The organism is Bacteroides caecigallinarum, assembly GCF_016901995.1.
Lineage (GTDB): Bacteria > Bacteroidota > Bacteroidia > Bacteroidales > Bacteroidaceae > Phocaeicola > Phocaeicola cellulolyticus.
This window is the reverse complement of record NZ_JACJLE010000024.1, coordinates 1-54,116: the sequence shown is the minus strand read 5'-3', so window position 1 is coordinate 54,116 and position 54,116 is coordinate 1. Positions and strand designations below refer to the sequence as shown.

The 54,116-nt window shown below is 39.6% G+C and carries 40 protein-coding genes and 3 tRNA genes; 18 read left to right on the top strand and 25 right to left on the bottom strand.

All coding sequences use genetic code 11. From position 1 onward, the window contains the following. Nucleotides 1-171 precede the first annotated feature (171 nt). The 6 genes from H6A61_RS07900 to H6A61_RS07875 all read right to left on the bottom strand — a co-directional run bounded on the left by H6A61_RS07900 (nt 172) and on the right by H6A61_RS07875 (nt 13,407). On the bottom strand, nt 172-2,325 hold the full coding sequence (locus H6A61_RS07900; protein WP_204392649.1) for an endo-1,4-beta-xylanase: 2,154 nt from the start codon (nt 2,323-2,325) through the stop codon (nt 172-174). A 29-nt stretch (nt 2,326-2,354) separates the two neighbouring features. After that, on the bottom strand, nt 2,355-3,398 hold the full coding sequence (locus H6A61_RS07895; RefSeq protein ID WP_204392661.1) for a DUF5627 domain-containing protein: 1,044 nt from the start codon (nt 3,396-3,398) through the stop codon (nt 2,355-2,357). A 31-nt stretch (nt 3,399-3,429) separates the two neighbouring features. Continuing rightward, nucleotides 3,430-5,244: a RagB/SusD family nutrient uptake outer membrane protein gene (locus H6A61_RS07890; protein ID WP_204392647.1), complete on the bottom strand. Its 1,815-nt coding sequence runs from the start codon at nt 5,242-5,244 to the stop codon at nt 3,430-3,432. Nucleotides 5,245-5,258: 14 nt separating this feature from the next. After that, nucleotides 5,259-8,117 carry a SusC/RagA family TonB-linked outer membrane protein gene (locus tag H6A61_RS07885; protein WP_204392645.1) on the bottom strand — a complete coding sequence of 953 codons (2,859 nt, stop codon included), beginning with the start codon at nt 8,115-8,117 and terminating at the stop codon, nt 5,259-5,261. Nucleotides 8,118-8,197: 80 nt separating this feature from the next. After that, on the bottom strand, nt 8,198-10,156 hold the full coding sequence (locus H6A61_RS07880; protein ID WP_154043108.1) for a RagB/SusD family nutrient uptake outer membrane protein: 1,959 nt from the start codon (nt 10,154-10,156) through the stop codon (nt 8,198-8,200). 62 nt (nt 10,157-10,218) lie between these two features. Continuing rightward, nucleotides 10,219-13,407 carry a SusC/RagA family TonB-linked outer membrane protein gene (locus H6A61_RS07875; RefSeq protein ID WP_375338153.1) on the bottom strand — a complete coding sequence of 1,063 codons (3,189 nt, stop codon included), beginning with the start codon at nt 13,405-13,407 and terminating at the stop codon, nt 10,219-10,221. Nucleotides 13,408-13,846: 439 nt separating this feature from the next. Here H6A61_RS07875 and rpoN point away from each other — a divergent pair, with 439 nt between their 5' ends. The 6 genes from rpoN to H6A61_RS07845 all read left to right on the top strand — a co-directional run bounded on the left by rpoN (nt 13,847) and on the right by H6A61_RS07845 (nt 20,415). Next, on the top strand, nt 13,847-15,325 hold the full coding sequence (gene rpoN / locus H6A61_RS07870) for an RNA polymerase factor sigma-54 (RefSeq protein ID WP_204392643.1): 1,479 nt from the start codon (nt 13,847-13,849) through the stop codon (nt 15,323-15,325). Between the two features lies 1 nt (nt 15,326). After that, entirely contained in the window at nt 15,327-16,007 is a 681-nt protein-coding gene (locus tag H6A61_RS07865) for a phosphatase PAP2 family protein (protein WP_235338996.1), read from the top strand. A 32-nt stretch (nt 16,008-16,039) separates the two neighbouring features. Continuing rightward, complete coding sequence (gene gcvH, locus H6A61_RS07860; protein WP_154043106.1) at nt 16,040-16,420, top strand: glycine cleavage system protein GcvH; 381 nt, start codon at nt 16,040-16,042, stop codon at nt 16,418-16,420. Between the two features lie 58 nt (nt 16,421-16,478). Next, nucleotides 16,479-16,988: a 5-(carboxyamino)imidazole ribonucleotide mutase gene (purE, locus tag H6A61_RS07855; RefSeq protein WP_154043105.1), complete on the top strand. Its 510-nt coding sequence runs from the start codon at nt 16,479-16,481 to the stop codon at nt 16,986-16,988. Then, the gene (locus H6A61_RS07850; RefSeq protein ID WP_204392640.1) at nt 16,989-18,833 is read left to right on the top strand and encodes a 4-hydroxy-3-methylbut-2-en-1-yl diphosphate synthase; all 1,845 of its coding nucleotides are present in this window, start codon (nt 16,989-16,991) and stop codon (nt 18,831-18,833) included. It begins immediately after the preceding gene. 214 nt (nt 18,834-19,047) lie between these two features. Beyond that, entirely contained in the window at nt 19,048-20,415 is a 1,368-nt protein-coding gene (locus H6A61_RS07845; RefSeq protein WP_154043103.1) for a glycoside hydrolase family 43 protein, read from the top strand. A gap of 80 nt (nt 20,416-20,495) precedes the next feature. Here the strand turns inward: H6A61_RS07845 and H6A61_RS07840 are convergent, their stop codons facing one another. After that, nucleotides 20,496-22,178, bottom strand: coding sequence for a S41 family peptidase (locus H6A61_RS07840; protein WP_204392638.1), 1,683 nt, complete (start codon nt 22,176-22,178; stop codon nt 20,496-20,498). 256 nt (nt 22,179-22,434) lie between these two features. Here H6A61_RS07840 and H6A61_RS07835 point away from each other — a divergent pair. The 3 genes from H6A61_RS07835 to H6A61_RS07825 all read left to right on the top strand — a co-directional run bounded on the left by H6A61_RS07835 (nt 22,435) and on the right by H6A61_RS07825 (nt 22,705). Continuing rightward, nucleotides 22,435-22,508: transfer RNA gene (locus H6A61_RS07835), tRNA-Asn, on the top strand. Nucleotides 22,509-22,529: 21 nt separating this feature from the next. Beyond that, nucleotides 22,530-22,603: transfer RNA gene (locus H6A61_RS07830), tRNA-Asn, on the top strand. A 28-nt stretch (nt 22,604-22,631) separates the two neighbouring features. After that, nucleotides 22,632-22,705 (top strand) — tRNA-Asn (locus H6A61_RS07825). Nucleotides 22,706-22,745: 40 nt separating this feature from the next. On the opposite strand, the gene H6A61_RS07820 is transcribed toward H6A61_RS07825, so the two are convergent. Further along, a complete protein-coding gene (locus H6A61_RS07820) occupies nt 22,746-24,008 on the bottom strand; it encodes a hypothetical protein (protein WP_204392636.1) in 1,263 nt (420 codons plus the stop codon). A 107-nt stretch (nt 24,009-24,115) separates the two neighbouring features. Next, a complete protein-coding gene (locus H6A61_RS07815; RefSeq protein WP_154043100.1) occupies nt 24,116-24,952 on the bottom strand; it encodes a metallophosphoesterase in 837 nt (278 codons plus the stop codon). Between the two features lie 82 nt (nt 24,953-25,034). Between H6A61_RS07815 and H6A61_RS07810 the strand changes: the two genes are divergently transcribed. Continuing rightward, nucleotides 25,035-25,919, top strand: coding sequence for a 1,4-dihydroxy-2-naphthoate polyprenyltransferase (locus H6A61_RS07810; protein ID WP_239469146.1), 885 nt, complete (start codon nt 25,035-25,037; stop codon nt 25,917-25,919). An 86-nt stretch (nt 25,920-26,005) separates the two neighbouring features. On the opposite strand, the gene ispF is transcribed toward H6A61_RS07810, so the two are convergent. The 3 genes from ispF to H6A61_RS07795 are packed head-to-tail and all read right to left on the bottom strand — an operon-like array spanning nt 26,006 to nt 27,757. Beyond that, entirely contained in the window at nt 26,006-26,485 is a 480-nt protein-coding gene (ispF, locus tag H6A61_RS07805) for a 2-C-methyl-D-erythritol 2,4-cyclodiphosphate synthase (RefSeq protein WP_204392633.1), read from the bottom strand. Further along, the gene (locus H6A61_RS07800; RefSeq protein WP_204392631.1) at nt 26,482-27,099 is read right to left on the bottom strand and encodes a fumarylacetoacetate hydrolase family protein; all 618 of its coding nucleotides are present in this window, start codon (nt 27,097-27,099) and stop codon (nt 26,482-26,484) included. The genes ispF and H6A61_RS07800 overlap by 4 nt, the downstream gene beginning before the upstream one ends. Nucleotides 27,100-27,106: 7 nt before the next feature. Further along, the gene (locus H6A61_RS07795; RefSeq protein WP_204392629.1) at nt 27,107-27,757 is read right to left on the bottom strand and encodes a redox-sensing transcriptional repressor Rex; all 651 of its coding nucleotides are present in this window, start codon (nt 27,755-27,757) and stop codon (nt 27,107-27,109) included. Nucleotides 27,758-27,868: 111 nt separating this feature from the next. Here H6A61_RS07795 and H6A61_RS07790 point away from each other — a divergent pair, with 111 nt between their 5' ends. From H6A61_RS07790 to rnc, 7 genes are all read left to right on the top strand, one after another. Next, nucleotides 27,869-28,207 carry a translation initiation factor gene (locus H6A61_RS07790; RefSeq protein WP_204392627.1) on the top strand — a complete coding sequence of 113 codons (339 nt, stop codon included), beginning with the start codon at nt 27,869-27,871 and terminating at the stop codon, nt 28,205-28,207. Nucleotides 28,208-28,575: 368 nt separating this feature from the next. Then, nucleotides 28,576-29,109, top strand: a complete 534-nt coding sequence (locus tag H6A61_RS07785; RefSeq protein WP_204392625.1) for a gamma carbonic anhydrase family protein — start codon at nt 28,576-28,578, stop codon at nt 29,107-29,109. A gap of 27 nt (nt 29,110-29,136) precedes the next feature. Further along, nucleotides 29,137-30,969: an ABC transporter ATP-binding protein gene (locus H6A61_RS07780; RefSeq protein WP_204392623.1), complete on the top strand. Its 1,833-nt coding sequence runs from the start codon at nt 29,137-29,139 to the stop codon at nt 30,967-30,969. 39 nt (nt 30,970-31,008) lie between these two features. Further along, complete coding sequence (gene pdxB, locus H6A61_RS07775) at nt 31,009-32,019, top strand: 4-phosphoerythronate dehydrogenase PdxB (protein ID WP_204392621.1); 1,011 nt, start codon at nt 31,009-31,011, stop codon at nt 32,017-32,019. 171 nt (nt 32,020-32,190) lie between these two features. Next, nucleotides 32,191-32,424 carry an acyl carrier protein gene (locus H6A61_RS07770; protein WP_154043091.1) on the top strand — a complete coding sequence of 78 codons (234 nt, stop codon included), beginning with the start codon at nt 32,191-32,193 and terminating at the stop codon, nt 32,422-32,424. Nucleotides 32,425-32,437: 13 nt separating this feature from the next. After that, on the top strand, nt 32,438-33,703 hold the full coding sequence (fabF, locus tag H6A61_RS07765; RefSeq protein WP_154043090.1) for a beta-ketoacyl-ACP synthase II: 1,266 nt from the start codon (nt 32,438-32,440) through the stop codon (nt 33,701-33,703). Between the two features lie 9 nt (nt 33,704-33,712). Beyond that, nucleotides 33,713-34,654, top strand: coding sequence for a ribonuclease III (gene rnc / locus H6A61_RS07760; protein WP_346342334.1), 942 nt, complete (start codon nt 33,713-33,715; stop codon nt 34,652-34,654). Between the two features lie 98 nt (nt 34,655-34,752). Here the strand turns inward: rnc and tsf are convergent, their stop codons facing one another. From tsf to purB, 8 genes are all read right to left on the bottom strand, one after another. Next, nucleotides 34,753-35,745, bottom strand: a complete 993-nt coding sequence (gene tsf / locus H6A61_RS07755) for a translation elongation factor Ts (RefSeq protein ID WP_204392619.1) — start codon at nt 35,743-35,745, stop codon at nt 34,753-34,755. Nucleotides 35,746-35,878: 133 nt separating this feature from the next. Beyond that, entirely contained in the window at nt 35,879-36,715 is an 837-nt protein-coding gene (gene rpsB / locus H6A61_RS07750; protein WP_154043088.1) for a 30S ribosomal protein S2, read from the bottom strand. 221 nt (nt 36,716-36,936) lie between these two features. Beyond that, nucleotides 36,937-37,323, bottom strand: coding sequence for a 30S ribosomal protein S9 (gene rpsI / locus H6A61_RS07745; protein ID WP_154043087.1), 387 nt, complete (start codon nt 37,321-37,323; stop codon nt 36,937-36,939). Between the two features lie 6 nt (nt 37,324-37,329). Beyond that, on the bottom strand, nt 37,330-37,791 hold the full coding sequence (rplM, locus tag H6A61_RS07740) for a 50S ribosomal protein L13 (RefSeq protein ID WP_154043086.1): 462 nt from the start codon (nt 37,789-37,791) through the stop codon (nt 37,330-37,332). Between the two features lie 264 nt (nt 37,792-38,055). Then, nucleotides 38,056-38,541, bottom strand: coding sequence for a DUF4488 domain-containing protein (locus H6A61_RS07735; protein ID WP_154043085.1), 486 nt, complete (start codon nt 38,539-38,541; stop codon nt 38,056-38,058). Between the two features lie 171 nt (nt 38,542-38,712). Then, complete coding sequence (asnS, locus tag H6A61_RS07730) at nt 38,713-40,116, bottom strand: asparagine--tRNA ligase (protein ID WP_204392655.1); 1,404 nt, start codon at nt 40,114-40,116, stop codon at nt 38,713-38,715. 16 nt (nt 40,117-40,132) lie between these two features. Next, on the bottom strand, nt 40,133-41,422 hold the full coding sequence (locus H6A61_RS07725; RefSeq protein ID WP_430746793.1) for a pseudouridine synthase: 1,290 nt from the start codon (nt 41,420-41,422) through the stop codon (nt 40,133-40,135). A gap of 70 nt (nt 41,423-41,492) precedes the next feature. Then, the gene (gene purB / locus H6A61_RS07720) at nt 41,493-42,839 is read right to left on the bottom strand and encodes an adenylosuccinate lyase (protein ID WP_204392653.1); all 1,347 of its coding nucleotides are present in this window, start codon (nt 42,837-42,839) and stop codon (nt 41,493-41,495) included. Nucleotides 42,840-43,005: 166 nt separating this feature from the next. On the opposite strand from purB, the gene H6A61_RS07715 reads away from it, so the two are divergent. Then, nucleotides 43,006-43,182: a DUF4250 domain-containing protein gene (locus H6A61_RS07715; RefSeq protein WP_154043083.1), complete on the top strand. Its 177-nt coding sequence runs from the start codon at nt 43,006-43,008 to the stop codon at nt 43,180-43,182. Nucleotides 43,183-43,300: 118 nt separating this feature from the next. Here H6A61_RS07715 and H6A61_RS07710 read toward each other — a convergent pair whose 3' ends face one another. The 5 genes from H6A61_RS07710 to H6A61_RS07690 all read right to left on the bottom strand — a co-directional run. Further along, a complete protein-coding gene (locus H6A61_RS07710) occupies nt 43,301-44,848 on the bottom strand; it encodes a RagB/SusD family nutrient uptake outer membrane protein (protein ID WP_204392614.1) in 1,548 nt (515 codons plus the stop codon). 21 nt (nt 44,849-44,869) lie between these two features. Next, nucleotides 44,870-47,905: a SusC/RagA family TonB-linked outer membrane protein gene (locus tag H6A61_RS07705; RefSeq protein ID WP_204392612.1), complete on the bottom strand. Its 3,036-nt coding sequence runs from the start codon at nt 47,903-47,905 to the stop codon at nt 44,870-44,872. A gap of 887 nt (nt 47,906-48,792) precedes the next feature. After that, entirely contained in the window at nt 48,793-49,584 is a 792-nt protein-coding gene (locus tag H6A61_RS07700; RefSeq protein WP_204392610.1) for a hypothetical protein, read from the bottom strand. 18 nt (nt 49,585-49,602) lie between these two features. Next, nucleotides 49,603-51,150 (bottom strand): RagB/SusD family nutrient uptake outer membrane protein, encoded by a 1,548-nt coding sequence (locus H6A61_RS07695; RefSeq protein ID WP_204392608.1) that lies wholly within the window; start codon nt 51,148-51,150, stop codon nt 49,603-49,605. Between the two features lie 22 nt (nt 51,151-51,172). Next, the coding region (locus H6A61_RS07690; RefSeq protein ID WP_346342333.1) for a SusC/RagA family TonB-linked outer membrane protein at nt 51,173-54,116 on the bottom strand (2,944 nt) is incomplete at its 5' end.

Here is a 54,116-nt window from a genome sequence, read left to right as displayed (position 1 = left end):
AGATTCCACCTCGCGATGGACACCCTTGCTTTTGGCTGTATGATTCCCGCTATTAGGGCTCATTGGGGACTTGCACCCGTTAGCTAATACTCATGCTGAGCGTACATAATAATGGGCAGATAAAAATAATACCTGCCCATTAATATAATAGAAGATTGATTAATTTAGAAATTACTCAACATCAGTACCTCTCAATCCATTTACGAAACCTTCATAAGCAGGTTTACGGTTATAATTTATATCCCATAAACCAACAGGCTCTCCACCTCTCCAACCAGAGTCGGCAGGACTATCTGTTGCACACCACTGAGTAATACCATACTGCTGGTTTACAGGAATAATCTCGAAATACTTACGGATTATAAATGTATAGAACTCTGCCATTTTCTGCTGCTGTTCCAATGTTACATTTTCTGTCTTTATACCTGTACCGAATGCTTTATCAACAATTCCCATATCCAACTCAGAAATCTTGACGAGCTTGCCTGATTCTGCCAGAATTCTGAACATATTAACAATGGCATCTTCTTGTGCCTTTTGATCTGCTTCGTTCAAAATGTAGCTGACATGCATTTGAGTTCCAATACCATCAATCTTAGTAACGCCGTCAGCTTCCCATCTTTTGATCCATTCAACAAGACTCTTGGCTTTCATGTTGCCATCCCACCATGATTCCAAATTAAAGTCATTAATGAAGAGTTTCAAATCAGAAGGATTTCCACCATACTCAGCAAAGTATTTACGAGTCTTTGATTCGAGAATACGTACATAGTCTATGTCACCAAGATAATCTTGCCAATAGAAGTTTGCAGAAGGATTATCACTGTTTTCAGCTGATTGCAATTCATAGATACCATTATCGTCACCTCCACCGGAAACTGTCTCATTTGCCAAGTCCCATGATGTAACATAACCACCTGTAGCTTCCATCATACCTCTTATCCAGTTATCCATAGCCCATGTCAGAGTATCTTTCTTTTCTTCCGGAGTAAGAGGAATGGTATTCATTTTTACTAATTTACAGATTTTCAAAGATTTCACGTCCAATGTTGCATCTGTTGATTGAGGCTTAAGAATAACATCATAATTACCACCTTTAATACCTGAGATATTTAATTTGACGTGATGCTGACCTTGTTGAACAGGAACACTTACATTGATTTTCTGTGCATCATCTCCCCAACCATTCTGCATAGTCAACTCAACACCTGACGCATCTTTAGATGAAGTCAAATCCAAATATAAAATATAATTTCCCTCATCCAAAGCATTATCTCCACCAGGCATAATAAAGAACTGGCTCCATACAGGCGGATTTTGAGGAACAAAATGAATGGCTCCATTAATGACATCTGGAGCACAGCCCATTTGATAGAATGGGAAAGGACCATCTTGATATGTTTGTGTTCTGACTTCCTGCTCCATCTCAACAGCCGGAGACTCGGTATGAACAATCTTTACATTTTTAATTTGAATAGTACCCACAAACAAGCCAGATTGGACCATTACAAATCCTCCATCACCTTTAGCTTGGAAATCCATAGTGAGTTCCTTCCATTCAGTAGTAAATTCAGCAGATCCATCTGACGTTGCTCCCCAATTTCCAACAGCTAAATTCAGAGTTCCATTATCGGTAGCTCGTACAAGCATTTTTAAAGTATAAGAATTATCTTTTTTAATGGAAATTCCATCCGCAACATGGTATTGTACTAAATAATTCGATTCTTTTTTGTCAGGATTGATTATATCCAAACATCCTTTTTCTTTATTGACGGCAATAGTAGCATTATCTATCTCATTCCAAAATTTATATTCACTAGTAGAATAATCTATTTCATAATCAACTTTTTCCACCTTATCTTCCGGATCCACTTCAATTTCCTTATCCGCAATCAAAGAATTCAGATACTTGTTATTCTGCTGCGAATGCCAACCCAAAGTATGACCGTAAATAGTCATACCAGCATTTTTAGCTTCATTCACAAACTTTGTGACATTATAGAAATTCATCGTACCATCATCAGCCACACATGAAGCATATTTCATTTCATTGCCTGCGGTCATCTCGTCAAAGTTGGATACTGCCAAACTATGTACCTGATCGCCTGCAGTAAAATCATTAGCACTCAGAGCAATTCCTAACTTAAATCCCGGATTAGCAGCACGATTGACATACGTTTTTAATGCATCATAAGCATTCAGATATTCATATTGTTCAATATTTGCCGGTTTCTCTACTTTAAATTCAGCAATCTGTTCGTCAGCACATGCTGCCATGAGAAGCAACATTGACAATGAACTTATATATAAAGATTTATTCTTCATAACCAGTACATATTTTTATTTAAAGATATTTATTTCTCATTATATGTAGGAGTGAAGGTAACTAATTTGTTTGTGCCACGAGTCTGTGCAACCAATGTATCCTTAGTAGCAACTTGCTTGAAACCATAATCTATACTATAGTCCAGATATATGACATCGCGATCTTTATTACCCCATGAATTTTTCTCTCCGTCTTCCACAAACTTTCCGCTTCCAGAAGCTACAATACCATCACTACCAGAGGTAATGGTACAGTTATCACCATCAAATGTAAGCAGCAAATCACAAGTAACGGCCGTACCATTTTCATCATCAATAGATACTGGGAAAATTGCGGTATTAAGTGAACGAGAAGTCATTTCGCAAACCTCGTCCTTCTCTACAGATTCCTCGTGACGGACATTTGTGGTTATTGTACCATCAGCGGCGGTTGTTATTTGGTCTATTCCACGACGCAAGTAAAAGCCATGCCATGGATTCATGTATTTCACACAATATAGCACATAGTCCTTGGGCTGTATGTTCCAATAAGCCGAATTAGTGCGTGCTGGCTGGTCTCCTTCTATCGATGGAGTACCAGTAATAATACGGTCAGCACCTTTCTGTCCTGTCATTAAAACAGGAATTACATAATTGTTGGTCAGAGCCTTCGGATCGGCAAAGAAAGCATCTTTGAGTTGTATTTCAACATATCCCCAATGATCGCCACCAAATCTAATCTGATTTCCAAGCATCTCATAATAATCGGCCGGCAAAGGAAGGACCGGAGAACCATCCTCAAAGGTCAGATTATCGCACAGAGAATTGTCTATCTCGACGTCGATAGTAATATCCCTTCCCTCGTATGAACCTCCCATAGTGGCGTAAATTGCACATTTGTGTTCATTATCACGCGAATTATCTACTACCTCATCATTACCGAGGACCAATGTACGCACCGGATACTGATATGCAAAATATACAGAAGTTCCTCCCTCATAATCAGGGAAAGTTCTGTCCGCATTCTTACAGGAAGAGAAAGCAAACGCCATAACCCCCGACATCATCAATAATATAGATTTTCTTGTTTCCATTTTTACTTTCATAATTTTAATTAAACATATATTACTGCCATCCTTTATTCTGCTGGAGATTACTCCATTTCAGTATTTCAGAATAAGGTATAGGACCGTGATACATATAGTCTCTATAATTACGTATCTCTACATCAATTTCCGTATATTTCAAAGAGTTGCCTGTAGCTTGTTCTATACGTATACCTCTAGCAGTCTCGTTAAGCGGTAAATTCCAACGTCGAATGTCCCAAAAACGTTTGTTCTCGAAACATAACTCAATGCGTCTTTCGTTTCTAATAAGCTCTGTCATCCGTGTCTGATCATTCTTAACACTCTCCAGATATGGATCGCCATTATCCGTTCCAACACCTCCACGTACACGTAAAGCCTTTATTACATCGTATGCGCTATAAGTATTTCCACCAGTACCGGTAGGTCCCCAAGCGTCGTTAGCTGCCTCGGCATAAGCCAAAAAGATTTCCGTATATCTAATACGTACCGGGAAATGATACTTAGGGTTAAGAGCACTCGGATTTGGATTACAATCCTCACGTAAAAGCTTGCGCAGATAATATCCAGTACGAGTAGATGTACCTATTTTATTCAGTCCATCATCTGTCTTATTCTCGCTGTCGGCATATAGTCCAGTGATGATTGTTTTACCCTTATAAGTACTACCGTTATATAATATATAATATGTCAAACGTGGATCACGATCCGCATAAGGGTTTAAAGCGTCATAACCACTGTTAGAAGTATCTGTTATAGGATAACCGTTAGCCATCGGGAAAGCGTCAACCAGATTCTGTGTAGGATTGATTCTACCGCTTCCATATAATGTTGGTGGAAAATTGTTCTTCTCCTGTGTGATACCTATATCCCAATCAGCATCACTATTAGTACGGTTACCTCTCCACAGGATTTCTGCTGTTACGGCACCGGAGCCCATATTGTCAAGCTCATCTGTATTATTGTACCATGTATTTCCACGAGGGTCTATTCCGCTGACACCTCCTATTCTGTTAAGAACTGTAGCAGCATATCCTGCAGCCTCTTCTGATGTAACTCCAGAAGCCTCACGATAGGCAGGACTTGCCGCTAGAAGAGCAACCTGAGCCTTAATACCTTCAGCTATACGTCCTGATATACGTCCACGTTGATAAGTTCCGAACACTAGGTTATAGCCACCCATCTCGGCACCTATTTCCTGATATTTTGAAGGAAGTTCTGCATTACTGCCGATATTTGCGAAGTCAAGCGGCAAGAGTTCTATTGCCTTGTCAAGATCGTCAAAGATATAGTTTACACATTCGCTAAACGAATTACGTGGCTGGTTGAATTCGGAGTTTTTATCTTCAGGCTCGAACACCATTGGTACACCCAACAGCTGTCCATCGTCAGTCCATCCGGCATGCGCTTGCAGAAGATAGAAATAATTCAATGCGCGCAGAGCATACGCTTCGCCACTCAACTTGTCAATAAACATCCTGTTAGTAGTCTCAGTACTAGACCATTTCACCTTATCCACAATACTTAGGAAAGTATTGATATACTGTATAGTAGCCTTACGAGCCTGCCACTGTTCCATAGGATTGTTGCTTGATGACCAAGCACCAAGTGCCATTTTCGAATAATTACTAGTAAGATCGTTGGTTACAGCATCATCAGTAGCAACATCGCTGACGCTTGAATTATCATATGGCAACATCGCATAACCATATCCCAACAAACCTGAGGCATAGTTAGGATCGGAAAACATTTCTTCCACACCTCTAATGTTCTCCTGAGACGGCTCAAACATATCTTCACAAGCTGAGAGAGATGCAAGAAGCACAGTAGATATAAAAATATATTTCAGTTTCATTTTTATCACTTTTTTTAGAATACTGCTTTTAAACCAATGTTATAGTATCTGCTCTGAGGCGCACTTCCCACATTCAACTCCATGTGTTCGCGTTCCTTAGAGATAGTAAGCAGATTGGCTCCGCCCACAAATGCCGACAGTTCCTTTACGAAAGAGCTGCGCAATATATGCTTAGGTAAATCATATGTAATCTGTATCTTAGCCAGATCGAAACGGTTTGCCTTATACATCCAGAAATCGGAATCACAGAAATTCTGACTTGCATTGAGTGTTGACAAACGTGGGTAAGTAGCGGTAGAAGCTGTAGCCTCTGTCCAACGGTTGCGTACCACTGCAGAATACTTGTCTTCCTGATCCACCCAATAATAAGAACTGTTCTTCAAGCCATAGCTTCCAACTCCACCAGTACCGAGAACAAAAAGAGTGAAATCCTTCCACTTGGCAGTGATGTTTACACCCATAGTAAACGGAGCTCCATACCAGCCACCTTTACCAAGATAAACCTCATCCTTCTCGTCAATAATTTTGTCACCGTTTTGATCGATATATTTAATATCTCCCGGTTTAATCTGTCCTAACTTAGACTGATCATACCAGCTGTCAATATCTTCCTGACTTTGGAACAATCCAGCACTTTGATATCCCCATATACCGTCAATTGGCTTACCTTCACGATAACGGTGAGCGTCGTCATATATTTCATCACGCTTTGTAGCCTTAGTATCATAGTATGTACCTGAAACTCCTAAAGACAAATCTACCTCACCGATACGATGGTTCACATTCACACTAAAATCAAAACCTATACGGCGGTTATTGTTATAATTCAATACTGGCAAAAACGAAGCTACAGGATAACCGGTACTTAAGTATGAAGGATAGAACGTAGGCTTATCGATCAGGTAACCTTCGTTGGACATAATGAAGAAGGAAGCGTCAAGAGTGATAAAACGTTTCCACAATGAAGTATTCAGATTGACAGAAAGTTCCTTACGCTTTATGAAGTCGAGATCGTAGTTCTCACCTTTAGTTGAGTAAGTATATTTACCTGCCGATCCGTCATACCAGCCATAGCCATCAGCCTGAGTCCACAAGCCATCATACAGATAAAATTCAGTATCACCCATCTTAAGATCGATATCTTGATTCAGGATACTACCCGATACGCTAAGCATCATGTCGTCCACAACAGGAGAGTCCTTAAGAAAATCTTCTTCGCTCAGACGCCATCCCAATGTAAGCGAAGGCGACAGGGCATTTCTGTGTCCCGGTGCCAGTTTTGCCGAATGAATCAGAGCAGCGCTGAAGTCTGCATAATAACGCTGACGGAAGTTATATCCTGCCTGTAAAGCCAAGTTAGCATTACTAATACGGTGATATTGCGCAGAACGTGTCTGCTGATAACCATTTGCAATAAGCATAGCAGATACGTTATGATCCTTAGCAAATGTATTCTGATAATTAAACTGAGCATTAAAGGCTATAGTCTGATTATCAGCACTTCCACCAACATTCTGAATACCTGGACGCTCGTCCAAACCTTCTTTGGTAAGCCCTACAATGACATCCTTGCCATTGTAGTTAGACCATGTTGGAACAAATATGGCATAATTATTATCGAACGATGTATTATAAGAAGTTGCATAGTCAACAGCAAACATAGCCTTAAACGACAATCCCTTCAGAAGTTTCTCCAAGCTAACATCCACCCCAGTGTCGAACTGAAACTGACGGCTGGTATATTTACTGCTTCCTGCCGCATATACATCTGCAAAAGCGTTTGTAGGATTGGCTTGCGAACCGCCCAGGAAGTATTTGCCATCGATAATATTACCCGAAGTACTCAATAATTCCCACACAGCGCTCGCATTAGGATCAATCATATCGATAGGTATAAGCGGAGCCGCGTTCTGCGGAAAGTTTGGTCGCATGGTAGAAGCTGCTTCCCAATAATTGCCTTTTGCGCTCTTTGAATTATAGAAAGTAGCGTTAGCATTGATATATGCTTTGATGAAATCATTAATCTTTACGTCCACATTAGTACGTACATTAAAACGATCCACCATATTATTTTCCGCTTCGCCAAAGTTCAGATAGTCACCATTACGATAATAGCTGATATTGCTGTAAAAATGAGCTTTTGAACCTCCGCCCTCAATCTCGGCTGTAACCTCTGAACGATTATACATTTTCTTTACATAATCGGAAGAATAATAATTTATGTCCGGATAGCGGTAAGGATTTAATCCTGAAGCATGATTGTAAATTTGTGTATCGGAATACAAAGGGGCCAGCCCATCGTTTACACGTGCCTCATTATATAGAGTCATATATTCAGCTGATCCCAAATATTCTGGAAAACTTTTTGCAACATTGAAACCTGTATTAGCTCTAACACTCACACTCAGCCCTTCAGCAGTGCTTCGCTTGGTAGAAATCAGGATAGCTCCTTTGGCAGCTTTACTACCATATAACACTACAGCCTGTGCTCCCTTCAAGAAAGTTATCTGCTCTATCTCTGTAGGCATCACGTTGTTGGCATCACGCGGAACTCCGTCCACAAGGACCAAATAACCAGCATTATCGCCATCCATTCCCCACAGGGAGTTTCCGTTCCATCCACCCACATAGCCTTGCATATTATCCAGACTATAAGTATTATAGTTTTTCCGGGTAAGTTCCTCCATATTGACAACAGAAACTCCTCCAAGAAGATCCTTGCGTGATACTTTCCGGAATGCCACCTGAACCTCGGCGTCATTTCCTGTTGACAATGTGTCAGTATCATTCTCAATCGCACTCTGCGCTCCGGCCAGACAAGGTGCTGCGGTAAGCATAGCAAGAAGAATGAATTTTGTCTGTTTATCTTTCATTGTTCAGTTTTTTATTATTATACATCAGTATTTTTCTGTTAACTCCTTTGATATTCAATTAGCCTTATTGATTTACCGTTTTATTCCCAACCTGGATTCTGTGGAAATTCCGGATAAAGGTAAACATCATCATCAGGAAGAGGGAACCAATAATGCTTGGTACCGAACACTCGTTTAACAAGCAATTTGTGACGATAGTTCGCAACTCTAGCTTCAGCAGGATCATTATTTCTGTAGAAGTTATCATCCTCAAGACGATCAAACTCTACAGCATACTTTTCATTATAAGGAGATTCAGTAAGCAGAAGCCAACGCTGAAGGTCATTGAAACGGAATCCTTCCATTGAAAGTTCCACAGCACGCTCACGGCGAATTTCGTCCATAAACTTATTTCTGTCTGCAGCATACGAGTCTGCTACCTCACCAGCACCACAGCGGTTACGTATTGTATTAATTGCATCCAGAGCAGTTTTTCCAAAATTACTACTCTTTGCTGAAGCTCCTCCTGTAGCAGCACAAGCCTCAGCATACATAAGATAGATATCAGCTAGACGCATATAGGGAAGATAAGTGTGAAGCGCACTTCCCCAATCATATTCTTTATCACCAACATTACATGTATGTGGTACTAATTTTTGGAAAAAATATCCCGTGCGACTACCCATATCATCAGAACGCATATCTCCACCTCCACTCGACAGATTCAGATAAGCGTATGGTTTCTGAGCGTCGTTCAACTTATCTTCAGCAAGTACATAATGAAAACCGTCAAACACAATGTCGTGATAGAAGCGAGGATCACGATTCTTAAACGGGTGAGTAGGATCAAAACCGGAGTTAGGATCATCCAAAGGTAATCCATTACTCATACCGTACATTTCAACTAAATTTGCAGTTGGCAAATGAATAATGACGTCGTGTTCTACTAAACTTGCGACCTTAGGTCCCCACAATTTAGACATATTCCAGTTGGAATTATTACCATCAGCTCCTCCGTCACTTCCCGATGGACCTCTAAATATAGCTTCAACCGAGCCTGGCACCTGCCAATTCTGACGACGCGTATAAAAGATATCAGAATAGCATGTTGTAGCGCCAGCAGCCTTTTCATGGTCATAAACATTCGAATAGTTAAATTCCGCTAAGGCATATTGTGTCTGTCCGCCTTCAACTAGTGCAAGTAACTCTCCGAAAGCCTCTGCTGACTTATGACAATATTCCTCGTCGTAATTATAAGTTTGACTTCCTCCCAACTGAGCACCATTTTTCATTAAAGGACTTCCTGCCCAAAGATAATTTTTGCCTAGATATCCCAATGCCATAATCTTGTTTATACGAAGTTGATTCCTACCTACTGTAGCCTGTCCGGCATTGGTATCATCCCAATCAATCGGTAGTAAATCTGCCGCACGACGAAAATCTTCCGCAGCTTTGTCTGCACACTCCTGATACGACAGACGAGGTAGAGTCAGTTCTTGTGTAGCGTCGAGCACCTGATCAATATATGGAAGACCTCCCCAATATGTCATCATCTCAAAGTGCCACCACGCACGGAAGAAATAAAGCTGTCCAGCAATCAGATTTCTCTCATCTTCTGTTCCCACCATTTTGTCAAGATTAGCTAGACCAATGTTGCACTTACGGATACAGTACCATGCATGTCCCCATAACGAATGATTGAAGCTATTAGTCGATCTCGGATCATTAGTACTCGTCATCAGCCATGTCTGCCCGTTGCTGTACCAGTTACGGAAATTTCCTAAATCAACCTGATTGGTCATGTGTGCATTACCAAGCGAATTGAAAAGCTCATCATCGCCCCAGTTCCAAGAAGTACAATAATTACATTTCTCCTTGTCAGGAATACAGTTATAAATTTCTTCCACAAAACCCTGAAAATTACGAAAATCTTTAAAAGCATCCTCCTTATTTACAGTAGCCTCGGGACTCTTGTCAAGATAATCCTGACAAGAAGTCATACCGCAACCTATCACCATGGAAAAAAGTGCAGTATATATATATGTATATTGTTTTCTCATATATCTGTTTTTTATAGTAGTAAAAGGAGGTAAAATTATTTATACCTCTGAACTACGTATTTTTATAATGTAAACTTAATACCTAAATTATAACGTTTCACTGTAGGATAAGCTCCCAAATATCCAGCTCCTGAGAGATTTGCCTCACGGTCGTCAGGCATACGAGTCCACAACCACAAGTTATTTCCGTTAAGATAAATCTTAAGGTTACTGATACCCAACTTTTGTACCCATCCCTTTGTCCATGTATAAGCTATTTCAACATTTTTCAAACGGATATATGAACCATCATACATATATTGCGTACCGTCATAATAAGTAGGCTTCGAATTCCAGCGAGGAACAACAATATCTGCATTTGGTTCATCTTTTGACCACCATGTTCCTGCATCGTAAACAGTATTTAAGTTATTTTCCAAACTTTTTAAAGCAACATCACGTGTAACATTATTAACGCCATAGAACTGTGCAAAGGCACTAAAGCCTTTCCATTCAAATCCAATCGTAGCATTGTATGTATTTTCAGGCGAACTCGTATATCCATAAGGAACAGAGTCTTTACTGTCTATAACACCATCACCATTATAATCAACAATATAATAGTCTCCAACCAATTTTTGAGAGTCACTTGAATCATGAGCTGGACTACCAAACATCTGATCATAATTTTGGATAAAACCATTGTCAATATAAGAATAATATTGACCAACACCGTGTCCTGCAGCCTTCTGATATGCAGGTCGCAAAGCTTGATCATCCTTCACAAGTACAACATTACGAGCATGAGTCATATTAAAATTACCCCAAAGACGCAATCCATTCGCTAAAACTTTATTTAAACGTAATTCTAATTCATAACCTGTTGTACGGATTTTTCCTTTATTTATTGAAGGAGGTGTTCCGCCAAAATAAGAAGGTATTGAACGATCACTACCAAATACAAATATATTCGAACGAGTATCACGGAAAAATTCAACACTACCTGCCATTAATCCTTCAAAGAAAGAGTAATCTATACCTAAATTCATTTTTTCCACGACTTCCCACTGTATGTCTTCATTGCCAATAGCAGATTCATACCACCAAGTATAAATACTTTCAGCATGGTTCAAATCCAAACGAGTGTGACCCGCATATTTCCATGAATCCATGTACAACCAACGACGTGATTCATCAAATGGATCTCCAAGTTGGTCGGAACCAATCTCACCATACGATGCACGAATCTTCATCATATCAAGAATTTTTTTCTCACGAAGATAACGCATAAAAGGTTCTTCACTGACCATCCATCCTATAGCACCAGAATTAAAGAAAGCAAAACGATTCTCAGGGCTAAACTTTTCTGAACCGTTATACGCACCATTATATTCTACAAAATATCTATTAGCAAAATCATAAGTAACACGAAAAGCCCAGTCTTCACGATAAGTAGGCATCACACTACCTCTTGCATTCTCCTGACGGCTAAATAATCCCATAGCAGTCATATTATGTTTACCAAAAGAACGCGCCCAACTTAACTGTGCCTGATAATACAAATTTCTTATTGTTCTACTGTTATCTACAGATCCAGACTGTGTAATCCAATTTATACCCTGCGACCAATCAAATCCTTGATTGGTATCATATGATTCTCCCCATACAACCTGACCGGTTTCCGGATCAATCCACTTAGTTTGCGCATCATTATATAAATCATTAATTCCACGATTATTCTCAACAAACTCATTATCCCATGATATTGTAGCTCTTGCGACAAGACCTTTTGTTATAAAAGATAAATCCTGTTCCAAAGTAAAGTCTGTATTAATGCGTGTTGTCGTTGTCTGCATTGTTCCACTAATTGCAATATTCTGTACTGAATTTGTTGTATTTGAAACTTTAGGATAAAAACCCCAACTACCATCAGAATATTGAGGCAAAAACACATCAGACGGAATATTATATACACCAGACCATTGCTGACCTATCTGCCATTCAGAATTTCCCGAATTACTCCATGGTGATTTTCTAATACCATTTGAACCAGCCAAATTTACTTTCAACACAGTACTTTTTGTAATATTAAAATCAATATTACTACGTACATTTACACGGTCATATCCATAACCAGAATTATAGCCACGTCCATTATCATAAACTCGGAAAAGGTCGCCTTCATGCACATAATCCGCAGCAGCGAAATATTTTACAAACTTTGTACCACCACTAATGTTAATATTTGCGTTGTATGACATGGTATTATCCTTAAACAAAGCCTTCTGCCAATCTACATTAGGATAGCGTTCCCTTTGCTCAACAGTAGTTTGATTGCGATAATTATTAATAAAAGCTTGAGAACGTATATCAGCCCATGATTGAGGAGCCAACGCTAATTCATGTTCGATGGCAATATTACGGAACATTAGAGCATCATACGAATCATATTTATTAGGTAATTTCGAAGGAGATTTCAAAGTCGCATTAAAACCGACATCAATCTTAGCACTTCCTTCTGTACCTCTCTTGGTAGTAATCAGGATAACTCCATTTGCACCCTTTACACCATATACTGCTGTTGCAGAAGCATCTTTCAAAACAGAAATAGACTGAACAGAAGTAATATCCACTGAACTCATTGGACGCTCAATTCCATCTACCAAAACAAGAGGCTCTTCATTATTATTCCATGAACTAGCACCACGAATTGTAATCTTAGGATCTTCTTCACCAGGCATACCTGTTCCAGCAGTAGTAACAACACCTGGAAGATTACCAGTCAATGCGGCACCAATATCCGAAACACCGGCAGCTCTTTCCAGCACTTTGCCTGTTGTCTGCGTGATAGCACCAACCACAGAAGCCTTTTTCTGCTGTCCATAACCAACAACTACAACTTCCTCAAGCATTTCGGAATCCTCTCGTAATACAACAACTATCATACTGCGTCCATCAACCTTAACGTCTTGTGGAGTCATACCCAAATAAGAAACGGTCAATACTGCATCCTTACTTGGTACTTCCAAAGTAAAATTTCCATCAAAGTCTGCCACAGTACCAACTGTACTCTGACTTTTCAACACAATAGCCGCACCGATTAAAGGTTCGTCATTCGCATCAAGGACTTTTCCCTGTACAACGAAAGTCTGAGCCATCATCGAAACATTGCCAAGCAATAACAGGAAAAAGAACACCTTCATCTGTGTGAGAAAGTGTTTTTTCTTATCAAAAGAAAATTTCTCAATAAACTTTTGTCTTATGTTTTTCATTACTTTAATAATTAAAAATAAAAAATTAAATAGTCGATTCTTAGATTCATCAGTTTTTGCTATCCACTTTCTTCAATAATATTCATACGCATTTTCATTTAAGATTACACATTTAAATTTCATTTAACACATTGCAAATTTACATTATTTTTTTTTGTATTCACAATATTTTCATTCCAAAACATGTAACCGACGTTACATAACAACCGTAAATGTTACATATGTTTTGCTGCATGTTACATTTAAATAATTGCAGTTATATCTATGTATTTATACAGGCTTACTAGGATATAAAATCCAACTTAAAAATCAACAACAGGTAAAACCATATTTTTTATGTAATCTGATATAAAAGATACTTTCTTTAAAACAAACTAACCTTTTCAGGATTGATTATCACAATTATTTTACTACTTTTGCCAATAAATAAATTTATAAAATGGCACAAAACTCACGTCAAATACAGTCGCAGGCACAACAGCAAGTCCAGACACTTTCACCACAGCAAGTGTTGCTGGTAAAACTTCTGGAATTGCCAACAGTGGAATTGGAAGAGCGAGTACATGCAGAGATTTTGGATAATCCTGCACTGGAAGAAGGGAAAGACCCTGCCGAAATAGCTGAGGATCAGGCTAACGAATATCCTACTGACCCTGATGCAGACCCGGATACGAACTATAACGAAGATGTATCGCTGGGCGACTACCGTACAGAAGATGACATTCCTGACTATAAACTGCAAGAGAACAACCGTTCCGCAGGCGAAACTCCAGAAGAAATACCTTTATCGGACAATGTTTCTTTCTACGAGACACTGAAAGAGCAGCTTGACATGCAAGAACTGACCGACGAGCAGAAAATGCTTGGAGAGTATATCATAGGTTCACTGGATGATGACGGACTTCTGAGGAAAACCACAGAAGCTATAATGGACGAACTGGCCATATATCAGGGAATATACACAACAGAAGAAGAACTTGAACACATCATATCGATAATACAGGACTTTGACCCTGCCGGAATAGGTGCAAGAAGCCTCAAAGAATGTCTTCTTCTTCAGATAAAGAGAAAAGAGGATTCGCCGCTGAAAAAAATAGAATACGACATAATAGACCAGTATTGCGACGAGTTCACAAAGAAAAACAAGGATAAGATTATACAGAAACTCAATATCACGGAAGATGAATACAATGCTGCCGTGGCCGAACTTGTAAAGTTAAATCCGCGTCCGGGAAGTTCCATGGGAGAAGCCATGGGCAAAAACCTGCATCACATAATCCCGGACTTTATAGTCGAGACAGAAGATGACGGAAATATCATCCTGAGCCTCAACAACAGAAATGTTCCGGAACTCCGACTAAGCAGAACATTTACGGACATGCTGGAAGAACAGACCAAGAACAAAGCCAACCAATCGAAAGAAGCAAAAGACGCATTCATGTTCCTGAAGCAGAAGGTTGATGCAGCCCAAGGATTTATCAATGCCGTAAAGCAAAGACAAAACACCATGCTAAGCACCATGCAGGCAATAATAGACCTGCAGCGCCCGTTCTTTACCGAGAGAGATGAAACCTTGCTGAAACCTATGATACTGAAGGATGTGGCGGAAAGGGCCAAACTGGACATCTCGACTGTATCAAGGGTAAGCAACAGCAAGTATGTGCAAACCAACTTCGGTATCTTCCCGCTCAAGTACTTTTTCAACGACGGATATACCACCGACAACGGTGAGGAACTGTCCGTAAGAGAAATAAAAAGAATTCTGAAAGAAGTGATTGACAACGAAGACAAGGAAAACCCTCTGACCGACGACGAACTGGCAGAAGCCCTTAAAGACAAAGGCTACCCTATAGCACGTCGTACTGTCGCCAAATACCGTACACAGTTAAATATTCCTGTAGCTAGACTAAGAAGATAAAATGGAAGAAAATAATATTCCCAGCGAACTGACATATCACGAGCCTGTGCATTTCACGGAACAGGAAAAAAAGGACCCGCTATATATAGCATCCTATATAGTATCGGCGATATTCTCGCCGTTCATGGTTCCGTTTGTGGCATTTCTGATGATATTTCTATTTACATATCTCAACATAATGCCCATGTCGTACAAACTGTCGATACTCGGACTGGTGTATTGCTTCACCATTCTTTTCCCCATGCTGGGTATATACATTTTCCAGAAAATCAACGGCTGGGGAATAAAAGAGCTGGGACACCGTGAAAACAGGTTCGTCCCGTACGGACTGACAATCCTAAGCTACATAGGCGGTCTGGTGACAATGTACAGGATACACACTCCAAGGTATATGAGCGGAATAGTTCTTGCCGTACTGATATGTATGGTATTGTGTACCATTGTAAACCTAAAGCTCAAAATCAGTACACACGCGGCTAGTAGCGGATTAATGGTCGGGGGACTGCTGTCCTACAGTTTTCTTTTCCAGTTCAATCCGGTATGGTGGCTGTCAGGATTCATATTGCTGGCTGGTATGTTGTGTACAGCCAGAATAATAATGCGCCAACACACTCTTATTGAAGTTTTCGGAGGATTTGTTGTAGGATTATTTTGCGGTGTCACAGGAATTTTGTTTATTTGAAAAGATATACTAACCTTGTAAATTTTAAAACCATGAATTTTCCAACAAACGTAAAGTACACAAACGAACACGAATGGATTCGTTTAGAAGGAGAAGAAGCATATGTAGGTATAACAGACTATGCTCAAACACAATTAGGTGATATTGTATTCGTAGATGTTCCTACAGAAGGAGAAACACTGGAAAAAGGAGAAACATTCGGAAGTATTGAAGTGGTAAAGACCGTTTCCGATTTGTTCCTGCCTGTTGGAGGAGAAATACTTGAAGTAAACCCGGCACTTGAAGAAAATCCTGAACTTGTGAATAAAGACCCTTACGGCGAAGGATGGATTATCAGAATCAAGCCTACAGACGTTTCTGAAGCTGAAGAACTGCTGGATGCAGAAGCATATAAAAAACTTATAAACGAATAATATCAAAACAACAGACATAAACAAAAACAAACAAGTATAAACTATAAGAGAAAAAAGAATGAAACCAATAGTAAGTATCATCATGGGTAGTACTTCTGACCTTCCGGTTATGGAAAAGGCTGCCAAACTGCTTGACGAAATGCAGGTTCCTTTCGAGATTAACGCACTTTCAGCTCACCGTACTCCGGCCGAAGTTGAAGCATTTGCAAAAGGTGCTGCCGACAGAGGACTGAAAGTAATAATAGCTGCTGCCGGTATGGCTGCCGCACTTCCGGGAGTTATTGCTGCCAACACTACACTTCCTGTAATCGGAGTACCTATTAAAGGCTCTGTACTCGATGGTGTTGACGCTTTGTATTCTATCATCCAGATGCCTCCTGGAATACCTGTAGCAACAGTAGCCATCAACGGAGCAATGAACGCTGCAATCCTGGCAGTACAGATGATAGCACTCTCTGACGAGGAATTGGCTAAGAAGTTTGCCGCTTACAAGGAAGGACTGAAAAACAAGATTGTAAAGGCAAACGAAGAACTGAAAGAAGTTAAATACGCATACAAGACTAATTAAATGGATTACTTCAACTATTCACGCCGAAAGGCAAACGAAGTATATGTTGGCGCCACTCCTATGGGTGGCGCTAATCCTATACGCATACAGAGCATGACCAATACCGTAACGATGGATACAGAGGCTTGTGTGGAACAGGCTAAACGAATCATCGATGCCGGTGGAGAGTATGTACGCCTCACCACTCAGGGTGTACGCGAGGCTGAAAACATGAAGAACATAAACATCGGACTGCGCTCGCAAGGTTACAATACCCCTCTCGTGGCAGATGTACACTTCAATCCGAACGTGGCGGATGTAGCTGCACTTTATGCCGAAAAGGTACGTATCAATCCGGGTAACTATGTCGATCCTGCCCGTACTTTCAAAAGCCTGGAATACACTGACGAGGAATATGCACAGGAGATACAGAAAATCCGCGAGCGTTTTGTCAAATTCCTGAACATCTGCAAGGAAAATCACACAGCAATCCGCATCGGGGTGAACCACGGGTCACTGTCGGACCGTATCATGTCACGCTATGGCGATACTCCTGAAGGCATGGTTGAATCATGTATGGAGTTCCTTCGTATCTGTATAGAAGAGAATTTCAGCAATGTAGTAATCTCCATCAAGGCTTCCAACACTGTTGTCATGGTAAAGACCGTCAGACTGCTTGCCGAACAGATGGAAAAGGAAGGCATGGCATTCCCTCTGCATCTTGGTGTGACTGAAGCAGGAGACGGAGAGGACGGACGTATCAAGTCAGCTCTCGGAATAGGCGCACTCCTTGCCGACGGACTTGGCGACACCATACGCGTATCGCTCAGCGAAGCTCCTGAAGCTGAAATTCCTGTTGCACGCAAACTGGTGGACTACGTCATCAAACGCGAAAACCATCCTTATATCCCTGGAGCCGAAGCAGACGATTTCTGCTACACCAACCCTTCAAGACGCAAGACAAACGCCGTAGGCAACATTGGTGGCGACAACCTCCCTGTAGTTATTTCCGTACGCCTGAACGGCAACATGGACATGAACGAACAGTTCAAGCCTGATTACGTATATTGCGGACAGACTCTGCCTGAAAACAGGAGAAAGGATATCGGCTATATAGTTGACGCAAACGTTTGGAATGGCGAAGAAGGCACTTATCCTGCATTCAACACCCAGCAGATTATAGGTCTGCACCAAATCCAATCGGAAATCAAATTCCTGTTTACCACTTATATGGGCCTCAACGAAGAGGTAACAGCATGTCTGCGTCTGCATCCGGAAGTTGTAATCATTGCACAGAGCAATCATCCTAACAGACTGGGCGAATACCGTGGTCTTGTTCATCAGCTCACAAGACAAGGCCTGAAAAACCCTGTAGTGTTCTTCCAGATGTATGAAGAAAATTCTGTTGAGGACTTGCAGATTAAATCAGCAGCCGACATGGGAGCATTAATATTCGACGGACTGACTGACGGTATCCTGCTTTACAACAACTCCTCGGCCATAGCAGATACGAAACTTGACGAAACGGCATTTGGAATTCTTCAGGCCGGCAGAGTACGTACTTCCAAAACCGAATATATATCTTGTCCGGGATGCGGAAGAACTCTTTACGACCTTGAATCGACAATCGCACGCATCAAGGCCGCGACTTCACATCTGAAAGGCCTGAAAATAGGAATTATGGGATGTATAGTAAACGGTCCCGGAGAAATGGCTGATGCCGACTATGGTTATGTAGGGGCAGGACGCGGCAAAATCAGTCTGTACAAGCGTAAGGAATGTATAGAAAAGAATATTCCTGAAGAACAGGCTGTAGAAAAACTGATAGAACTGATAAAAGCCAACGGAGATTTCCACGAGAAATAAAAGAAATCACCATATTACACAATAGGGAGGGAGACAGACGCGTCTTCTTCCCTTTTTTTGTTTTTAACCGCATAGAAAATATACACTTACATCATATTTGTAACATAAGCAAAAACATTTGTAACATCATATTTCAAATGATAGGAGAAATATCTTTTTCTTTGTAAACGCTTTAATGGCAGCAACAAATAACAAGATAGTAAAACCTAAAATTATGAAACGAAAAACAACAATCACTCTGGCAGTGGGAATACTGTCATCACTATTCCGGTTATCCGGACAAAATCCTATTATACAAACCTGTTATACGCCGGATCCGGCTCCGTATGTACATGGCGATACGGTCTATCTGTTTACAGACCATGACGAAGACGACGCACAATATTTCAAGATGAAAGACTGGCTGCTTTTTTCTACTACAGATATGGTAAACTGGACATTCCGCGGAGTGCCTTTGTCAACGGCAACATTCAAATGGGCAAAACAGGGAGACAACGCATGGGCTTCGCAGGCTATAGAACGGGACGGGAAATGGTATTGGTATGTAGCTGCTGAAGACACGACCAAACATTTGCATGGCATAGGCGTTGCCGTGGCAGACCGTCCTGAAGGCCCATATAAGGATGCTATTGGCAAACCGCTGGTCCCGGGAGGCTTTGGATATATTGACCCGTCGGTATTTATAGACGATGACGGACAGGCATATCTGTTCTGGGGAAACAACGGATTATGGTATGCCAAACTGGGACGCGACATGGTGTCATTAGAGAGTGAAATAATAAAAGTCAACACGGATGACGAGTCTGCCTTCGGCCCTAAAGTATTGAAACACGACTGGCAACTGAACAAAAAAATCATGAAAACAGGATACGAAGAAGGCCCTTGGGTTTATAAACGTGGAGACACTTATTATATAGAATATGCAGCAGGAGGAGTACCGGAACACATGGCATATTCTACGGCAAAAAGCATTGCCGGACCATGGAAATACGGTGGACGCGTTATGGAGGAAGCAAACAACAGTTTTACCATACACGGAGGTTCTATAGAATTCAAGGGACGTAACTTTATGTTTTATCATGATGGACGTCTGCCAAACGGAGGAGGTTTCCGCCGCGCTTCTTGTGTGGAGGAATTCAAATTCAACGCCGACGGTTCCATACCACACATTCCTTTTACAAAAGAAGGAGTGAAAAAGCCTGTTAAAAACCTTAACCCGTATGAACGTGTTGAAGCAGAGACTATGGCAGACAGCTACGGTCTGAAAACAGACCGTCAGGATGGTAAAGACCATTGGCTGACACGTATCTATAACGGTTCATGGCAGCGTATTCGCAGTGTTGATTTCGAAAATGGAGCCAAATCAATAACTGTATGTGTACGAGGCAAGGCAGGCGGAACAATAGAAATTAGAGTTGACGACAAGCCCGTATCCATTATCAGCGTAACTACAAACAAAGAATGGCACAACATCTCTGCACCGGTAGAGAAAGTTACCGGAGTACATGACGTTACAATATTATATCGTGGAGGCGATGAAGAACTCTTTGAGTTCGACTGGTGGAAAATGGATCAGAAATAACCCGAAAAAAATACTTCTCTGCCAGTTTTTATCGAACTGACAGAGAAGTATCATAAAAATAATATATCAGATTTTTACCCTTACTTTGATACTGACAGAATTTTTGCATATTCAGCCTTATTCTGAAGTACTTTTACGGCACTTTCAAGGTCGTCATCGTCTTTCAGACGTTCCATCGCCGCACCACGCTGATAGAAATATCTTGTTATAATCTCCTGAGAGAGATATTCGCTTATCTGTTTCTTGAATGTCTCAAGGTCGCGGTCCAGATTATGGTTAAGTTTCTTTTCAAGAGCTGCAAATTCCTCTTTGGCTCCATCCATATATCCCTCAAATTCTGCCATTTCCTTCAAGGATTTAAGCATCTTCTCACTCTGGCGGTCATATGTAAAATCACGCGATTTCACCAGTGTTTTGAATTTTTCATAATCATCATCTGTCAGCTTGAAGTCTGCAACAGAAGCCGGCGCCTGATGAGTCCAGCAGTACTGTGTGGCATAATCGAATATAATATCCTCGTTCATAAGATAGAATATAATATTAGGGAACTTCTGGGCCTTTACTTCTATATCAGGGCGTATTCCTCCACCATCGCGTACCTCTCGGCCTATAGCTGTATGGAATACATTTGTAAGGCTGTCAGGTGTACGTGCTACCGAGCCGTCTGCATTCTTCTTTGAATAGTCGATAGCCTGGATACATCTGCCACTAGGTATATAGTACTTGGATGTAGTAACCTTCAGAGTACCATTATAAGGAAGCGGACGTGTGGTCTGAACAAGTCCCTTACCGTATGTACGGCTACCTACAATCACCGCACGGTCAAGATCCTGAAGCGAACCGCTGAGAATTTCGGATGCAGAGGCAGAAGAGCCGTTCACCAGAACGACCAAAGGTATTTCGGTGTCAACCGGTTCAAAACGTGTCTTGAAAGAATTTTCCGCCTGTTTGATTTTACCCTTGGTATAAACCACTTCCTGACCTTTTGGGACGAACAGACCGACAATATCTACTGCCTCAGCCAGCGAACCGCCACCATTATCTCTCAAATCTATTATAAGAGATTTCGCGCCTTGCTGTTTGAGTTCGATAAATGCTTTCTTGAAATCTTTAGAACAATTGTCTGTGAAACTCTGAAGAGCAATATATCCTATACTGTCGCGCACCATTCCATGATATGGTACCGGATTTGTACGTATATTCCTGCGGGTAATCTTGAATTCCATTTCAGTACTGTCGTTCTGCATAGGGCGGAGGACTTTAAGCACAAACGAGGTTCCCGGCTCACCTCGCAAAGCTTCACTGACCTTACTTGAGAACTCCTGTGGTTTCATGTCTCCGCGAAGCATCGGCTTTCCTCCTACTTCCAGTATTATATCACCTGCCTTCACTCCCGATTCGGCAGCAGGCATACCCTCAGTAGGCTCAACTACTACAATACGGTCGTTTGCCTCATAATATCTGATTGCTGCGCCAATACCTCCGTACTTTCCGGTAATCATCTCCTTCAGACTACTGACTTCTTCCTCTGGATAATACTCTGTATAAGGGTCTGTAAGTGCCAGCATGCCGTTAACACCGTTCTGAATCATCTTTTCCACATCAACAGTATCAACATAAAACATATCCAATTCCTTGAATATAGAATTGAACAAATCAAGATTCTTTGCTATCTTGAAGTTTCTGTCATCCCCCTTGAAACTTAACAATCCCAGACCTACCAATATGGCAAACGCGGCTATAATAGTCTTCTTAGTATTCATATCTTTATATATTGTTTATTTTATAATGTATTTCAAAATATTATTGCAAAGAAAAGCATTATTCTGCTTAGAGCAACAGAAAATGTCCAATATTTAACTTAATTTCGTCAAGGAAAGGGAGATACGCTTCTCTCAGATGCAATATCACACAAGAATTTTAGGGTAAAACAAAATATTTTCATCTTTTTTTTTGCCAAAGGTATTGCATAATTCAAAACAAGCTAGTATCTTTGCACCGCAATCGAGAAAACAACCTTCTTCAGTAGCTCAGTCGGTTAGAGCATCTGACTGTTAATCAGAGGGTCGTTGGTTCAAGTCCAACCTGAAGAGCGAAAATCGAGATTGCAAAATTCTTCAGTAGCTCAGTCGGTTAGAGCATCTGACTGTTAATCAGAGGGTCGTTGGTTCAAGTCCAACCTGAAGAGCAAAAAAAATCAACACATATCTTATCATTCTTCAGTAGCTCAGTCGGTTAGAGCATCTGACTGTTAATCAGAGGGTCGTTGGTTCAAGTCCAACCTGAAGAGCAAAAAGGTTCGCTTAACAGTGAACCTTTTTTGTTATATATCAGAAACGCTTGATCAAGAAACTGAAATCTGTTCTGAGATAAATACCAGCCAAGAAACTGATAGAGTTCGGAACATGAGAGAACTTCACTTCCAAATTTCCATCATCACCTGAAAGCGTAGTCTTAGTATCAGCCGCAAAGGTGTTATACACATCGGCATGTACTCCTAAAGCAAACCCCTTTCCTATCCTGTGTGAATACTCCAGACTCAAATATGCCATTTCGGGATCTTTATATACCTGACCCGGATTAAACATTGATACCGCACCAAACAAAGGATCGCCCATAAGAGACACAAAATCATGACATTGCCAATAAGCGGCATGCAAACGGAAATTCTTAAAATCGGCAACTGCCTTACCATAAAAGCCATATCCATTATCAGATGGGAATATGTCCCCTTTCTGCTGCGAGTAGTATGCGGCATCGGCTTCTATGTTAAGTCTGTTAAAACAAGGGAATGGTGTCTTGATGTCAACCCCAACACCTGCCGCTGCATTAAACCATGTTTTTACACCACGAGATGTTGCAGACGTATTAATCTCTCCACCCTGATGCTTAAAAATCAACTGGACGGGTAAATACCAATGTACCCTATCTAAAGAAGAGTTGGCTTTTACCCTCGACGATACACCAAAAGTGAATTCTTCCTGACGATTATCGCCCTGAAATATAAAGCTCTCCCAGTTCACCCACATATCCATATTAAAACATCTGGTATTCCATAAAAACTGCACACCAGCCTCCGGATCGGACGTCATAACCATTTCCTTATTATACAATGGTTCAATAAGACCATGATTGTTACTACCGTAAATATTTCCAAGGACCAAAGAAATGCCAGGAAGAGGCTTATAATGAACACGGAAGAACGGAACTGCATGAAAGGCACTCTGAGTATCGCCGGTATCATAACCGGGAAGATTGGCATAATGTGTATTAGGATATTTACTTTCTCCCCAGTATCTCAACATGTATGCACCCGCCTCTATCTTCAGATTTCTCAGCGGCTGATATGAAACAGAAGGTAAAATCCATAGTCCAGGCAATGTATATCCCTTCACGAGTTCTCCTTTATACTCATTATTACGAAAGAAATTCAAGTTTCTGAAACGCAACCTTAACTCATGCAATTCGCTTGCAGAGAATGTAGTATCTTCAGCATAGACAAGCTCATTCATTCCCTGAGAGAAGATATTCCCAATTGACAGAAAAACAAAAGCCACAAACACTGTAATGCAGCCGGTTATTGATGTTTTCATCGTAAACAAAGAATTAATATTTGCAGTTGAACATATTTTATGGTACAAAATTAAAAAGTAAATCATTCTGTTATCTATTTTGCCCATAAATATTTATACCCTCATAATTAATCGCATGACTCAAGAATTACAAGGACAATCTCACTAGGAGTGAAAAGCCTTACATCCTTACGCGAAGTTCCCAATCCATTACTTATTATTACGGGAATGCCTGATGTATTCGTCTTTTTTCCGGTAAGAAAACGATTGCCATATTTTGAGAATTTAGCCGGACTCCATTTATTGAACAGACTAACCTGTCCGCCATGTGTATGCCCAGCCAAAGCAAGATCTGTATTTGAGATATCTACATCTTCCACATAGTCAGGCGTATGAGTCAACATTATGACAAAATCATCTGGACGCAACGACAATGTAGGCGAAACGCCATTATGTTCAAGATCAAACGGGTTTCTGATTCCACAAATCATTATCCTGCCACACTCTCTTGCTATAGTGTCAACCTTATGTTCCAGAAGTACGACTCCTGTCTTATCCATAGCCTTGCGCACCAGTGAATCATTCTCCCCTCGCTCATGATTACCCATCACTGCATATATGCCATAAGGCATCTTAACACTGGATATAGCATCAAACAACTCGCCAACATCTCCACCGTTCCGGCCTCTATAATCTCCGCCGAGCAGCAACACATCCGCATCCAATGAAGTGAGCGCCTTGACCAATGAAGGGAGACGTTTCCTGCCGAAGCGACTCTCATAATGAAAGTCTGTAGCAAAAGCTACCCTGAATCCATCAAAACACGGAGGAACATCTTTACTGGAAATATGATACGTCTTTATACGGCCTATACCTTTGTATTTGGAAAATGAAGCAGTGGCGCACGAAGTAAGAGCAGCCGATACGATGAGCGACAGAACGAGATGTATCAGTAATTTACGCATATATGAACATTTCGATTGGTTATATACGCAAAAGTAGCATTTTATGTACTAACTTTGCGAGCGGTTTCAGAAAAAAATTGTTATGGTAAAGACTAATTCCGTAAAAGCATGGTTTCTGGCAGCACGCCCCAAAACATTGACAGGGGCTGCCATTCCGGTAATGTTGGGATGCGCTTTGGCTTACACATACGGACATTTCAACATTGTGCCTGCTATATTATGTTTCCTATTCGCATTCCTGATGCAGATAGACGCAAATTTCATAAACGACCTCTTTGACTTTCTAAAAGGAACAGACAGAGAAGACCGCTTAGGTCCGGAACGTGCCTGCGCACAAGGCTGGATATCTCCAAAGGCAATGAAAGCCGGAATAGGCGTGACTACAGTACTGGCAGGAATAACAGGCCTGTCGCTACTGAATTTCGGAGGATGGGAATTGATACCGGTAGGAATAGCATGTATGGTATTCGCCTTTCTATACACCGCAGGACCTTACCCTCTGGCATACCACGGATGGGGAGATGTACTTGTACTGATTTTCTTCGGCTTCGTTCCTGTCGGATGCACTTATTACGTTATGGCTCATAGCTGGAACACATCTGTCACCATTGCGTCAATCGCGTGCGGACTCATCATTGACACATTATTGATGATAAACAATTTCCGCGACAGGGAGCAGGACGCCGTGAGCGGTAAGAAAACAATCGTAGTGAGACTTGGCGCAAGAGCGGGACTGATTCTTTATTTTCTGCTCGGACTGGCAGCTTGCTGGCTATGTTTCTATTTCCTGAGCATAGGGAAAATATATGCAGTACTGTTACCACAATTTTATCTGGTAATGCATATCATGACAACGATAAGAATGGCAAAGATAGGAAAAGGAAAAGCCCTTAACACGATTTTAGGTGAGACATCAAGAAATATGCTCATTTTCGGTATAATGCTTACATTGGGATTAATCTTATAATACCACATCAGTCAGTATAAATTGAGAGCCCGTTCGGTGAAAATTCACTAAACGGGCTCTCAATTTATTTTAATATGAATGAGATACTAATGTTTCTCTATCAGCACAGTGGCGTATGCGGATATACCTTCTTCACGCCCTGTAAATCCCAACTTTTCTGTAGTTGTGGCCTTTATAGAAACATCGTCAACATCTATCCCCATAACCTTAGCCAACACTTCCTGCATTTCCGGTATCCTGGCTTTCAGTTTAGGACGTTCGGCGCATACAGTAGCATCAATATTACCGACTGTATAGCCTTTCTCTTCTATCAGCTTTACAGTACGGGCAAGAAGTATCTTGCTGTCGATATTCTTGAACTCCCCGGAATTATCCGGAAAATGAAATCCTATGTCACGCATGTTTGCCGCTCCAAGAAGAGCATCACAGATGGCATGTATAAGCACATCGGCATCCGAATGTCCCAACAGGCCCAACTCATGTTCCAGCTTTATTCCACCAAGCCATAGCTCCCTGTCGGGAACAAGACGGTGTACATCAAAACCAAATCCTACTCTTATCTTCATCGTATATAAAAATCAAGTACTTTTTCGTTTTCAAGATAACCTTCCAGATGATTGTCAATACTTACGGGGCCTACTCCTACCGGAGTTCCTGTAAACAGCAGATCACCAATCTTCAATGTGCAGAACTGACTGACATACGCAATAATCTTATCCACACCGAAAAGCATATCGCGTGTATGGCCTGTCTGAACAGTCTTTCCATCTATGTCAAGATGAAAATGTATATCCTGTATATCCTTGAACTTTTCTATATCAACCCAATCGCCTATGGCAGCGGAATTATCAAATCCCTTGCATAATTCCCAAGGCTTTCCTTCGGCACGGAACTTTCTCTGCAAGTCGCGGGCAGTAAAGTCTATACCTACCGTAACAGCATCATAATATCTATGGGCGAAACGTTCGGAAATATTCTTTCCAAGCCTGTTTATACGTACCACCAACTCTGTTTCGTAGTCTATCTGTTGTGAAAAGTCTGGAATAAAAAACGGTTTGCTATCTTTTAGAATAGCAGAATCCGGCTTCATGAAAATCACCGGCTCTTGCGGAAGGAACTCGTCGGCATGGAGCTCCTTGCAGTGAAGGGAATAATTCATTCCTATGGCTATAATCTTCATATTATGATTATTTTAATTCTTCATTTAAACGATTAAACATAACGGCCAGATGTGCATATAGAGATGTGTTCTGCACAACGATGTCTTCGGGCACACGTATTCTGAACGGAGTAAAATTCCATACAGCCTTTATACCTTCGCTTACCATATAGTCTGTTATTTCCTGAGCTATACTGATAGGTACTGTCAATATACCGATATTTACATTGGACTGCTTGATTATTTCCGGAAACTTATCAGTGTGATAAACCGGTATGCCGGCTATAAAAGTGCCTACTTTCTTGGGATCAACATCGAATGCCCCAACAATTTCAAGCCCGAAATGCGAAAGACCTGTATCCTGAAGCAAAGCTGCTCCAAGACTACCTACGCCAAACAGATAAGCTTTATGCAGATTTGTAAATCCTAGAAAATCCTCCAATACACTGACCAGACAATCTATATCATAACCGACACGTGTACGCCCCGATACAGCCACATACGACAAGTCCTTGGCAACTTGCGAAGAGTCAATATTTATCTGTCTTGATATTTGTGTGGACGACACATATTTCTCCCCTTGGCTTTTCATAAGTTTTGCACAAGACAAATACCAAGGCAAACGTCGGAGTGTCGGTTCCGGTATTTTATCCGATATTTTATGAACTGGCGATGTCATGACATAAATAAAACTAAACTGTTAATTGCAAAATTAGTCTATTTATTTGGAAACGCACACATAATAAAGAAAAAGTTTATACCTTTGGTTGAATTTAAACATTTACAGAAAATGAAAAGCAACGACTGGAAGGAAAGATTGAACATTGTATATTCCACAAATCCTGACTTCAATTATCAGACAGAAGAGAATGAAGAGAGTGAAACAATTGAGAAGAACAAGCAGAAACTCAGAGTTTCAATAGAGAAAAAAGGACGCGGTGGAAAAACCGTAACACTGATAACCGGATTTGTAGGCAAGGATGATGATCTTAAAGAACTTGGAAAGATATTGAAAACAAAATGCGGAGTTGGCGGATCAACAAAAGACGGAGAGATAATCATTCAGGGGGATTTCAAACAAAGAATAATTGAACTACTAAAAACAGAAGGATATACACAAACCAAGTGATACCAACAAAAAAACGCTGCCGACAATCGGACAGCGTTTTTTAGAATGAATGAAAAACAAGTGAATGTGATTTTTTTCTTAGAATAGAATTATTTTCTTAAACAATAGATTAAAGGGATACGGGTTATTTAATATATAAAACAAATAAACAAATACTTTTTCATTAACTTCGATGCAAATATATTAATATTTTCTTTATATACAAAAACTATATCCATATTTTTTAAAATATTTAATAACATCCCTCTAAAACGGCAATAAAATACATACTGTACATATCTACATATATAAAATAAATAATAAACGAAGGCTGTACTCAAAGAATAAATTTGTACTTTTGCCCATATTATATTAAGAATAAAAAAGATATGGCACTAATTAAACCGGTAAGAGGCTTTACACCACAAATAGGAAAAAATTGCTATCTGGCAGATAATGCCACTATCATAGGCGATGTTAAAATGGGGGATGACTGTAGCATATGGTTCAATACTGTACTAAGAGGTGATGTCAACTCTATACGTATCGGAAACAGGGTAAATATACAGGACGGAACCGTACTGCATACTCTTTACGAGAAATCCGTTGTTGAAATAGGTGATGACGTATCAATTGGCCACAATGTTACCTTGCACGGAGCATGCGTTAAGGACAATGCTCTGATTGGAATGAGTTCTACACTTCTGGACAACGCTGTGGTTGGTGAAGGAGCAATAGTTGCTGCTGGTGCACTTGTACTGGCAAATACAGTGATAGAACCACATACTCTTTGGGGCGGAGTGCCAGCAAAATTCATAAAAAAAGTTGATCCTGAACAAAGTAGAGAATTAAACCAAAAGATAGCAAACGGATATCTGATGTATGCTTCATGGTTTAAAGACGAAGAAGAGAAGAGCAAATAATAAATTCAAAACAGATAATTATTACAGATGAAAGAATTTTTCAACCTATTGACAAGATTTGTCTCTCCATATAAAAGATTTGTTGTATGGGCTATAATATTGAATGTGCTTTCTGCAATATTCAATGTGTTTTCATTTTCACTGCTAATACCAATACTTAATATATTGTTCAAGACAGACGGAGGAAACAAAGTATATACTTTCATGGAATGGGGAAGCGCACCATTGAAGGATACTGCCGTAAACAATTTCTACTATTATGTGTCAAAACTGATAGAGATATACGGATCATCGACAACTCTCTTATGGTTGGGACTGTTTCTTGCCGGAATGACACTTTTGAAAACTGCATGCTATTTCGGATCATCTGCAGTAATGATTCCATTGAGAACAGGAGTAGTACGCGACATAAGGACATTGGTATATTCAAAAATAATGTATCTCCCACTAAACTTTTTCTCATCAGAAAGAAAAGGTGACATCATAGCCAGAATGAGTGGCGACGTAAGTGAAATAGAAAACTCTATCACCAGCTCGCTGGATATGTTACTTAAAAATCCAATTCTTATAATATCATATTTCACAACACTGTTCATCACAAGCTGGCAACTTACCGTATTCACCCTTCTTGTTCTTCCTACAATGGGATGGGTAATGGGACAGGTAGGTCGAAAACTTAAAAGACAATCACTTGAAGCTCAAGAGAAGTGGAGTGAAACAATGTCGCAACTGGAAGAAACACTTGGCGGACTGAGAATTATCAAGGCTTTCGTAGCTGAAGAAAAAATGATAAATCGCTTCAACAAATGTAGTAACGAATTCAGACAGGCAACAAACAAAGTCGCTACAAGACAATCGCTTGCGCATCCTATGAGTGAATTTCTGGGTACAATACTTATAGTCATAGTACTATGGTTTGGAGGTTCGCTTATACTGGGTGAAAAATCTACAATAGACGCTCCTACTTTTATATTCTATATGGTAATCCTGTATAGTGTGATAAATCCGTTGAAAGATTTTTCAAAAGCAGGATACAGCATACCTAAAGGATTGGCTTCTATGGAGAGAGTTGATAAAATCCTTAAAGCAGAAAACAATATCATAGAAAAAAAGGATGCCTCTCATATCACAGAGTTGAAAATCGACATAACTTTCGACAATGTATCGTTCAGTTATGGAGATAATGAGGTATTGCATGAAATAAACCTGAAAATAAAGAAGGGTGAGACAATTGCATTAGTAGGACAAAGCGGATCAGGTAAATCAACTCTGGTAGATTTAATTCCACGCTTCCATGATGTACAAAAGGGGAAAGTACTGATTGACGGTGTTGACGTAAAAGATCTGGTAGTAAAAGATTTACGTTCACTGATAGGAAATGTAAATCAGGAAGCCATTCTGTTTAACGATTCATTCTACAACAATATAACATTCGGCGTAGAAAATGCTACCATGGAACAGGTTATAGAAGCTGCCAAGATAGCGAATGCACATGATTTCATTATGGAAACAGAAGAAGGATACGACACAAATATTGGAGACAGAGGATGCCGTTTGTCTGGTGGACAAAGACAAAGAATCTCAATAGCAAGAGCTATACTTAAAAATCCACCGATACTAATATTGGACGAAGCGACATCTGCCCTGGATACAGAAAGCGAAAGACTCGTACAGGAAGCTCTGGAAAGATTAATGAAGACGCGTACAACTATAGCCATAGCACATAGATTGTCAACCATCAAGAATGCAAATACAATATATGTGTTATACGATGGAAGAATAGTGGAAAGCGGAAAACACGAAGAATTATTGAAGAAAAACGGATATTACAAAAGGCTTAACGACATGCAGGCTTTATAAAGCGAAAGCTTTTATACATAAAAACGATAATAAAAGAAAATGAAAATAGTTGTTGACAATAAAATTCCTTATATAAAGGATACATTGGCAAAAATTACTAAAGATGTTGAATATCTGCCTGGGAATGAAATAACAGCAGAAAAAATTAAAGATGCAGATGCGCTTATAATCCGCACACGAACCAAATGCAACAGACAGCTGCTACAGGACAGCAAAGTGAAATTCATTGGTACAGCAACAATAGGATTTGACCATATTGATACAGATTATTGCGAAGAGGCGGGAATTACGTGGAAAAATTGCCCTGGTTGCAACGCCGGTGCAGTAGAACAATATGTTCATGCCGTCCTGGAGCTTTTACATAAAGAAAAAGGACTGGTGCTCGAAAAAGCTTGTATCGGAATTGTAGGCGTGGGACATGTCGGCAACAGAATAAGATTACTTGCCCAAAGAATGGGAATGAAAGTCTTGCTAAATGACCCTCCAAGGGAAGATAAAGGCGAAAAAGGCTTCGTAAGCCTGGATACCATAGCCAGAGAGTGCGACATAATAACTTTTCATACTCCACTGATAACAGAAGGGAAGTATAAAACATATCATCTGGCAGACAAATCTTTCTTCGACAACCTCAATAAAAAAACTGTAATAATAAATACATCCAGAGGAGAGGTTGTAGAAACAGACTCTATTCTAAATGCAATAAACAAAGGAGAAGTGTCTGAAGCAATAATTGATGTTTGGGAAAATGAGCCGCACATCAACCTCGAATTGTTGAACAAAGTATATATCGGAACGCCGCACATTGCAGGATATTCGGCAAACGGTAAATTCAATGCAACACAAATGACGCTTAAATCGTTAACCGATTTTTTCGGAATTGATATGGATATAGATATAAAGCTGCCTGATACTTCCGACAATAGTGGAACCGCTGAAAATAAGAATGATATACTTCTTAAGTACAATCCTAAAAATGATTATAACTTATTACTTTCATGCCCTGAAGATTTCGAAAAAATAAGAGGAAATTATAATCTAAGAAAAGAATAACTAACGCATAAATTCATGTTTTCACAGTATAATTCATGCACAAATGGCATGTTTTTGTGCAAAAAAATGCATTTATTTCACTGAATATTTGGTGAAAACAAGAAATATTTATTCCTTTGCAGCAAATATTTAATCAATAAATCAATTTTATAAACTTAAAAAATTAAAATTATGTCTGAAATTGCATCAAAAGTACAGAAAATTATCGTTGATAAATTAGGTGTAGAAGAATCAGAAGTTGTACCAACAGCTAGCTTTACTAACGACCTAGGTGCTGACTCTTTGGATACAGTTGAATTGATCATGGAATTCGAAAAAGAATTCGGTATCTCTATTCCAGATGATCAGGCAGAAAAGATCCAGACTGTAGGTGACGCTATCTCTTACATCGAATCTAACAAATAATCAATCTCTGTTTATGGAATTAAAGAGAGTAGTAGTAACAGGTCTTGGCGCATTGACTCCACTGGGAAACACTGTTCCTGAATTCTGGAACAACCTTATCAATGGAGTAAGTGGGGCAGGACCTATTACTCACTTTGATGCTTCAAAGTTTAAAACACAGTTTGCATGCGAAGTTAAGAACTTCAATGCTGCAGATTATATCGACCGTAAAGAAGCCCGTAAGATGGACCTTTACACTCAATATGCAGTGGCAGCTGCAAAAGAAGCTGTAACAGATGCTGCTATTGATGTCGAAAAAGAAGATTTGAACAAAATTGGTGTTATTTTAGGTGTAGGTATCGGTGGTATCCGTACTTTTGAAGAAGAAGTTGGCGGATATGAACAGACTAAAGATACTATCGGACCTAAATTCAGCCCATTCTTTATACCTAAAATGATTGCCGACATCGCATCTGGACAGATTTCCATCATGTACGGCTTTCATGGACCTAATTTCACAACTACATCGGCATGTGCATCATCATCGAATGCAATTGCAGATGCTTTCAACTATCTTCGTCTAGGAAAAGCTAATATCATAGTTACCGGTGGAGCTGAAGCAGCTATTTTTGCAGCTGGTGTAGGCGGTTTCAACGCAATGCACGCGCTTTCAACACGCAATGACGATCCGACTCGTGCATCACGTCCGTTCAGCGCAAGCCGTGACGGTTTCGTAATGGGAGAAGGTGCCGGAATTCTAGTTCTTGAAGAACTGGAACATGCCAAAGCTCGTGGAGCAAAGATTTATGCTGAATTAGCAGGTGTAGGAGCTTCTGCAGATGCTCACCATCTTACAGCTTCACATCCTGAAGGACTCGGTGCTAAACTTGTTATGGTCAATGCACTGGAAGATGCAGGAATGCAGCCTGAAGATATCGACTACATCAACGTACACGGAACTTCAACTCCTGTTGGTGATGTTTCTGAAGTTAAAGCTATCAAGGAAGTGTTCGGCGAACATGCTTATAAGCTTAACATCAGCTCTACAAAATCTATGACAGGTCACTTGCTTGGAGCAACCGGTGGTGTTGAAGCTATTGCTAGCGTATTATCTGTTAAGAATGATATTGTACCTCCAACAATCAACCATGAAGAAGGAGATAACGATGAAAACATCGACTACAATCTTAACTTCACATTCAACCATGCACAAAAACGTACTGTACGTGCTGCATTAAGCAATACATTTGGTTTTGGTGGTCACAATGCATGTGTAATCGTTAAAAAATACACTGAATAAACTGTGTCAATAGAAAATATTACAGATAGAATAAGACTCTTTTTCCGAAAGGAAAAGGAGCCTTATTTTCGTTTTTATAAGATACTGGGATTTTATCCTCACAACATTGAAATATACAAGCAGGCATTACTACACAAATCATCTTCTGTAAAGACTCAGGGAAGGCTTGTAAACAACGAAAGACTGGAGTTTCTGGGAGATGCTATTCTTGATGCAGTAGTGGCTGACATTGTGTATAAGAAATTTGAGGGTAAAAGAGAAGGATTTCTTACTAATACCAGATCGAAAATCGTACAAAGGGAAACCCTGAATAACATTGCGATTAATATAGGATTGGACAAACTCATAAAGTATTCTTCAAAACAATCATCGCATAACAGCTACATGAGCGGTAATGCTTTTGAAGCTCTTGTCGGGGCTATATATTTGGACCGTGGATACAAGGCATGTATGAAATTCATGGAAAAACGTATAATAGGCCAATATATCAATCTTGAGAAAATCTCAAGGAAAGAAGTCAACTTCAAATCAAAACTCATAGAATGGAGTCAGAAAAACAAATTTGAAATAGAGTTCCGACTTATCGGACAGTCATTAGACGAAAGCCAGAACCCTATTTTTGAGACCCAGATTTTAGTTGAAAACATTTCCGGAGGAACCGGTAAGGGATACTCTAAAAAAGAGTCACAGCAAGAAGCTGCACATGCCACAATGACAATGATTAAAAAGGATTCTGTATTCATTGATGCCATATTTGCTGCCAAGAATGAAAGAGAAAACTCAAATAATAATCTAGAGCAAAATAATGCAGTTGAAAATACAGCTATCGAAGAAGAATACAAATTTGAATCTATGGCTGAAAAATTTGACGATGAGGAGAGAATAATATCAGAGGCCGAAGAAGCCGCTTTTTCTGAAGCAGAAGGCTCTAATTCAGTCAAGTCTGAATAAATTATAATCGTCAGAAAACAAAGCATAAAAAAAGCGTGAATTACATTTGGTTTAGCCTTTGTAATTCACGCTTTAAATTTATCTATTCAGATGATTGATTATTCAGCACGCAAAGTGAAACGTTTGAAATCAATAATTGCCAATTCTGGATCTGCAGCTTTCAAAGTATCTGCAACTGTCTTCTTAGGATCCATGATGCTTTCCTGGTTCAAAAGACAAACTTCTTTCAGGAATTTGCCCAAACGACCTTTAGCAATATTTTCAATCATAGCCTGTGGCAAGTTTGCAGCCTTTTCAGCAGAAACTGTAGCTTTGATTTCTTTAGCTTTAGCTATATCTTCAGCAGTGATCCATCCCTTAGCCATGTTGCTTTCCATGTGCTCTTCGCTATCAACATGAGCAGGATTGATACCAGCTTTCTTCAAAGCAGCTTCAACAGCTTTCTGTACCTGTTCTGCTTTTGTTTTTTCAATAGCAACATTGATTTCTTCCTGTTTTACTGATTCAGGAACACCAGCTTCGTCAATTGCTATAGGATTCATAGCTGCAATCTGCATACAGATTTCATGAGCAACCTGCTGATCGCAAGGCTTGTTGAAAGCAACCATAGTACAAAGCTGATTCTTGTTCATGTGGTTGTAAACAGCTGTACAAGCGCCAGAAACGAAGAAATAGCCATCCAATTCAGTTTTTTCACCAGTAACACCGCTGCGTTCTACAATTGCATCACCGATTGTAGCATTACCCATAGGAAGAGCCTTGATTTCATCGATAGTCTTGCATTTGTTTTCAACAGCAGCATCAAGAATAGCCTGAGTCAAAGCAACGAAATCTGCATTCTTAGCAACGAAGTCAGTTTCGCACTTCAAAGCTATCATTGCAGCATAATCACCAGTTGATTTAGCCAAAACGCAACCTTCAGAAGTTTCACGGTCAGAACGTTTTGCAGCAACTGCCTGTCCTTTTTTACGAATAATTTCCATTGCCTTGTCGAAATCGCCTTCTGCGTCGTTCAAAGCATTTTTACAGTCCATCATACCAGCTCCAGTCATTTTACGAAGCTTGGTAATATCCGCCATACTTACAGCCATAATAATTTCTTTTTATTAAGAGTTAATAATATCGTTATAAAACAAAATTGAGAATTGAGAATTGAGAATCTGAGCAAATATGTTCCATTCCCAATTTTCAATTCTCAATTTATATATTTGTCTTATTCAAGAATTAAGCTTCATCTTCCTTTACGAAAGCAGCAGCTTTTGCTGCATTGATAGCATCTTCTTCTGCCTTATCCATGCGAGCTCTTGCAGCTTTTTTCTTAGGAGCCTTTGGAGCAGCAGCTTCACCTGCAGCATCCATATCTACTTTTTCAGCTTTTCTTTCTTCCAAACCTTCAGCCATTGCAGCACAACAAGCATCAAGAATTACTTCTACAGACTTAGTTGCGTCATCGTTTGCTGGGATTACATAATCAACATTTGAAGGATCAGAGTTAGTATCTACTATTGCAAATACAGGAATACCAAGACGGTTAGCTTCACGTACAGCAATATTTTCCTTCAAAACGTCGATAACAAACAATGCAGATGGCAGACGAGTCAAATCAGCGATAGAACCAAGGTTCTTTTCAAGTTTAGCACGCTGACGAGAGATCTGAAGGATTTCTCTCTTTGACAAGTTTGAGTAAGTTCCATCGTTAGTAAGTTTGTCGATAGTTGCCATCTTCTTAACAGCCTTACGGATTGTTGGGAAGTTAGTCAACATACCACCTGGCCAACGTTCTATAACGTATGGCATATTTACAGAAGCAGCTTTCTCAGCTACTACCTGTTTAGCTTGTTTTTTAGTAGCAACAAAAAGGACTTTCTTTCCTGATTTTGCGATCTGCTTCAAAGCATCAGCAGCTTCTTCAACTTTTACAACGGTTTTGTTAAGGTCGATGATATGGATACCGTTGCGTTCCATAAAGATATAAGGAGCCATTGCTGGGTTCCACTTTCTCTTCAAATGTCCGAAGTGGCAGCCTGCTTCCAATAATGTATCAAAATTTACTCTTGACATTGTTTTTAATTTTAATCGTTTACTTTCTTTTTTGTTTAAATTGAACCAACTGTCCGGTAGTTTCTCCGCAAACAATTGTAGGGAAAATCCTGACAGTTTAGATACTAAACGCTTTTACATTTAAGTTTTTGAGTTTCTAAGTTCTTGAGTTTAGTCTGAAGTTTCGCAAACCGATTACTTGCAACAAACTTACAAACTTAAAAACTAACAAACTCAATCGCTTAACGTTTACTGAACTGGAATCTTCTACGTGCTTTCGGACGTCCTGGTTTCTTACGTTCAACAGAACGAGAGTCACGAGTCATGAAGCCTTCTGCACGAAGAGCCTTCTTGTCGTCTGCGTTGATTTTAACAAGTGCACGAGCGATAGCCAAACGCAAAGCCTGTGACTGTCCTGTAAAACCACCACCACACAAATTTACTTTAATATCATATTTTTCAGCCACCTGAAGAAGGTTAAGAGGCTGTTTAACTACATACTGCAGAATAGTTGATGGAAAGTACTCTGCAAGGTCTCTCTTGTTAATAGTAATCTTTCCTGTACCTTCGCTAACGAAAACGCGAGCAATTGCGCTTTTACGTCTGCCTAATGCATTTACTACTTCCATTCTTTATTATTTAAGTGTGTTAATATCAATAACTTTAGGAGTCTGAGCTTCGTGTTTGTGTTCAGCACCCTCATAAACATACAAGTTGCCTAGTAACTTAGCTCCCAGACGGTTTTTAGGAAGCATACCTTTAACAACTTTCTTCATTAATTTTTCAGCGCCATTAGGTTTAGCCATCAAGCGAGCAGGAGTGATTTCGCGCTGACCACCAGGATAACCTGTGTAGCTCAAATACACTTTGTCATTCCACTTATTACCTGTAAACTTAACTTTGTCTGCATTGATGATAATAACGTTATCACCGCAGTCCACATGAGGAGTAAAGTTTGGTTTGTACTTTCCTCTCAACAGTTTCGCAACTTTTGCACCGAGACGTCCTACGACCTGGTCGGTAGCATCAACTACAACCCATTCTTTTGTTGCAGTTTCCTTGTTTGCAGAAATGGTCTTGTAACTTAAAGTATCCACTCTTAAATCTTTTTTAAAATGTTAACTACTAAAAAACGAATCCGTCACACTCCATCCGTCCCGGACAAAGAAGAATAAAGTGCTCAGAATCTTAAATTTATCACTATTTGATAATAATCGGCTTGCAAAGGTACAACTTTTCTTGAAACAGACAAAGTTTTTCCATATTTTTCTATTATAATCAGTTGATACTATGTAAAAAAGGCTACTATCGTAATAAAACGACAGTAGCCCGTTTATATATTTTAGTACTATATTTATCGATTACCTAATAATGTTCTCAGGATATTTTTCCGGCATAGTAACCTTTTTCCAGGTTTCATAGCACCATGAATCTATTATATTTCCGTTAATATCCTCTTTCAGAAAATATTTCACAACCATTATTCCATTTTCCTTCATTTCGTATTCCATCACATTCTTTTTTCCGTTCAGCTGCGGAAGATGGAGATTTCTTTCAACAATTTCTGTATATGATTTTTCAGAATCCACCTCATATGTCCCTTCACCTATTATAATAGCTCCATGAGGCATCATAACCATATTAGTAAACCGTCCGTCGTCCGAAAGTATTTTAAATGAATTACTTGTTTTAAGCTCACCGGCTACATCCGGAGAATTAGAACGATAAAAACACATCTGCCATACGCCATTAAGACTTACAGGAACTTTTTCAGCCTTTTGCGCCAACGCATTACCCGATGCCACCAGCAACAATAATGCCAATAATAAGAAACTGCGCATTTTCATAACACTATATATTTAAGTTAATTAATAGGTTTCTACAAATATAACAAAAATAATTATTAGATACACAGATTAGCATCATTTTTTTATTATCAGGCCTTAATCTTAATACATATTACAAAAAAGGCTGTACGGAATTATCCATACAGCCTATAATTTCTATATTCTCGAATATTAGAATTCTGCATTTCTCGGAGTACGAGGGAAAGGTATAACGTCACGTATATTCGACATACCTGTAACGAACAACAGCAAACGTTCGAAACCAAGTCCAAATCCAGAGTGAGGACAAGTTCCATACTTACGAGTATCAAGATACCACCACATATCCTTCATAGGAATACCAAGTTCCTGAATACGTGTAAGCAGCTTGTCATAGTCAGCCTCACGTTCAGATCCACCAATAATCTCACCAATCTTAGGGAAGAGCACATCCATAGCACGTACAGTCTTTCCGTCTTCATTCTGTTTCATATAGAATGCCTTGATTTCCTTAGGATAGTCTGTCAGGATTACCGGTTTGTTGAAATGTTCTTCCACCAGATAACGTTCATGTTCAGAAGCCAGGTCAGCTCCCCAGAATACAGGGAATTCAAATTTATGACCTTTGGCTACAGCATCTTCAAGAATCTTGATACCTTCTGTATATGGAAGACGTACAAAGCTATCTTTCAATACGCCCTGCAGACGGTCTATCAATCCCTTATCAAACATATCGTTCAGGAACTTGATATCATCGTAGCAGTTGTCCAAAGCCCACTGAACACAATACTTGATAAACTCTTCAGCCAAGTCCATATTATCATTGATGTCATTGAAAGCCACTTCAGGTTCAATCATCCAGAACTCAGCCAAGTGACGAGGAGTATTTGAGTTCTCAGCACGGAAAGTAGGACCGAAAGTATAGATTGCGCCAAGTGAAGTTGCAGCCAATTCACCTTCCAACTGACCAGACACAGTCAAACTAGCCTGCTTGCCGAAGAAGTCATTATCATAAACTATAGAACCGTTTTCATCTTTCTTCAGATCATACAGATTCATGGTAGTAACCTGGAACATCTGTCCCGCACCCTCACAGTCAGAAGCAGTAATGATAGGAGTATGGAAATAGAAGAAACCACGGTCATGGAAGAACTTATGAATAGCGATAGCCATATTGTGGCGAATACGGAACACTGCGCCAAAAGTATTTGTACGCGGACGCAAGTGAGCTATCTCACGAAGGAACTCCATTGAGTGTCCTTTCTTCTGAAGAGGATAAGTATTGTCACATACGCCCAACACTTCTATTTCGCGAGCCTGAATTTCAGCAGCCTGTCCTGCACCTACAGATTCCACTAATTCACCGTTTACGCTGATACATGCACCTGTAGTAATCTGTTTGAGCATTTCTTCATCGAAGTTAGCCAAATCAACAACCACCTGCACATTATTTATAGTAGAACCGTCATTCAAGGCGATAAAGTTTACCTGTTTACTACCGCGGCGGGTACGAACCCAGCCTTTAACGTTGACCATACTGCCAAATTCGCGTGATTTCAGCACGTCAACAATTTTTGTTCTACGAATCATTTCCATCATTTAATAATTTATATTATTCAAAAGACCCCATACGGAGCATATTTACTTCATTTTCTGTCAAGAATCTCCAGTCACCGCGACGCAATCCCTTCTTTGTAAGTCCGGCAAAATAAACTCTGTCAAGTTTAATTACCTTATATCCCAAATGTTCGAATATACGGCGTACGATACGGTTCTTTCCAGAGTGGATTTCTATTCCAACCTGCGACTTATCAGTATCAGAAGCATAGCTTACAGCATCAGCATGAATTTCTCCATCTTCCAAAGTTATACCTTGTACAATTTGGTCAAGATCGGCTTTTGTAACATTCTTATCACAATACACATGATAAATTTTCTTCTTCAGATATTTAGGATGAGTAAGTTTCGAAGCCATCTCGCCATCATTGGTAAGCAGAAGAACACCTGTTGTATTACGGTCAAGTCTTCCCACCGGATAAATACGTTCCTTACATGCATTCTTCACATAATCCATCACAGTCTTGCGTTCCTGCGGATCATCCGCTGTAGTAACGCAATCCTTTGGTTTGTTAAGCAGCAGATACACCTTTCTTTCAATGGTTACCGGCTGGTCATGGAATTTAACCTCATCATTACGATGCACTTTAGTACCAAGTTCTGTCACCACTACACCATTTACAGAAACCACTCCTGCTGTGATAAACTCATCAGCCTCACGACGTGAGCATATACCGGCATTAGCCAGGAACTTGTTCAAGCGGATAGGTTCATTAGGATCTGTAAGCACATCCTTATACTCTATCTGCTTCTTCATGCTATATTTAGCATTCGGGTTATAATCATTTGTGCGCTGACGGAATCCTCCCTGACGGTTGTTACCATATCCGCCACCCTGCTGGCGATATCCGCCCTGCTGTCCCTGACGAGGACGGAACGAACGCTGTTCACCCCCATCATTATTGAATCTAGGAGTAAACTGACGCTGCTGACGATCACCGCCGTTGTTATTAAAACGTGGTGCGCCGTAAGAACGTTCCCCTCCTTCATTGTTTCCATATGGGCGATTGCCATAAGGACGTTGCTGACGGCCATAATTGTTATTGCCATAACCTCCACGCTGCTGACGGTCAGCACCATTATTATTGTTGTTAAACCGAGGGTTGAACGAAGAGCGGTTCTGACGTTGCTCACCACCTTCAAATCCATTGTTAGGACGACGTCCGTAATTTCCACCCTCATAACGATTGTTTCTGTTATAACCTTCTCTGTTGTTGTAAGATTTTCTACCATCGCGGCCAGACTGGTTTTCACCGTTTTGTCTGAATTCTCTTTCTGTCATAATAATTAAATCAAAAAAAATTAATACTCTTACCCTCTCGGGCCAAAAATGTCTCTATAAATCAAATATAAAATTAAATACCAGTATAATTATGTGGAGTTATTGCGCGAAGTTCCTTCTTTATATCTTCACTCACCTCCAATGTTTCTATGAAATTCTTTATTGAAGCCTCGTTTATAGCCTGGTTAGTACGTGTAAGAGCCTTCAGCGCCTCATACGGATTAGGATAAGCCTCACGGCGAAGAATTGTCTGAATAGCCTCAGCAACCACACTCCAGCAGTTATCCAAGTCCTCATAAATTTTATGCTCGTTCAATAACAGTTTGCCAAGTCCTTTCAGCGAACTCTGTATCGCAATAATAGTATGACCGAAAGGAACACCGATATTACGCAATACAGTAGAGTCTGTCAAGTCACGCTGCAATCTTGAAACAGGAAGTTTTGACGACAAATGTTCGAAAACAGCATTAGCCATACCCAGGTTACCTTCAGCATTTTCAAAGTCTATCGGATTAACCTTATGAGGCATTGCGCTTGAGCCTACTTCACCGGCTTTGATTTTCTGCTTGAAATACTCCATTGAGATATACTGCCAGAAGTCGCGGTTCATATCAATCATAATAGTATTGATACGTTTCATCGCATCAAATATTGCCCCCAGATTGTCATAGTTCGAAATCTGAGTAGTATATTCCTCACGTTCCAATCCCAACTTTTCTGCAACAAACTTATTACCGAATTCTTTCCAGTCAAACTCAGGATATGCCACATGGTGAGCATTATAATTACCAGTAGCCCCACCGAACTTGGCAGTAATGGCACAAGCTTTCAGTATATCCAGCTGACGGCGCAATCTGTACACAAACACCATAATCTCTTTACCCAATCTTGTAGGCGAAGCAGGCTGTCCGTGAGTCTTTGCAAGCATAGGAATATCCTTCCATTCCTCTGCATATGCGGCAAGCTGGTCAATAAGTTTCTGTATTTGCGGATAATATTCCTTCTCCAGAGCCTCTTTTATAGACAAAGGCACAGAAGTATTATTGATATCCTGCGAAGTCAATCCGAAATGGATGAACTCTTTATATTTTTCCAATCCCCCAAGCTTGTCGAACTGTTCCTTGATGAAATATTCCACAGCTTTCACGTCATGGTTAGTAACGCTTTCTATTTCTTTGATACGCTGAGCGTCAGCCTCTGAGAAATTACGGTAAATATTACGCAATGATTCGAAACGCGCATGATCGAAACACTTCAATTGTGGCAACGGAAGTTCACACAAAGTAATAAAATACTCTATTTCCACCTGCACACGATACTTGATCAGCGCATACTCAGAAAAATATTCAGCCAAAGCTCCCGCCTTGGTCCTATATCTGCCGTCAATAGGAGAAACAGCAGTGAGTAAGTCAAGCTCCAACATTGTTTTTCAGTTTTTTCTAAATTAATGATCATTAAAACTTCGCAAAAGTAATGCTTTTTCCCGACTTAACCACCCTAATAATGAAAACTTTAGTAATTATTACACAAAACTACGGAAATAAAGTGTACCTTTGCAGCCGGAAAAATATAAAATCAACATGACAATGGAACTTCCAAACGACCCGATGATGCTTTTCAGCCTCATCAACATGAAACTCAGAGACTTTTATCCATCACTCGACTCTCTTTGTGATGATCTGAGTCTTAATAAGGACGAAATAATATCACGTCTTAAAGATGCCGGCTTCGAATACAACGAAGAGCTGAACAAATTCTGGTAATTTCCTCACCAGAATTTTTTGAACAAAAAAATGAACGCCTGCCGAACATGCGGCGAACGTTCATTTCTCGTTCATACCGTGTTCTGCAGGCGTCCGGCATGCATTATTTCACAAAGAATCAATATCCAGGATTCTGCTGTTTTGCGATAACAGGATTAGCGTTAACTTCACTTACAGGAATAGGGAGTATCGTCCTGAAGTATGTTCTGTCGAACTTTCTTGAATCTTCATTCAGAGCATAATGCCATCCTATATTATCTTGGCTTTCGTAACGGACAATAGTTTCATTGTTACGCATAGCATCAAAGAAACGGTGTCCTTCGCCAACCAGTTCCTTACGACGTTCTGTCAACACCCTCTCCAAAGTGATACTACCGGCATCAACCACATTTGCCGAATTTACATCTACCGAACGGGCCTTGATTAGATCATTCAGATACTTGACAGCATAGTCCACATTTCCGCCACCAATTTTCACGGCAGCTTCAGCAGCATTCAGATACACCTCCGAAAGTCTTAATATCGGCAAATTCTGCAAACGAGGATCACCCTGCTGTCCCTTTGGAAATTTGTTTATGAAAACAGGCTCATCACCATATTTCTTATAAAGGTCTGTAGGACTACCCTTATCATCCATTTTATTCTGAACCGGCAATATAACGTTTATTCTGACATCATTCTTGTCAGCCTTCAACATATCTACAAACGACTTTGTACAAATTGCATCCGCATATCCGTCCTCATTATACAGATAACCTATACCTTCACGGTCTGCCCAATCGTCAGTACCGTTATTTATAAGTTCGAACATCATCTCCTTGGTATGTTTTGCACTCATTTTATCCCATGCCTCAGCATACTCATCAGCTTCCCATAGCTTATATGGAGAATGTTCGATTATATTCTGTGCAGTAGATAATGCCAGTTCATTTTCTCCCTTATACAGATAGACACGTGTAAGCAAAGCCTCGGCAGCCCACTGGTCAATAAATCCCTGCTTCTCTCCTACCTTTTCCGATTTATATAAAGCTCCGGAATTAACCGCCTCAGTCAAATCCTTGATAACCTTCTCATAAACACTTGCAACAGTTTCTCTGCCCAACTGCGAGTCTGTTCCCAAAGCAGTGTCAACAAAAGGAACACCAAGAGAAGCTCCCTTGTCACTTGTATAAGGATTTCCATAAATCCTCACCAAATCGAAATGCACCAAAGCACGGACAACCTTAGCCTGAGCATAAATATCGTTTACTTCCTTCTGATATTTCTCCGCATCCAGTATTTTTTTGTTATCAACAGCCTCAATAATTCTGTTGGCACGACGTATCACATTATACGGCACATTCCATATAGCCGGAGCATCATCCACAGTATATCTCATCTCATAACACGAAGAAGTACGCATACCCTGATCTCTGGCCTGCATATCATCAGCACGCACATCGCCATAGTAAAACATTCTGGCCGCATAATATTCACGATATGTAGAATTACCCTGTAATCCGTCATACATACCGTACATAGCCGTTCTAGCATCATTATAGTTAGTTATAGCCTGACTTGTAGGAATACCATTCGACGGTGCCTGATTCAGCCAGTTGTTCACACACGATGACAATCCCAACATTGCCACCGAAAATATAAACGACTTATATATTTTAGTTATCATATTTCTTATTCTTATTTTAAATTAAAAACCAATTTCCATACCGAAAGTAACAGTTCTCAATGCCGGAGTCTCAAAAGTACAAATACCGTTAACCGGAGTTTCCGGATCGACATACAGTTTTTTCGACTTCCAAGTAAGCAAGTTGTTTGCCGCTACATATGCTCTCACTTTCCCCAATCCAAGCTTACCGCTCAGGCTAGACGGCATTGTAAATCCTACAGTCAGGTTCTTCACTCTCAAATGATCGGTAGGCATCAGCCAGCGTGACGAAGAAATATTCTTGTTTCCGAATGCAAACTGTGGAAGTGTTGCGTCATCGCCAGGTTTCTGCCATGTATCCTCTATCTTATAGTATGCCGGCACATTGCCTACATAATTATAAGTACCCCCGTTAGACTGCAACCATGTGGCATAATCAAAAGCGTTTCCACCAATAGAATAAGTCAGCGTAATATTAAAGTCAATAAACTTCCAGCTGACAAAGTTAGTCAAACCACCCTGCACCTTAGGTTCCACAGCACCTATTATTGTCTTGTTTGCCTCAGCCGAGTTTGTAGTAGTTTCACGACTGCCATTCTCTCCATTTATATAATAGAGTTCCTTACCTGTTTGAGGATCCACACCGGCATATTCATATGCATAGATAGAATAATATGGCTCTCCTACTCTATGAATAAGCACACCGTTAATCATTTCATTCTGGTTTCCATCAAGCTTCAACAGAGTATTTCTATTATGACTGATGTTGAAAGTAGTAGTCCAAGACCAGTCCTTATTCTGGATATTTGTTGACCTGAGCTCAAATTCGACACCGCGATTTCTCATTTCGCCGACATTCATCAATGTGTTTGCCACACCGCTTCCGTCAATGATACCCGTTACACCTGAAATAGCCTTGTTCATCAGCAAATCCTTTGTATCACGGTTATACCATTCAACAGTCATCGAAAGTCTGTTCCACAATGTTATATCCAGACCAATATTGGTAGCATAGTTCTTTTCCCATTTCATATTAGGATTATCCACCCTCATTTCTGCCGAACCACCATTACCCTTGTAATTATATCCGAATCCGAAAACACCCAGATAACCATAATAATCCGTAGGCTGTGTACCATTCACACCATACGACGCACGCAGCTTGACATCAGTAAATATATGATTTAAGGATTCCATAAACGACTCTCCGGAAATTCTCCAAGAACCAGACACAGACCAGAAATCACCCCAACGGCTCGCACGCGACAATCGTGAACTTCCGTCACGTCTGTAACTACCACTAAAGTAATACTTGTCAGCAAAATCGTAGTTCAATCGTCCAAGGAAAGAAGTCATTCTATATTTGCTCACAGAGCTCGAAGCTCTGGTATTTCCTGCATTCTCTATTTCAGGCATATACGAAGGATATGTATTACCATTGGCATATACATATTCATAACCATAATCCTCAGTCTCAAATCCCAGCAATACGTCAAAATTATGATTTTCCGCAACAGTCTTGTTATATGTCAACTGAGTCTGTGTATTCAGCTTAGCCATGTTCGTCATCACCCTCTGCATTACACCGTTCGACGAACGTCCGTCATTCGTACGCGGATCCCACCATACTCTTTCATTGTTCTGACTGAAGTCATAACTCAATATCTCCTTCAAGTTCAGATTATCCCATATATTCCATGTAGCACCAATCGAACCCATAAAACGGTTCACCACACTCCTATTATAATTATATGTCTCTGTCTGAACAGGATTGGCGCCATTCAGTGCCGGGAAAAACGTACTGAAAGACCCGTCTTCATTATAAGGATAAGTCGAAGGAGAAGCCGTCATCGCATAACACATTATCGGACTGGCAAAGCTGGTACCTTCATTATTCACATTCTGTGTAGAATTCGTAAACATGGCACTTGCATCAATCGACACACGGTCTGCCTTATGGTTTACACTGGCTCTACCTGTAAATCTCTCATATCCTGACACATTAGTTATACCATCCTGCTTTGTATATGAGAACGAAGTATAGAAATGAGTCTTTTCAGATCCTCCCTGCGCGCTCACCTCATAATTCTGATGAGCACCCTTTCTGAACAATACATCCTTCCAGTCAGTATATCCCGACCAAGGTTCAGCCGCATACGAATCAATCTTACTGTCAGCATAAGCAATAGCCTCCTGTTCAGATTTACCTCCGTTCAGCATATAATTCTTTAATCCCAGATAAAGGATATCACGTCTTTCCGCACCGTTCAGGATAGGACGATAATTAATCGCCATGTCAGACATACCCCAGTCAGCCTTCACATTAAACTTGGTTTTTCCAGCTGAACCACGCTTAGTCGTAATGATAATTACACCATTAGCCGCACGCGAACCATACAAAGAAGCAGCAGCCGCATCCTTTATCACAGTCATAGACTCAATGTCATTACTGTTAAGTGTCGCCATAAGGCTGTTACCTGAATTGGCATAAGAGAATTCGCTCACATTACCATTCATCATAGGCACACCATCGATAACATACAGAGGTTCGTTACTTGCATTGATAGAGCCCATACCACGGATACGCACCGATGCCACCGCACCCGGCTGACCGGAAGTAGAAGTAATCTGGACACCCGAAACAGAACCCGCCAAACGATCCTGAACACTTACAGAAGGGACATCCTTCAGTTTTTCTGTGGAAACATTCGAAGCAGAACCAGTAAACGAAGATTTTTTAAAGTTACCATAACCTGTCACCACAACCTCATCCAGAACCTCCGTATCCGGATGTAATACAACATTCAGTGTCGGAGCGACAGCAACTTCTTCTGATTTCATTCCGATAAACGAAATAACCAACGTCTTGGCAGTTTCCGGAACATTAGGAATACTGAAGTTACCGTCAATGTCTGTTACAGTACCTACAGTAGTACCTTTCACTAATACAGATGCACCTACAATAGGCAAACCGTCTTCACTTGAAGTAACCGTACCGGCCACTTGCGAGACTTGTGCGTTCACCACACCTACCCACACGACGAGGCAGGAGATTAATAGCATCAATTTCCTTCTCATAAAAATCTCTCTTGAATTTTAATTTTACAAATAGTTTAGTTCTCTCTAGTTAATCACAAAAATATGTATTTTCCCGAATATTTTTTCATTTTTCAAGAGGAAAGCCCGCAATCTTAGCTTTTAGACACAACATTTGACGTTTTTCTTCTAAAAAAGCATTTTCATAGCATATAATAGTATTTCTTTCACATAAAACGCTGATTTAGCGCTCAAATTGTTATAAACATAAAAAGATTGACAGAGATTTGGGTATTTTTATGCTGAATATATACAGATAATAACACTTTGAGGAAAAGAATTATTAGAAAAATCTTGGAATATCAAGATGAGTGAATTAATAGATCTTACTTAAATATTATACAAAGAAATAATAAAGATATAAAAAACGTCCACCAAACACAGTTTAAACATTCATATCCGTTCTTCGTGTGTTTAGCAGACGTTTAGCAATCACATTATCAGCCAATAAACTGATTTATTTTATTTCATAATATAAAATCAATGGATTCCAGTATCACATTATGCTTATTTTTAGATTCGTTTCATTTCTTTTAACTATTACGAAAGAATATCTCAATAAATTATGAATAAATAAAATAGGAAAGTGGCAAAAGAGAAAAAACGCAATTACTTAAACATATACGATAGACCCGGCAATAGTTAAGCAAACAAATTTATAATACATTCAAGTATTTGTTTTTCCATCTAACGGCATGACTTGATAATAAAATCTACCTCTATATAATTAATTCTAGCACAACTAAATATTACCCAAACAAGTGATTGCAATATATTCTTCTAACCATTAAATTACCACATAAAAAAATGAGGCTAAATCTTTTTGTAATAGCCTCATTTTTTTATGAAATCCTTTGATTGTTACTTGATTATTCAGCAGGCAACTCTAATGTCTCTGTAAATCCTTGATATAACAGTCCCCAACCACCATTATATTCTACAACTCCCTGCATTGGGAAACGTAAGATATTACCTTCACGCGTCATACCTGTTGCTGCAAAATACACCATTCCATAAGTTGCATTAGTATAACCTGTAGCTTGTATATCCCACGCAACAAGTTCCTGTCCATCATCGCTTAATGAAAATACGATAGGATATCCTTCAACATAACAGTCTACTAATCTATAAATATTACCTTCAGCAGCTTTTTCTATTGTCTGTGGCCAAGTTTGACCAAAAAACTCAGAAGTAAATTGCCCAGTACCAAAAGATGCCCATGTCAACTGTCTTTTAACAGTAACTTTTATACTTCCCTCTCCTGATATGGATACTTGTGATGCATCCTGAACTCCTAAAGTGATATTGTATGTAGTTGTAGCACCCAGTGAATTTAGATCAAAGTTTAATTCAATATAAGAAACATTCTCTCCTTCATCAAACTTTACAGTCGACGAACTCAGTGTGAATATGTTTTCAGCTACAGTACTTTCATCAATAGAAATTTGTACTTCTGAATTAGCATTTGTGTTTGATCTGTATATAGGAACAAGAATTTTACCTTCGTTTTCTGTTGAAACTTCTTCAGACATTGTCGTTGAAGCAAAACTTACACCTGTTCCATTTTCGTACATTGCACCTTCAGCATCTGTATTACACGAAGCGAAAGTTGCTGTACCTAATAAAAGGCTTAAACTCCAATATAATATATTTTTTTTCATTTTTATTTGTGCATTAAATTATTGTACTATCGGATTCTGATCAGCATCGGTTATGTTCTCGTTACCGTCAATTTCAGATTGAGGTAATGGAAGAATAAACAATGGAGAACCAGCTTCAGTATTCTTTGTTTGAACAGTCTCTGTATGGTTAGAGCCTTCATATTTACGGTTATAACCTAGACCGAGACGTTGCAAATCAAATATTCTACCTGCTTCACCCCACAATTCAACACGACGTTGGAATAAAATTTCATCCATCAGCGTTACTAATGCTGAGTTAGTGTTAGAATTATAAGAATTAGAATCTGTTCTACCTGCTAATCTTGTTTCAAAACCATTATCACGTAATGTACCTAGTTCTTTTATAGTGTTACGAGCTGTAGCGTATTGTTCCAAATGACATTCTGCTTCTGCCTTAATTAAGACCATTTCTTCAGCTCTCATCAGTATATAATCTCCTGTACGAGTTGTATAATCTGCCATTTTGAATTTTAACTGACAATAGCTGATTTTAGATGTTCCAGCAACCTCTTCATCTTCACTCAGTGCACCCCGGAACCATGCTAAACGTGTATCTGTAGTTGGTATAAGTTTATATAAACCTGTGCTAATGCATTGAGGTGCTTTCGATCCGTACATACCAGGGGCATCAGCGTCCATGTGCGAGAAGAAACTTGCAAATCCACTAGATTGGTCTGCTATAATTTTCATACCCCACATAACATCCGAAACGTCTACGTTATTATTTCCACCTAAATCTTCAACACTTGCCAATTGGAGTCCTGGCTTTTTAAGTGCTTCTGCTGCAGCATCGGCAGCTTTCTGATATTCATGTTGTACCAATGAAACTCTGGCCTGAAAACCTTGAGCTGCATAGTAATCTACGTGAGAAATATCTTTCTGTTCAAGATCTTTTAATAAAGTAGTAGCTTTAGTTAAATCTTCATTAATTCTGTCGTATACTTGCTGAACAGTACCACGAGGTTTTCCTTCGGAACCAGCAACTGTAGGTTCAGTATATACAGGAACACCTGGTTTATCCTCATTACCTTTATATGTCTGCTGATATAATTGTATCAAATAGAAATAGCTATATGCACGCATAGCGTATGCTTGACCTACTATTCTTTTGACTTCTGCTGGATCACCTCCCATTGTATTTTCGGAAGCAATGATATAGTTCAGATTACTGATTATAGTATAGTAGAAGTTCCAAATAGAATATGAACGACCTGAAGTATTCGAAAAATCTCCATGTACATTTAGTCTGTAATCTTCATAGAACCAGCCTTGTCCCTGGCTATACATCAAATGATCTTCTGCCATTAAGTCTGCCAGCAACTGGATTGCTGTTTGTCCACAGTTCTCTGAACCCCAGTTTGCACTCCATCCGGCAACGTATAACATTCTATATACACCGTTTATTGCCGCTTCTGCACTATTGGCATCTTCGAAAACTTGAGTTCCTGAAACTTTATCAGTTGGTTCTGTATTCAATTCATCTGCACAGGAGTTAAATGTCAATAAACCTGCAAGTGAAAAGATATATAATAAATTCTTTTTCATTTTATTTCTATAGTTTTAATCATTAAAATGTAACATCTATACCGAATGAAATAGTTCTAACAGGAACATATCCAAAGTTTGTACCACCAGTGAAGTTGTATTGTGGGTCCATACCTTTCAAATGGTTGAATAGTACCAGGTTGTCTCCGGTTGCTGTGATGCGGATATTCTCCATATTCAGTTTCTTGATCAAATTGGAAGGTAAAGAGTATCCTAATGTAATGTTCTTGATAGACAAATATGATGCATTAATCAAATTGTTATCTGTAATAATGTAGCTCTTACCTATTTCAATTCTAGGAATGTCGGTAATATCGCCTGGTTGTTTCCATGCGCGTTCAAGATGTTTACTTTTTGCCTGACCAATATAGTTACCATAAAGTAATGTATTATATACACCATCTAAGACTTTACCACCAATAGAATAAGTGCACAGAACGCTCAAATCAAAGTTCTTGTATTTAAAACTGTTAGTGAATGATCCATATAAATTAGGAATACGACTGCCCTGAATTTCTTTACATGCAGTAGCTTTTGCCTGATCGTCAGTAATATATTTTTCACCTTTTACACCATTTTCATCTGTATCCCAAGCCCAGTATAGTTGCTTACCAGTTGCTGGATCAACACCGGCTGCACTTGCTGTATAGAATGAATTTAATGTTTCACCTTCACGAATGATGTAGCTACCAGAGATGATTTCAGGTTTGTCAGCAAGCTGTAACACTTTGTTTTTAACGGTTGATCCCATTAAAGTAAGATTCCAGTTGAAATCATTTGTTCTGATTAAGTCAGCATTTAATGTAATATCCCAACCTGTATTGCGCATACTACCTATATTCTTGTTATATCCATCGAAACCTAATGATGTAGCCATAGGATATGACATTAACATATCACTAGTTTTACGGCTATACCATTCTATACCAACAGATAAACGATCAAAAAATCTACCTTCTAGGCCTACATTCAGGTTACCATTTTTTTCCCATTTCAAGTCTTTGTTTTCAAGTGATGACAATGCAACACCACTCATATTTCCATTTGGGTATCCTAAATCATAGAATGACTGCCATGCATAATATGTTCCTAGATTATCATTACCCTGAACACCATAGCTGGCCTTAACTGATAGATTGTTAATCCAAGAAACATCTTTTAAAAACTCTTCTTGCGAAATACGCCAATTTGCTCCTACAGACCAGAAGTTTCCCCAACGGTTATCCTTGTGAAATCTAGAAGAACCGTCAGTACGGAAACTCGCAGACAAATAATATTTGTCCGCATAGTCATATGCAAAACGCGACAGGACTGATTCTACAGCATAATTGTGCTGATACGAAGATGCACTAGTGATAGTAGTCGCAGCATCCAATTCATATAATCCACCAAATGGGAAGCCTGTTTTTGATGCACCTAGATACTGGTAGTTATATTTGTAGAACTCGTGACCAACCATAGCAGAAACATGATGTACTCCAAATTTTCTATCATAACTTAATAATTGGTTGAATGTATAACTCATAGTTCTTGCAACGGCCTTCTGTATTGTACCTTTTACAGAAACAGAGTTTCCATTATAAGGATTATAATAAGTCATACCTGCAGAGTTTACAATATCAAAACCATAATTTACAGAGAATTTCAATCCTTGTAACGGACCAGTTTTCAAATCGCCCAAGTCTACAAACATACGTCCACTTAAGTTGTCACTTGTTGTAGAGTATTTATCATCATATAATGTAGCAATTGTATTCCAGTCTGCATTTGCACCTGCAGGACGATTAGAGCCGTAATCAAACACAGGATTACCTAAATTATCCATAACTGTAGAACCGTTTGCATCCTTTTCAAATACAGGATAAATAGGTGCCATCAGTTGCGCTGTATACCAAACGTTTGATGAACCAGAAGAATTCTCTACAGCAGTATTACTTTCATTTCTCGAATAACTGGCATTCATTCCAGCTTTTAACCAGTTAGTAACATCTGTACTGATATTCATACGACCATTTAGACGGTTGAAGCTTGTTGTCTTCAATAAACCTTCTTCATCAAGATAACCCATAGAGAACATATATTTAGTTCTCTCGTTACCTCCATTGAATGAAACATTATATTCTTGGCGTAAAGGGCTTTTATCCATAGCTTCATCCATCCAGTCTTCTGAATATTTTAAATAAGCATCATTACGTACTTTTCCAGTAGTTGGGTCGATAAGTTCTGTAATAGAATAATTAAATGGATTATACTGCTCATTTAATCCCAAGATAGCAGTAGCACCACTTTTCATATTTTGGAGGGCCAATACAGACGCATCTGATGGAGACATACCATCATTATAAATCAAATCGTTTTTATATGATTGGTATACTGTTTCCAAATAACCAGCTTCATCCATAGTCTCATAACGTGGAATTGATCTAGAAGAAACGCCCCAATTAGCTTTCAAATTAACTTTAACTTTACCTGAGTTTCCTTTTTTGGTAGTAATCATAACGACTCCATTAGCACCACGTGAACCGTATAGAGCGCCAGCTGATGCGTCTTTCAATACAGTCATAGATTCAATATCATTAGGATTGATAGCAGAAATATTACCGTCATAAGGTACACCATCTACAACGTACAATGGATTCTGTGATGAGTTTATAGAACCAAAACCACGAACAACAACTGAAACCCCTGAGCCCGGTTGTCCAGAACCCGATGTAGTTTGTACACCTGCTACCATACCATCCAATGCTTTTGTAACGTTGGCAACAGGTCTTTTTTCTATTTTATCAGCTTTGATAACCTCTGCAGAACCTGTAAAAGACTCTTTACGTGCTGTACCATAAGCTACAACCATAACTTCATCCAGCACCTCTGTATCAGAATGAAGTGATACTTTTACTACCGGTTTAATATCCACCTCCTGTGTTTTCATTCCGATGAACGAAATAACTAGAGTTCCGGCCGAACTT

What these genes read in the sequence shown, in the direction of transcription:
- H6A61_RS07820 (WP_204392636.1), bottom strand. Translation starts at nt 24,008, where the DNA reads ATGAAAACATCAATAACCGGCTGCATTACAGTGTTTGTGGCTTTTGTT.
- asnS (WP_204392655.1), bottom strand. Translation starts at nt 40,116, where the DNA reads ATGGAAATGATTCGTAGAACAAAAATTGTTGACGTGCTGAAATCACGC.
- H6A61_RS07770 (WP_154043091.1), top strand. Translation starts at nt 32,191, where the DNA reads ATGTCTGAAATTGCATCAAAAGTACAGAAAATTATCGTTGATAAATTA.
- H6A61_RS07885 (WP_204392645.1), bottom strand. Translation starts at nt 8,117, where the DNA reads ATGAAAGATAAACAGACAAAATTCATTCTTCTTGCTATGCTTACCGCA.
- H6A61_RS07735 (WP_154043085.1), bottom strand. Translation starts at nt 38,541, where the DNA reads ATGAAAATGCGCAGTTTCTTATTATTGGCATTATTGTTGCTGGTGGCA.
- H6A61_RS07780 (WP_204392623.1), top strand. Translation starts at nt 29,137, where the DNA reads ATGAAAGAATTTTTCAACCTATTGACAAGATTTGTCTCTCCATATAAA.
- H6A61_RS07705 (WP_204392612.1), bottom strand. Translation starts at nt 47,905, where the DNA reads ATGAGAAGGAAATTGATGCTATTAATCTCCTGCCTCGTCGTGTGGGTA.
- rpoN (WP_204392643.1), top strand. Translation starts at nt 13,847, where the DNA reads ATGGCACAAAACTCACGTCAAATACAGTCGCAGGCACAACAGCAAGTC.
- pdxB (WP_204392621.1), top strand. Translation starts at nt 31,009, where the DNA reads ATGAAAATAGTTGTTGACAATAAAATTCCTTATATAAAGGATACATTG.
- rpsB (WP_154043088.1), bottom strand. Translation starts at nt 36,715, where the DNA reads ATGTCAAGAGTAAATTTTGATACATTATTGGAAGCAGGCTGCCACTTC.
- H6A61_RS07695 (WP_204392608.1), bottom strand. Translation starts at nt 51,150, where the DNA reads ATGAAAAAGAATTTATTATATATCTTTTCACTTGCAGGTTTATTGACA.
- H6A61_RS07875 (WP_375338153.1), bottom strand. Translation starts at nt 13,407, where the DNA reads ATGAAAAACATAAGACAAAAGTTTATTGAGAAATTTTCTTTTGATAAG.
- H6A61_RS07900 (WP_204392649.1), bottom strand. Translation starts at nt 2,325, where the DNA reads ATGAAGAATAAATCTTTATATATAAGTTCATTGTCAATGTTGCTTCTC.
- H6A61_RS07715 (WP_154043083.1), top strand. Translation starts at nt 43,006, where the DNA reads ATGGAACTTCCAAACGACCCGATGATGCTTTTCAGCCTCATCAACATG.
- H6A61_RS07850 (WP_204392640.1), top strand. Translation starts at nt 16,989, where the DNA reads ATGGATTACTTCAACTATTCACGCCGAAAGGCAAACGAAGTATATGTT.
- H6A61_RS07710 (WP_204392614.1), bottom strand. Translation starts at nt 44,848, where the DNA reads ATGATAACTAAAATATATAAGTCGTTTATATTTTCGGTGGCAATGTTG.
- purE (WP_154043105.1), top strand. Translation starts at nt 16,479, where the DNA reads ATGAAACCAATAGTAAGTATCATCATGGGTAGTACTTCTGACCTTCCG.
- H6A61_RS07865 (WP_235338996.1), top strand. Translation starts at nt 15,327, where the DNA reads ATGGAAGAAAATAATATTCCCAGCGAACTGACATATCACGAGCCTGTG.
- H6A61_RS07880 (WP_154043108.1), bottom strand. Translation starts at nt 10,156, where the DNA reads ATGAGAAAACAATATACATATATATATACTGCACTTTTTTCCATGGTG.
- fabF (WP_154043090.1), top strand. Translation starts at nt 32,438, where the DNA reads ATGGAATTAAAGAGAGTAGTAGTAACAGGTCTTGGCGCATTGACTCCA.
- H6A61_RS07840 (WP_204392638.1), bottom strand. Translation starts at nt 22,178, where the DNA reads ATGAATACTAAGAAGACTATTATAGCCGCGTTTGCCATATTGGTAGGT.
- ispF (WP_204392633.1), bottom strand. Translation starts at nt 26,485, where the DNA reads ATGAAGATAAGAGTAGGATTTGGTTTTGATGTACACCGTCTTGTTCCC.
- gcvH (WP_154043106.1), top strand. Translation starts at nt 16,040, where the DNA reads ATGAATTTTCCAACAAACGTAAAGTACACAAACGAACACGAATGGATT.
- H6A61_RS07785 (WP_204392625.1), top strand. Translation starts at nt 28,576, where the DNA reads ATGGCACTAATTAAACCGGTAAGAGGCTTTACACCACAAATAGGAAAA.
- H6A61_RS07890 (WP_204392647.1), bottom strand. Translation starts at nt 5,244, where the DNA reads ATGAAACTGAAATATATTTTTATATCTACTGTGCTTCTTGCATCTCTC.
- H6A61_RS07895 (WP_204392661.1), bottom strand. Translation starts at nt 3,398, where the DNA reads ATGGAAACAAGAAAATCTATATTATTGATGATGTCGGGGGTTATGGCG.
- H6A61_RS07790 (WP_204392627.1), top strand. Translation starts at nt 27,869, where the DNA reads ATGAAAAGCAACGACTGGAAGGAAAGATTGAACATTGTATATTCCACA.
- rpsI (WP_154043087.1), bottom strand. Translation starts at nt 37,323, where the DNA reads ATGGAAGTAGTAAATGCATTAGGCAGACGTAAAAGCGCAATTGCTCGC.
- H6A61_RS07815 (WP_154043100.1), bottom strand. Translation starts at nt 24,952, where the DNA reads ATGCGTAAATTACTGATACATCTCGTTCTGTCGCTCATCGTATCGGCT.
- H6A61_RS07700 (WP_204392610.1), bottom strand. Translation starts at nt 49,584, where the DNA reads ATGAAAAAAAATATATTATATTGGAGTTTAAGCCTTTTATTAGGTACA.
- H6A61_RS07845 (WP_154043103.1), top strand. Translation starts at nt 19,048, where the DNA reads ATGAAACGAAAAACAACAATCACTCTGGCAGTGGGAATACTGTCATCA.
- H6A61_RS07800 (WP_204392631.1), bottom strand. Translation starts at nt 27,099, where the DNA reads ATGAAGATTATAGCCATAGGAATGAATTATTCCCTTCACTGCAAGGAG.
- H6A61_RS07810 (WP_239469146.1), top strand. Translation starts at nt 25,035, where the DNA reads ATGGTAAAGACTAATTCCGTAAAAGCATGGTTTCTGGCAGCACGCCCC.
- H6A61_RS07795 (WP_204392629.1), bottom strand. Translation starts at nt 27,757, where the DNA reads ATGACATCGCCAGTTCATAAAATATCGGATAAAATACCGGAACCGACA.
- tsf (WP_204392619.1), bottom strand. Translation starts at nt 35,745, where the DNA reads ATGGCTGTAAGTATGGCGGATATTACCAAGCTTCGTAAAATGACTGGA.